The 40,962-nt window shown below is 40.3% G+C and carries 30 protein-coding genes and 1 pseudogene (1 of these 31 cut by a window edge); 6 read left to right on the plus strand and 25 right to left on the minus strand.

From position 1 onward, the window contains the following. Nucleotides 1-924, plus strand: the 3' portion of a protein-coding gene (mnmA, locus tag PHT93_RS02645) for a tRNA 2-thiouridine(34) synthase MnmA (protein ID WP_300239124.1). Its footprint begins 153 nt before the window's first position; 924 of the gene's 1,077 nt are visible here — the last part of the coding sequence; its start codon lies beyond the left edge, outside the window; it ends in the stop codon at nt 922-924. Between the two features lie 65 nt (nt 925-989). Here the strand turns inward: mnmA and PHT93_RS02650 are convergent, their stop codons facing one another. The 12 genes from PHT93_RS02650 to PHT93_RS02705 form a co-directional block, all read right to left on the minus strand. Then, nucleotides 990-1,934, minus strand: a complete 945-nt coding sequence (locus PHT93_RS02650; RefSeq protein WP_300239126.1) for a ribose-phosphate pyrophosphokinase — start codon at nt 1,932-1,934, stop codon at nt 990-992. 105 nt (nt 1,935-2,039) lie between these two features. Then, on the minus strand, nt 2,040-3,722 hold the full coding sequence (locus tag PHT93_RS02655; protein WP_300239128.1) for an alpha-amylase family glycosyl hydrolase: 1,683 nt from the start codon (nt 3,720-3,722) through the stop codon (nt 2,040-2,042). A gap of 39 nt (nt 3,723-3,761) precedes the next feature. After that, a complete protein-coding gene (locus PHT93_RS02660; protein WP_300239130.1) occupies nt 3,762-4,613 on the minus strand; it encodes a patatin-like phospholipase family protein in 852 nt (283 codons plus the stop codon). Nucleotides 4,614-4,722: 109 nt separating this feature from the next. Beyond that, nucleotides 4,723-4,932 (minus strand): heavy metal-associated domain-containing protein, encoded by a 210-nt coding sequence (locus PHT93_RS02665; RefSeq protein WP_300239132.1) that lies wholly within the window; start codon nt 4,930-4,932, stop codon nt 4,723-4,725. Between the two features lie 12 nt (nt 4,933-4,944). Continuing rightward, the gene (gene trpA, locus PHT93_RS02670; RefSeq protein ID WP_300239135.1) at nt 4,945-5,718 is read right to left on the minus strand and encodes a tryptophan synthase subunit alpha; all 774 of its coding nucleotides are present in this window, start codon (nt 5,716-5,718) and stop codon (nt 4,945-4,947) included. 63 nt (nt 5,719-5,781) lie between these two features. After that, nucleotides 5,782-6,432 (minus strand): phosphoribosylanthranilate isomerase, encoded by a 651-nt coding sequence (locus tag PHT93_RS02675; protein ID WP_300239137.1) that lies wholly within the window; start codon nt 6,430-6,432, stop codon nt 5,782-5,784. Then, nucleotides 6,425-7,240, minus strand: coding sequence for an indole-3-glycerol phosphate synthase TrpC (trpC, locus tag PHT93_RS02680; protein ID WP_300239138.1), 816 nt, complete (start codon nt 7,238-7,240; stop codon nt 6,425-6,427). Before trpC ends, PHT93_RS02675 begins: the two co-directional genes overlap by 8 nt. Before the next feature lie 3 nt (nt 7,241-7,243). Then, nucleotides 7,244-8,239: an anthranilate phosphoribosyltransferase gene (gene trpD / locus PHT93_RS02685; protein WP_300239140.1), complete on the minus strand. Its 996-nt coding sequence runs from the start codon at nt 8,237-8,239 to the stop codon at nt 7,244-7,246. A gap of 54 nt (nt 8,240-8,293) precedes the next feature. After that, nucleotides 8,294-8,860: an aminodeoxychorismate/anthranilate synthase component II gene (locus PHT93_RS02690; protein WP_300239143.1), complete on the minus strand. Its 567-nt coding sequence runs from the start codon at nt 8,858-8,860 to the stop codon at nt 8,294-8,296. Between the two features lie 6 nt (nt 8,861-8,866). After that, nucleotides 8,867-10,261 carry a chorismate-binding protein gene (locus PHT93_RS02695; protein WP_300239145.1) on the minus strand — a complete coding sequence of 465 codons (1,395 nt, stop codon included), beginning with the start codon at nt 10,259-10,261 and terminating at the stop codon, nt 8,867-8,869. Further along, nucleotides 10,258-11,451 carry a tryptophan synthase subunit beta gene (gene trpB, locus PHT93_RS02700; RefSeq protein ID WP_300239147.1) on the minus strand — a complete coding sequence of 398 codons (1,194 nt, stop codon included), beginning with the start codon at nt 11,449-11,451 and terminating at the stop codon, nt 10,258-10,260. Before trpB ends, PHT93_RS02695 begins: the two co-directional genes overlap by 4 nt. A gap of 258 nt (nt 11,452-11,709) precedes the next feature. Beyond that, nucleotides 11,710-12,126 (minus strand): DUF5053 domain-containing protein, encoded by a 417-nt coding sequence (locus PHT93_RS02705; RefSeq protein WP_300239149.1) that lies wholly within the window; start codon nt 12,124-12,126, stop codon nt 11,710-11,712. Between the two features lie 379 nt (nt 12,127-12,505). Between PHT93_RS02705 and PHT93_RS02710 the strand changes: the two genes are divergently transcribed. Beyond that, complete coding sequence (locus PHT93_RS02710; protein WP_300239151.1) at nt 12,506-13,966, plus strand: tryptophanase; 1,461 nt, start codon at nt 12,506-12,508, stop codon at nt 13,964-13,966. A 255-nt stretch (nt 13,967-14,221) separates the two neighbouring features. After that, the gene (locus tag PHT93_RS02715) at nt 14,222-15,508 is read left to right on the plus strand and encodes a DUF1080 domain-containing protein (protein ID WP_300239153.1); all 1,287 of its coding nucleotides are present in this window, start codon (nt 14,222-14,224) and stop codon (nt 15,506-15,508) included. A gap of 84 nt (nt 15,509-15,592) precedes the next feature. Here the strand turns inward: PHT93_RS02715 and PHT93_RS02720 are convergent, their stop codons facing one another. The 9 genes and pseudogenes from PHT93_RS02720 to PHT93_RS02760 form a co-directional block, all read right to left on the minus strand. Continuing rightward, a complete protein-coding gene (locus tag PHT93_RS02720) occupies nt 15,593-15,820 on the minus strand; it encodes a hypothetical protein (protein WP_300239154.1) in 228 nt (75 codons plus the stop codon). 91 nt (nt 15,821-15,911) lie between these two features. Then, nucleotides 15,912-17,345 (minus strand): transglutaminase-like domain-containing protein, encoded by a 1,434-nt coding sequence (locus PHT93_RS02725; protein ID WP_300239156.1) that lies wholly within the window; start codon nt 17,343-17,345, stop codon nt 15,912-15,914. A gap of 16 nt (nt 17,346-17,361) precedes the next feature. After that, nucleotides 17,362-18,507 (minus strand): dipeptide epimerase, encoded by a 1,146-nt coding sequence (locus PHT93_RS02730; protein ID WP_300239158.1) that lies wholly within the window; start codon nt 18,505-18,507, stop codon nt 17,362-17,364. Nucleotides 18,508-18,531: 24 nt separating this feature from the next. Further along, nucleotides 18,532-19,734 carry an SH3 domain-containing C40 family peptidase gene (locus PHT93_RS02735; protein ID WP_300239161.1) on the minus strand — a complete coding sequence of 401 codons (1,203 nt, stop codon included), beginning with the start codon at nt 19,732-19,734 and terminating at the stop codon, nt 18,532-18,534. 59 nt (nt 19,735-19,793) lie between these two features. Then, nucleotides 19,794-20,975 (minus strand): annotated as a pseudogene (locus PHT93_RS02740) (serine hydrolase); the annotation flags it as partial. Nucleotides 20,976-21,071: 96 nt separating this feature from the next. Then, on the minus strand, nt 21,072-22,895 hold the full coding sequence (locus PHT93_RS02745; protein ID WP_300239163.1) for a SusD/RagB family nutrient-binding outer membrane lipoprotein: 1,824 nt from the start codon (nt 22,893-22,895) through the stop codon (nt 21,072-21,074). A gap of 43 nt (nt 22,896-22,938) precedes the next feature. Next, entirely contained in the window at nt 22,939-26,139 is a 3,201-nt protein-coding gene (locus tag PHT93_RS02750) for a SusC/RagA family TonB-linked outer membrane protein (RefSeq protein WP_300239166.1), read from the minus strand. Nucleotides 26,140-26,647: 508 nt separating this feature from the next. Then, nucleotides 26,648-27,847, minus strand: a complete 1,200-nt coding sequence (locus PHT93_RS02755) for a glycoside hydrolase family 88 protein (RefSeq protein ID WP_300239168.1) — start codon at nt 27,845-27,847, stop codon at nt 26,648-26,650. Nucleotides 27,848-27,858: 11 nt separating this feature from the next. Then, a complete protein-coding gene (locus tag PHT93_RS02760; protein ID WP_300239170.1) occupies nt 27,859-29,715 on the minus strand; it encodes a heparinase II/III family protein in 1,857 nt (618 codons plus the stop codon). 271 nt (nt 29,716-29,986) lie between these two features. Between PHT93_RS02760 and PHT93_RS02765 the strand changes: the two genes are divergently transcribed. After that, complete coding sequence (locus tag PHT93_RS02765) at nt 29,987-30,145, plus strand: hypothetical protein (RefSeq protein ID WP_300239172.1); 159 nt, start codon at nt 29,987-29,989, stop codon at nt 30,143-30,145. A 786-nt stretch (nt 30,146-30,931) separates the two neighbouring features. On the opposite strand, the gene PHT93_RS02770 is transcribed toward PHT93_RS02765, so the two are convergent. The 4 genes from PHT93_RS02770 to PHT93_RS02785 all read right to left on the minus strand — a co-directional run bounded on the left by PHT93_RS02770 (nt 30,932) and on the right by PHT93_RS02785 (nt 37,655). Continuing rightward, nucleotides 30,932-32,467 (minus strand): RagB/SusD family nutrient uptake outer membrane protein, encoded by a 1,536-nt coding sequence (locus PHT93_RS02770; RefSeq protein ID WP_300239174.1) that lies wholly within the window; start codon nt 32,465-32,467, stop codon nt 30,932-30,934. Nucleotides 32,468-32,491: 24 nt separating this feature from the next. After that, nucleotides 32,492-35,911, minus strand: a complete 3,420-nt coding sequence (locus tag PHT93_RS02775; RefSeq protein WP_300239176.1) for a SusC/RagA family TonB-linked outer membrane protein — start codon at nt 35,909-35,911, stop codon at nt 32,492-32,494. Nucleotides 35,912-35,969: 58 nt separating this feature from the next. Beyond that, nucleotides 35,970-36,965, minus strand: a complete 996-nt coding sequence (locus PHT93_RS02780; protein ID WP_300239178.1) for a FecR family protein — start codon at nt 36,963-36,965, stop codon at nt 35,970-35,972. A 72-nt stretch (nt 36,966-37,037) separates the two neighbouring features. Next, a complete protein-coding gene (locus tag PHT93_RS02785; RefSeq protein ID WP_300239180.1) occupies nt 37,038-37,655 on the minus strand; it encodes an RNA polymerase sigma-70 factor in 618 nt (205 codons plus the stop codon). Nucleotides 37,656-37,867: 212 nt separating this feature from the next. Between PHT93_RS02785 and PHT93_RS02790 the strand changes: the two genes are divergently transcribed. Both PHT93_RS02790 and PHT93_RS02795 read left to right on the plus strand, forming a co-directional pair. Then, nucleotides 37,868-39,922, plus strand: coding sequence for a dihydrofolate reductase (locus PHT93_RS02790; protein WP_300239183.1), 2,055 nt, complete (start codon nt 37,868-37,870; stop codon nt 39,920-39,922). Between the two features lie 6 nt (nt 39,923-39,928). Then, complete coding sequence (locus PHT93_RS02795; RefSeq protein WP_300239186.1) at nt 39,929-40,594, plus strand: DNA alkylation repair protein; 666 nt, start codon at nt 39,929-39,931, stop codon at nt 40,592-40,594. Nucleotides 40,595-40,962 lie beyond the last annotated feature (368 nt).

A 40,962-nucleotide genomic window follows, 5' to 3' on the forward strand; every position in this document is an offset into this window, starting at 1 on the left:
GAAATAACGACTTATATTGCACGGAAATATGGTTGTAAGATGGAGATTGTTTCCCTGCATGAAGAATACTGGGAAAAGGTAGTCAGTTACACCATCGATTCTGTAAAGCGGGGGTTAACACCTAATCCCGATATGATGTGTAATAAGTTTATCAAATTCGGATGCTTTGAAGATAAGTGGGGGAAAGAGTTTGATAAGATAGCTACCGGTCATTATGCTACGACGACTGAAATAGACGGGAAAGTCTGGCTCTCAACCGCCAAAGACAAACATAAGGATCAAACTGATTTCTTAGCTCAAATTACCCGCCTTCAGATACAAAAATTAATGTTCCCTATAGGTGACTTATTGAAAAGTGAAGTCCGCGAGATAGCAGCTGTCGAAAAACTACCCAGTGCCCAACGGAAAGACAGTCAGGGAATCTGTTTTCTTGGAAAGATCAATTATAATGATTTTATAGAGCGCTATCTTGGAAAGCGTACAGGAAAGATCATTGAATTGGAAACCGGCAAGGTGGTAGGGAAACATAATGGATATTGGTTTCATACCATAGGTCAGCGAAAAGGTCTGGGACTGAGTGGTGGTCCTTGGTTTGTTATCAAAAAAGACATCAAACGTAATATTATTTATGTATCCAATGGGTACGATCCCGAAACCCAGTATAATAAGATTGTAAACATGCAAGGTTTCGACTTTATAACGGAAGATCCCTGGGGGGATTTTGAAGGGACTAAAGATATAACCTTCAAAATACGACATACACCGGAGTTTACAACCGGCCGACTTCACAAGATCGGGGATTTATATCGTATAGAATCAGATGAAAAAATACAAGGTGTCGCTCCCGGCCAATATGGTGTAGTCTATGATAAAGACAGCCATCTTTGTCTTGGCAGTGGGATGATTATAAATGAAGACCTCTAAACATAAAAAGAGTGGCTGTTTTAGCAAAACAACCACTCTTCTGGAGTATATAATATACTGATAAATTACTTAATTGCGTACAGGGTGCTTATTGATTCGTCGTTACAAACGCGTCGGATAGCTTCTGCAAACATATCGGCTATAGAAAGTACCTTTACCTTGGCACATTTCTTAGAATAAGGAATAGAGTCTGTGAAGATCATTTCTGTTAAAGCGGATTGGTCAACGCGCGAAGAGGCCGGATCAGACATTACTGCGTGGCTGGCAATTGCACGAACGGATCTTGCTCCATTTTCCATCATCAGATTGGCTGCTTTTGTAATCGTACCTCCGGTGTCCACCATATCGTCCACCAAAAGCACGTCTAAACCTTTTACATCTCCAATAATACGCATTTCTGCAACTTCATTTGCACGTAAACGTGATTTATGACAAATAACCATCGGAAGGCCAAGATATTTAGAATAGCTGCTTGCTCTTTTGGTACCCCCAACATCCGGAGTCGCAATGCATAAATTTTCTACAGGTAAGCAGTTCGTGATATATTCCAGAAATACTGAAGAAGCATACAGGTGGTCAACAGGAACATCGAAAAATCCTTGTATCTGGTCTGCATGTAAATCCATTGTAATTAATCTGTTTATTCCCGCAGTTCCTAACAGGTCAGCAATAAGTTTTGCCCCGATAGATACACGTGGTTGGTCTTTTCTGTCTTGACGAGCCCAACCGAAATAAGGAATGACAGCGATAATGGAATGAGCAGAAGCACGCTTGGCAGCGTCGATCATAAGCAACAACTCCATCAGGTTGTCTGAATTAGGAAACGTAGATTGAACTAAGAAAACATCACGTCCACGAATGGATTCTTCATAAGAAACAGCGAATTCTCCATCAGCGAAGTGCTGGATATTCATCTGTCCTAACGGACAACCAAGACTAAGGCAAATTTTCTCTGCAAGATAACGGGAATTACTCCCCGAAAACACCAAAAAAGGAGTTTGTGTACTCATTATTCCGACGATTTTCTTTAGAATGAATAAAGTTTAATTATGCCGCAAAAGTACAAAACTTATTTGCAATATACCTGTAATACTGTCTTTTTTCCCTTATTTAGATTAGAGATACATAAATTTCAAGACCTTCCCTGAAAACGGTTCCATTTCCAACTGGTAAGGACAAGCGCTTGTTAATGTGCCGATAGTTTCTTTTCCGGTAAACAGATCCTTGACTTTCGCAGGTAAATTATCTCCGATTCCTAATCCGTCAAATGCTTGTTGAGGGATGTTCACGCGTACGGTTTTAGGCGAACGGTCAAAATTAACGACGACTAATAATACCTCGTTTTCAAATTTGCGTAAGAAAGCATACTGATGGTATAAATTAAAGTCCGGATTATTTTCATTCGCATAGACCAGATCGTGAAAATCTCCGGAAAAAACGCTTTTTTCTTCTTTCGCTATATTTAAAAGCTTAGAATAAAAGTCCCTTAATGCTTGCTCTTCTGCCGTAGAAGTATTGTTTAGCCAATTGCGAACGGTTGACATGCTCCAATAGTCAAATATGCTCGTTCTTCCGTCTCTACCGCTAAATCCCTCTTCATCCATGCCGCGTTCCCCTAATTCCTGTCCGTTATAGATCATCACCGGGTTGGTATTCATTAAAGTTGCAACAATCATGGTAGGAATACCCGCGATAGCATTACCCGCAAAGAAATCTGAGGCAATACGTTGTTCGTCATGGTTCTCCATAAAGTTTAGCATGTTCTTCTGGATGCCTTCAACGGATTTCCAGCAATCAGAAATACTACTGGCGGGAGTATGCCCGCAAACAATTCCTCTTAGGGTATCATACAAGCCAACTTTATCATATAAATAATCAAACTTTCCATTGAAGATATAATTGCGATATTCAGCCGGATTATATACTTCCGCAATAAAACATACGTCAGCATGAGCTTTCACCTGAGGAATCGCCCAGTTCCAGAATTCTACCGGAACCATCTCTGCCATATCACAACGGAATCCATCCACGCCTTTATCTGCCCAGTAGAGGAGAATCTCCAGCATCTTTTTCCACGTTGAGGGGATGGGGTCAAATACGCGTTGTCCACCGTTCAGATAATCTATACCGTAGTTCAGTTTCACCGTTTCATACCAATCGTTTTTGCCGGGAGTCGTACTGAAACAATCATTACCTGTTACTTTTGCCGGAAACTCACTGTATTCGAAATCTTCAATTTGCTTTTCTGAATCGTAATGCAATACTAATGTACTTCCGGGAAAGTAATAAAAGTTATTATTACGATCAAATGCTCTGGTGGTGTTGTCATGTTGTCCTAAGTCTTCTATAAAAGGAGGCAGGCAGTCCGAATGATATTGTCGTGATACGTGATTGGGTACAAAATCAATAATTACATTCAATCCGGCATCATGCGTGCGTTCAACCAGATGTTCAAATTCTTTCATTCTCTTTCTTACATTGTCGGCCAGATCCGGATCCACATCGTAATAATCCTTGATTGCATATGGAGAACCCGCTTTACCTTTAACTGTGGCCGAATGATCCGGTCTTATTCCGTATGCCGAATAATCAGTTTCAGTAGCATGTTCTATCACTCCTGTGTACCAAATATGAGTGGTTCCCAGCTCCTTGATCTGTTTTAATATATTTGCCGTGAAGGTTGAAAACTTACCGACACCATTTTCCTGAATGCTACCGTCTTTCTTCAGTGATTCGTTCAGATTTCCGAATAATCTGGGAAATACTTGATAAATAACTATCTTTTCATTCTTTTTCATTTTCTGGTCTCCTTTGTAAGGTTGTTTCTATATTGTCTGCTAAGCCGGTTTCTCCAATGATGTATTCTCCGGCATCCCTTTAGTGATAAACTCTTTTATGGGTTTATTCCCAGCACTATTCATTATATTAGCGAAAACTAATGACGCTCTGTCATAGCCTATCTCCGAAATCTGATTAACGTTTTCAAGGTCGAACGTTTTATATTGACCGAACTCTTCTGCCTCTATCAGTACATCGCAAAGTTCTCTGTCTTCCAGTGTATTCGCCCTGAACATGTAATGGTAAGAACGTTCGGCAATATGGAAAATTGTCTTTTTGTATTTTTGCGGAATAAGCGGACTTACATTTACTCCGATCACAAACTCACATTCATTCCTGATCACGGAAACCGGAAAATTGCGAAACAAACCACCATCCACATAGTGTATTCCATCAATAACAACCGGATTAAAAATAATCGGAATGCTGCATGATGCTGTTACTGCATCTACGATTGATCCGCTTTTGAATAAATGACTTTCACCATTGTCAAGATCCGTTGCAACAACAATAAGCGGAATTTTTAATTCCTCGAATGTGTTTGCCCGTAGATGTCGTTTCAGGAATAAGCGGAATCGCATGCTGTCAAATAATCCGGATTTCGGTAACTGCAATTGTGCAAATTCGGAAAATTCACGCCCTGTAAACAATTCTTTTATTTCCTCCGGTTTATATCCGTCGGCAAATAAAGCCCCCATTAAGGCTCCTGCGCTGGTTCCTGCAATAACATCGGGGATAAGGCCTTCTTCTTCCAGCTTTTTGAATACTCCTAAGTGCGCAAATCCCTTCGCTCCTCCACCGCTAAGAGCTAAACCTAAGGTGTACTTTCTTTGCCTGTTTTCGCTTACCATTTATTGAGCTCTTATTTAACATAACAAATATGCGAATTTTTCGCTATAATAGTATCTTAAATCATATTAAAAGGACGTTACAGAAAACTTTACGGCGCCGTCTGTTTTATTACTCTGTCTTATCTGCCGGATAACCTATACTTTTTAATTTCTCCTCTAATTCTTTTTTCGTAACCTCCTCTGTGTGATCTATGCTGATCAACTTATTCGCGATATCTACATTAATACCGTAAACGCCCGGGATAATGCCAATGTCTTTCCCGATTGCTCTTGCACAACCTGTACATTGAATGTTTCTGACTTTAAGGTCTGTTCTCATAACTCTTTCTTGTTATTTACTTAATTCACGAAGTAATCCTTCTACCGCCTTTTGGGGGGTTGCTTCTGAGGCAAGAAGCTGAACAAACTTGCTGCCAACGATAACGCCCGAGGCATTAGCGGCTGCCGCGTCATATGTTGCCTTATTGCTGATACCAAAACCAACTAAGCGGGGATTCGTTAGGTTCATTCCGTTTATGCGTCGGAAATAAGCCTGCTTTTGCTCGTCAAAGCTGCTTTGCGCGCCTGTTGTAGCTGCGCTTGATACCATATAAATAAAGCCGCTTGTGTTACGATCGATTAAACGGATACGTTCTTCAGATGTTTCGGGTGTAATCAGCATGATCACTTTCACATTATAAGACTCTGCCACCGCCTTGTAGTCGGCTATGTAATCGGCATAAGGCAGGTCGGGAATAATCACGCCGTCAATTCCTCTTTCCCGGCAAGAACGACAGAAATTCTCAAAACCGAATTGCATAATAGGATTCAGATAGCCCATCAGAATAATCGGAATATGTATTTCTTTCCGAACATCTTTTAATTGTTCAAAAAGGAGTTTCAGACTCATCCCGTTGCGTAACGCCTGCGTAGCAGCAGCCTGGATAACTACGCCATCGGCCATGGGGTCAGAGAAAGGAATCCCGACTTCAACCATGTCAATACCTCCCGTCTGCAATTCACGCAGCACAGACAATGTATCTTCTAATGCCGGATAGCCGGCCGTAAAATAAACGGAAAGTATTCCGCTTTTTTTTAGTTCAAATAACTGATCTATTTTATTCATAATTCTATCTATTTCTTTGTTGAGGCGCTTGGAAACGAAAGTTGAGGCGCCTTAAAATTTTATTTACTTCTGATGCAATAAAAAATCTGAAATAAACTTTTTGATTTTCATTGCGTCTTTTTGTGCCGGAGCTGATTCGAATCCGCTATTCAAATCAATGCCGGCAAAACGGGTATGAGAGAAGGTTTGCAGTTCTGTCAAACTATCCGGAGATAGTCCTCCGCTAAGCAGGAAAGGGGTTTCACCTTTGTATGTATTTAATAGCTGCCAGTCGAATTGTTTCCCTGATCCTCCAAGCAGGTTACTGCGCGTATCAAAAAGGAAATAGTCTGCCCGTCCTTCGTAATCGCGGGTAATTTGCAGGTCCTCTTCCGTGGCTACCGGAAAAGCCTTTATCACACTTATTCCCCGCTTTTGAAGCGCATAGCACGTATCCGGCGATTCTTCTCCGTGTAGTTGGAGGTAATCCAAATTGTATTCAACGACTGAACTTAGCATTTCTTCTAAAGAAGCATCCACAAACACACCGACCTTTTTAATATGGCGGTCGCCGTGTTGTATTTTTCCACGAAGGAATTCAGTTCCTTCATCAATGAATCTGGGTGAATGCTCGTAGAATATGAATCCGATCCAATCTGCTCCGGCAGCAATGACGGATTTTATATTCTCCGTATCACGCATACCGCATACTTTTACAATTTTCTTCTTACCCATGATGTATGTCATTTATCAGATTACGCAATATTTCTCCCGGATATTCGTCGCGCATAAACGTTTCACCGATCAGGAACCCCCTGAATCCTGCCTTACGTAACCGAAGTATCGTTTCCACATCCTTAAGACCGCTTTCGGATAGTAATAAAGGATTCAGTCCTTTTGTTTCTCCGACAGTTTTCATTTTTTCTGCTAAACGGAATGAATTTTCCACATCGGTATGAAATGAACCCAGATTACGGTTGTTTACGCCCAGCATATCCACGTGTTCGTTTAAATGCTCTAATTCTTCTTCGGTATGTATTTCTAGTAAAACTTCCAGATCAAGACTATGCGCCAGTTCTGCTAACGCAGCGCATTCTTTCGGACTTAAAACTGCCGCAATCAATAAAACGGCATCTGCGCCCAACACCCTTGCCTGATATAATTGGTAGGCGTCTATTATGAAGTCTTTACGCAGAAGCGGTAATTCAACCAAACCACGGGCAGTCTGCAAGTCACCCAAAGATCCTCCAAAAAAATCTCCGTCTGTCAGCACAGAACAAGCACACGCACCTCCGGCTTCGTAAGCAGGAAGAACATCTTTAACCGCAGCTTTCGGATGCAGCCAACCTTTGGATGGCGATTTTCGTTTAAATTCTGCAATAATCCCCGATTCGGAAGCTTCCAATCGTGCCCGCATGGAAATAGTAGGTCTTTCCAAGCGTTCGTTCCCAAGAGCAAGCAACGTATTTAGGCTGACCGCTTGTTGCTGTCGTTCTAATTCTATACGCTTATTCTCAATAATGTTTTGCAGTATATCTTTCATCTCTTAACTATTAATAGCTATAAATTTACGGAAAGTTTCCAATGCTTTTCCACTTTCTAAGGATTCTCGCGCTTCGACAAGGCAGTCTTCTATTTTCTTTTCCGGACAAATCACCTGAATGGCAAACGCCGCATTTACTATGACGCAGTTTTTCTGTGGTTCGGTAGCCGTATTCCGGAGAACTGCATCGAATATTTTAGCCGCTTCTTCGGGAGTATCTCCTCCAAATAAGTCTGATTCCTTGCATCGTGCAAAACCAAGCAATTCGGGTGAATACACCTTTTCTTTCTCCGGCATAGAGACTTTGAATTCTGAAGTCAGAGAGATTTCATCGTATCCGTCTAAACTATGTACTACCGCAAAGCGTGTTTCGCTTACTTGATACGTATAACTATACAAACGGAGTAAAGGCAGATTGTAAACGCCGAGTAGTTGATAGGTCGGGATTACCGGATTAACCAAAGGGCCAAGCATATTGAAAAAACTGCGGACTCCTAAACTTTTTCTCACGGGAGCAACGGCCTTTAGTGCCGGATTAAATAAAGGAGCATGCAAGTAGGCGATGCCTGCTTTGTCCATCGATTGACGAAGTTTATCCACATCATTTGTGAATCTAACGCCGTGATTTTCCATCACATTACTGGCGCCGCTTACAGACGTAGCTCCATAGTTGCCATGTTTAACGACCTGATAGCCTGCGCCGGCAACCACAAAACACGCAGCCGTACTTACGTTAAACGTATTCTTACCATCGCCTCCCGTGCCCACAATGTCAATCGGCTTATAATCGGACAAATCAACCGGAACACGCATCTCTAATAACGCTTCTCTAAAGCCGGTCAACTCTTCTACAGAAATGCTCCGCATTAAGAATACGGTAATCAAGCTTGCAATCTGGGAATCGTTATACGCCCCATTGGCTATATTCTGTAATATCCGTCGGGCTTCTTCCCGTCCCAGATATTGATGTTCAAATAATTTATATAATATCTCTTTCATCTTTTTTGAATTTAATTTATACCTGCGGACATAAGCAGTATGTCCTACAATTACTTACGATTTCAACCAATTCTGGATAATTAATTTGCCTTGCGGTGTGAGTACGGATTCCGGATGGAACTGGATTCCTTTTACGTCAAAGGTTTTGTGACGGATCGCCATGATCTGTCCTTCTTCGAAATCGTCTGCGATTATTTCTAAGCAATCCGGAAAGTTCTCCTGTGAAATTGCCCAGGAATGATAACGTCCCGCCCGGAATGATGTACCTAATCCTTCGAACAAACGATCTTGTTTCAACACGCGTATATCCGAACAAACCCCATGGTGGACATCTGTAAGATTAATCAATTTTGCGCCGAAAACTTCCCCGATTGCTTGTTCACCAAGACAAACGCCCAAGATGCTTTTTGTCGGTGCATAACGTTGGATAAGTGGTAATAATAGGCCTGCCTCAGAAGGAATACCCGGACCTGGAGAAAGCAATATTTTATCAAAACGTTCTATCTCGTCCAAACTGATTTTATCGTTGCGGTGTACTTCAACATCTGCTCCTGATTCTTTCAGTATATGAAGTAAATTATAGGTGAAAGAGTCGTAATTATCAAATAATATTATTTTCATGTTGTGTTAATTCTTTAATGTTGCAGCCAGATCTATCGCCTTCTTTAATGCTCCCAGCTTATTGTTTACTTCCTGTAATTCTCTTTCGTCATTGCTTTTGGCTACAATGCCTGCGCCTGCCTGATAATAGAGCACATTGCCACGGCTGACAAATGAACGGATTGTGATGGCTTGATTCAAATCACCGTTCAACCCGATAAACCCGATACAACCACCGTAGGCCCCGCGATTATGCTTTTCGATTTCGGTAATCAGTTGCATCGCACGCACCTTCGGAGCGCCACTCAATGTTCCGGCCGGGAAGGTGTCGATATAGGTTTTCACCGAATTACTATCCGGATTTATCTCTCCGCTGACACGGGATACCAAATGGATTACGTGACTGTAATACTGCACTTCCTTGTAAAAGTCCACTTTCACATCGTGCGCATTCCGGCTCAGGTCGTTCCGAGCCAGATCGACTAACATTACATGTTCAGCATTCTCTTTAGGATCGACCAATAAAGCCTCTGTCCGCTCTTTGTCTAAAGCAACATTCCCCGTACGAAAAGCTGTTCCCGCAATTGGATCAATACTGGCATGTCCCCCTGCTACTTTACAATGCGTCTCCGGAGAGGAACCGAAAATACGGAAGCCTCCGAAATCAAAATAAAACAAATAAGGGGAAGGGTTAATACTTCGTAAAGCGCGATAGACTTTAAAATCGTCTCCTTTGAAAGCCTGTTCAAAGCGACGGCTTAACACTATCTGGAAAACGTCTCCACGCATACAATGCCGAATACCCTTACGTACCATCTCTTTGTATTCTTCATCTGTAATAGGAGATGTCTCTTCACCCAGCGGCTGGAAATTATAGGAAGCGTAGTTCCTGTTTTCTATGAGGTTCTCAATCTCCTGAAGACCGCTTTCTTCGCCTTTCTGTACTAATTCTATTAACGTCATTTCATTTCGGAAATGATCAAATACGAGAATGTATTTATATAGGATATATAGCATATCCGGTGCGTCGTTTTCTTCGTGATGAGCTTCTATTACAGGAATATTTTCGAAATAACGAACAGCGTCAAAGGCTGTGTAGCCAAATAATCCGCAAATATCCTTCTCCGCACCTTCTACGGTGAAACGGCTAAGGAACGAGGAAATACATGCATCCACCGGACTGTTCTTAACAACCTCTACGGAAGAGTCGGGGAAAGTCATCGTACACGCATTGTTGTTAACCCCGATGCTGGCTACCGGACGTAAGGCGATGTATGAAAGACTGTTTTCATTCCCATGAAAATCGGAACTCTCCAGCAATGCCGATTCAGGATAAATATCACGTACCCGAAGATAAATACTAACGGGCGTATGTAGATCGCCAAGCAATTTCTTGCTTAAAGTATGATATGTGTAATTCATTTGCTCTTATTATTAAAGTAGTCAATATAGGTTTTAATATCTTTATCACCGCGTCCGGAAACAGTCAGCACCACTAATTCGTCCGGTTGGAATTTAATTTTAGGAAGAGCTCCTAATGCGTGCGCACTTTCAAGTGCCGGAATAATTCCTTCTAAGCGTGTTAGTTCAAAGGCTGCCTCCAATGCTTCGTCATCATCCACCGCTAAAACTGTAGCCCGTTTGGTCACCGCCAGATTGGCATGTACAGGACCGATGCCCGGATAATCTAATCCTGCCGACACAGAATACGGCTCTTCGATCTGTCCGTCCTCACTCTGCATCACCAATGTCCGCGCTCCGTGTATAATCCCTTTACGCCCTAATTGTATGGTCGCCGCCGATTGCCCTGAATCTACTCCTTTGCCTCCTGCTTCCGCTAAGATCAGACGTACACGTTTATCGTCAATATAATGATAAATAGTCCCCGCAGCATTACTTCCTCCACCAACACAAGCAATCAAAGTATCAGGATAATCACGTCCTTCCTTCTCCATCAACTGTTCACGGATCTCCTCGCTGATCACCGATTGCAGACGAGCCACCATATCGGGATACGGATGAGGACCGACCGTAGAACCGATAATATAAAACGTATCGGTAGGATGACAGCACCAATCTCGTATAGCCTCGTTTGTAGCATCCTTCAAGGTCATATTTCCTGAAGTTACCGGAACTACCGTCGCCCCGAGCATTTTCATTTTCTGCACATTGATATGCTGGCGCTCCACATCGGTTTTTCCCATGTAAACAATACATTCCATATTCATCAAAGCGCAGACGGTAGCTGTAGCCACGCCATGCTGTCCGGCTCCTGTTTCCGCGATAATACGTGTCTTACCCATCTTTCGCGCCAGTAATATCTGACCTACGGTGTTGTTAATTTTGTGAGCTCCCGTATGATTCAGATCTTCCCTTTTTAGGTACATTTTACAACCATACTTTTCACTTAATCGTTTAGCGTAATAGAGTGGGGAAGGCCTTCCCACATAATCACGAAGTAATTGATAATATTCTTTCTTAAAACTCTCGCTGTTGAGTACATTGAGGTATGTTTCCTGTAAGACGGTTACACATTGGTGAAGAATCTCAGGCACATAAGCCCCTCCAAACTCACCGTAATACCCATTTTCATCTACCTGATACGTTTTCATTGTCTATATTAATTTGTTTTATTTTAAAAGCTAAAAGTCCTAAAATCAAAAAAGGCCTATCGCAAGTGCGACAGACCTTTTTTGTTTCTTATCTTATGTATATACACGAGGCTGCGTTCCTTACGACTTTCGGAGTAGTAGGAAGCGCCACCAATATGCATTAAAACTATTTCTTATCATCTTTCGTTGTTATTACGGCAGCAAATATATCGATAATCTTACAAAATGCAAATATATAAGGAGTTTTTTTGAAAACACTCAGGCAATTGAATGCGCCGTATCTTTTAGCTTTTGTCCGATTTCGTCCAACGCTTTAGATAAAATTGTAAGTTCCTTATCCGTAAAAGATGCTGGAATTCCATTGACTAAATGATTATTTAACCGTTGCGAAAACCAGGAATGACTCTTCTTAAAATATTTTTCTGCAATATACGACATAGGTAAAATATCTAAAATACTGGCGAGTCTTAGCTTAATATCAACAGCATGATATAGCTTTTCTGCGCTTTCACAGGAGGATATTGCCTCTTTCTCTACCTCTTTGGAAAAAGACAATAACTCTTCATCAGACATTGAGTCGCATTCATCCTGAATTTTTAGTTTTAAATGATTCAGGTCAATTTCTCCATTTTGAAAAGCCTCTTTTAATAAATCTACCTTTTTTATTTGATTCATATTCTTTCGGTTTTATTGTTAATCTCTACTTCCGACTATTTAGTCTTTGAAGCAATTCAATTAATCTATCAAGATGAATATTTATTCTCCTGTCAAGTTCATTTATTGGCAGCCCTCTTTTCTTGAACTCCTCATAATATATAGCATAGACAGTGAGGTTATTCTTCTCTCTTTTTATAAGAGATTTGATCTCTTCTATATTAAGCATTACACTTGGTTTTGGTTTTATTACTTCAAAGGTAATAAAGAATTGTTTATTAAATGCCATTTTCTTATCTTCAAACAGCTTTCTTTAACCTTTTCTTTTCTATATCATCGCCTCACTTATAAATAATTTATTACTTTTGGAGCTTGATTTTGAAATATTCAGTATTAAACAATGGAAAACACTAACAAAACGATTAAATTTCATAGCGGAGAAAATATTCCGCTGGAACTGCATAAAGTTCGTATAGTACAAAAACTACACCTTGTTCCGATTGAGAGAAGATTGGAGGCTTTGAATGAGGCCGGATTCAATACGTTCCGTCTTGATACGAAAGATGTATTCCTGGATATGTTGACCGATAGTGGAACGAATGCGATGAGTGACCATCAATTAGGGGCTATGATGATAGCAGATGATGCGTATGCCGGTTCGCAAAGTTTCGTAAGATATCAGAAAGCCGTAGAAGAAGTTTTAGGTAAAAAATATCTGCTGCCTGTCCACCAGGGACGTGCTGCTGAAAATATTATCAATCATGCTTTTGTCAGAAAAGGACATCTGGTGCCGATGAACTACCATTTTACGACGGCAATGGCACATATTACTCAATATGGCGGAAATATAGAAGAATTGTTATATGATGAAGCCTATGTAATCAGTAGCAAGCATCCGTTTAAGGGGAATATGAATATAGAAAAATTGGAAGCCTGCATCCTGCGACACGGTGCTGAGAATATTCCTTATATTCGTATGGAGGCATCGACCAATCTGATTGGTGGACAGCCGTTCTCTATTGCCAACTTTAGAGATGTCCGGGCTATTGCCGACAAATACAATATCCGTTTGGTTTTAGATGCCAGCTTATTGGGTGAAAATGCCTGGTTGGTTAAACAACGGGAAGAGGAATTCAAGAACAGTTCAATGAAGGAGATTATCCAAACAATGACCGGACTGGCCGACTTGGTTTATTTCTCTGCAAGGAAGTTGAGTTCTGCACGTGGTGGAGGTATCTGTACGGATAACAAAGCTATCTTTAAAGAATTGCAACCGCTTATTCCTTTGTTTGAAGGATTCTTGACTTATGGAGGTATGTCTGTTCGTGAGGTTGAGGCTATTGCAGTCGGACTTTATGAAACGCTGGATGAGTCCATGATCTGTCAGAGTCCTCAGTTTATAGAATACTTAGTAAATGCGCTTGACAGCAAAGGAATACCCGTAGTTACGCCTGCCGGTGTCTTAGGTTGCCATGTAGATGCTATGCGTGTCTGTGCTCATATTCCTCAGACAGAATATCCTGCGGGTGCACTTGCTGCTGCTTTCTTCCTGATTTCCGGTATTCGTGGAATGGAACGTGGTTCGGTTTCCAATCAACGGGATGAAGAAGGCAATGAAACCTATGCAGACATGGAGCTATTGCGTTTGGCGGTTCCACGAAGAGTGTTTACACTGTCTCAGATTAAATATGTAGAAGATCGTATGACCTGGTTATACGAAAACCGTCATCTGATCGGAGGATTAAAGTTCGTTGACGAACCGCCCGTACTCCGTTTCTTCATGGGAGGACTTGCTCCTGTTAATGACTGGCCTGAAAAACTAATGGCTAAGTTCAGAGAAGACTTCGGGGATAGTTTGTAAAAAATAAAGGCCAAAAGCCGTACGATTTCAATTAAAGATATTAAGTCTGTTAATCAAATAGATTAACAGACTTTTTGATGAAATAAAACAAGCTCTTAATAGAGAATACAGTTTTTATTCCGTTAGCAGCTATTGCATTTCTTATGTCGCTGAAATACTTCAAACAGAAAATGGTATAAAACATTCTTTTATCATGTTTTAAGGGGTTTATATTATTATATTTGCGAATAAATCTATCTAAAACATGAATCTAAAATGAAAACAACAACTTTTGCAAAATCGTTGGCGGGTATTCTCGCTTCGTGTGCTGTTCTGTTCGCACTGCCTTCGTGCGATACGACCAAGCATAATGTATTAACGCCGGAAGAAGAAGCTGCGGGATGGAAACTGCTGTTTGATGGCCAGACGCTGAATGGCTGGAAGGATTATAACGGAACTACGCTTACTCAACCTTGGCATGTCGTGGATGGTTGCATTCAGGCTAAAGGCGACGGGAGTGATGCAAGCGGATATATCGTTACCGATAAAGAATACGAAAACTTTGAATTGTCTTGGGACTGGAAACTGTCAAAAGGGGGTAACAGTGGTATGTTGTATCATGTAGTGGAACGTCCGCAGTTTGCCGTGCCTTATGTAACCGGTCCGGAATATCAACTGATCGACGAGCCTAATTTCCCTCAGGAATTGGAAGAATGGCAGAAATTGGGTGTGGACTATGCAATGTATTTGCCGGATAAATCCAAGATGAAAGTTAACCCTTACGGAGAATGGAATAATTCGAAAATTGTGTTTGATAACGGGCATGTGGAACATTGGCTGAACGGACAAAAGATTCTTGAGTTCGAAGCTTGGACGGATGACTGGCATGCACGTAAGAACAGTGGAAAATGGGAGAACGCTCCAGAATACGGTTTGGCAAAGAAAGGTGTACTTTGTTTGCAAGATCACGGGTATCCTGCTTCTTTCCGTGATATTAAAATAAAAGAACTTCCTCGTAAGAATAAAGAAGTAAACCTGTTCAATGGAAAAGATCTTAATGGATGGGAAGCGTATGGAACAGAATTGTGGTATGTGAAGGATGGACTATTGGTTTGTGAAAGTGGTCCGGACAAACAATACGGTTATTTAGCGACACGTGATTATTACGATGATTTCGATCTGACGGTTGAATTCAAACAGGAAGCAGACGGTAACTCAGGTATATTTATCCGTTCATTTATTGAAGAGGGTGTGAAAGTTAACGGCTGGCAGGTAGAAGTTGCGCCTAAAGGAAACGATACCGGTGGCATTTATGAATCCTACGGACGCGGCTGGTTGGAACAGATTCCGGATGAAAAAGAGAATATCCTGAAAGTAAAAGATTGGAATACCATGCGTATTAAAGTGCAGGGAGACAACGTAACGACCTGGCTGAATGGCGAAGAAATGGTTAACCTGACCGATGCTAAAATCGGAGCGGGTAAAGGACGTATAGCCCTTCAGATCCATGACGGAGGAGGAATCAAAGTCCTTTGGCGTAATCTGAAACTGAAGACTTTGTAAAACGTAACGAAATAAAAAATGAGGGTGTGTAAAAAGTCTGAACGCACCCTCGTAAAAAACAGAGTAAAGTGTTATATTTTTTCATCAAATAGTATGCTTTTTTGAGATAACCACTACATCCTGAAAATCCAAAGCCATTTCTCCTCCCGACCAACTTCCTTGATGTATGGAGTCTGCCTGTAAATTGTTTTTATCGTTGGCTATCCCTTCTTTCACTTTCGGTGTTAAAAGGAAGAATGTAGCCATATATTTCCCGCTTTCTTTTAATACGTTTGCTATTTGCCCTAAATGTTTATCTACGTCTTTGGGCATTATGTGCATGAATACGGAAGTGTTATTTGTTTATCTTTGATAATTATCGCTATTTCAGGTTTGGGGGAGAGTTCTGACTGAACGGTTGATTTTAATCGTAGGAGACATTAAAGTCCCAGTTCCATTTGTCGAAATAAATATTTCCTCCTCTCCATTCCAGTTCTCCTCTTTGAAAATCCACGGTTTCACTACGAGGATATATTTTTTCAGGGAATAAAGGCCGGGAGTAATCATTGTTTACAATCCATCTGTATGCGTCCATTCCGTTAGAATAAAAATTAAAAACGCGATCATCGTCCGAAAAACGACTGAGTCCGAAGGATTGGTCAATCGGAATCCATCCGATTCCTTCTATATAATATTCACCCCAGTCGTGAAGGTTCAACTCACCGGGATGCATCATAAAGCCGCTTTGCCAGCGTGCCGGAATACCATTATAGCGTGCAAGAGTGATGAACAAAAGCGTAACCTGTCCGCAGTCTCCATGCTTTGAGTCAAGAACATAAGCCGGTATATTAGGAATAGTTGAGTATTCTCTTGCCCCTGCCCAAGGAAATGTTTCATCCACCCACTTGAATATTTTTTTTACTTTCTGATAGGGATCTTTCTCATTACCCACAATCCGTTCTGAAATTGCTTTGATAGAATCCGTGAATGCGATGTGCGGTAATCGTTCGGCTGTGTATTTCTTGTAACTATCGCTGTTTGTGTCATACTCCCTGATCTCTTTATTGTCGAGGTCAAACCATTCAGCAGCCGATTCATACGAAAATGTAATGGCAAATTTCAACGCTTCATCCTTTTTTGCCGTTTTTTGCATGTATAGCGTTCTGTGCGCGTATTGTTCAGGAGAAATGATGTAGTTTTCATCATTTGCCGAGATTAATTTCACGTTTGTTTGCCGCCGCTCATCTTCCCTCGGGTAGGGGAGCCAGCAACGAACAATCTCTCCGTCGAGAACTACATTCGGTTGGAGTGTGATCTCATATTGCACCGTCATACCGACAGGGGAAACCTGTGTCTGTGCTGTTCCCGCCAATGTGTTTACAATATTCGGCAGATGCGTATTTAACACATTCTCCTTTTGGTTGGCCGAAAGAGTATCTACTTCTTTCTTGCGGACAATCGCATCCTTATCTAAACGAAACAAATTGGAAGCGGCTCTGCTGAAATACTTTTTCTCACCATCAATAACTAAAGATTCCAAGGCCTTTTCTGTTTCCCAGCGAGCTAACATCTCATTGTTGACATCCGGATAATATTTACTGATGTATTTGATAACCGACTCCTTGTCTTTATTGAAGTCTAAAGCAATACGATTCATTCTGTCCTTTCGCCAGTTCAGATCGTAAATCTCCGTTTCGGACAGGTTGTTATCCGCCATATATAAATCAATAAGATGCTTTGCATCTGTGAAATTGCCCGCCTCTTCTTCTGTGTTTATCCGTTCAATGGTTACAACTTGTTTTTCTGTACATGAGGTTACGATGAACAGAATGCATATGATTGTTGCCAGATGCTTCATTCTCAATTGCTTTTAGTTATAATTTGCGAATTCCGATTCCCGGTAGATCGCTTAATGTAAGTTTACCGTCAACTACCGTAGTCCCTTTATAAATATCATTGCTGATTAGTAAGTTGCCATCCAGATCCGCCCAATCTACCGCAGGAGAGAGTTGTGCCGCTGCCGATATGGCACAAGATGTTTCCGTCATGCAGCCGACCATCACCTGCATATTCGCAGCACGTGCTACGGTCAGTATCTTCCATGCCTCACGCATACCCGTACATTTCATCAATTTAATATTCACTCCTGTAAATGCTCCTTTCAGCCGCATCACATCAGTAAGACGTTGAAAAGACTCATCAGCAAAAACAGGGAGTGGGCTTTGTTCCGTTACCCAGACAATATCATCCAATTTATACTTAGACATGGGTTGCTCTATCATGACAATTCCTTTCTCCTTTAGCCAATAAATCATGTCGAGCGCATGATGCTTGTCTTTCCATCCCTGATTCGCATCAATAGCAATAGGCTTATCCGTCACAGTACGGATAGCTTCGATCATTTCTTTGTCATTATCCCGTCCCAGTTTTACTTTCAATATATTGTATAAGGGAGCCGCCTCCAAAGTCTTCTGTTTTACTACTTCTGCCGTATCTATTCCGATTGTGAATGTCGTGGATGGAGTCTTCGATTGATCTAATCCCCATATCTTATACCAGGGCTGCCCCATTATTTTACCCACCAGATCATGTAAGGCAATATCAACAGATGCTTTTGCCGCTGTATTATTCTCCGCGATTTTGTCAACATAAGTAAGTATATCTTCCAATTCGAAAGGCCCGGAGAATTGAGATAAATTCACTTTCTTCAGAAATTCGATTACAGAAGCCTGTGTTTCTCCGAGATAGGGCGGGAGAGAAGCCTCTCCGTAACCGATCATTCCGTCATATTCTATTTCGGTAAGGACAACCGGAGTCGTAGTTCTTGAAGAATTAGCAATGGTAAATACATGCCTTAACTGCAAGTCGAAAGGCTTGAATGTAAGCTTCATTTTTCCTTTTCCTCCCGAAGATTTTACTTTATTTTTCTGGGCAAACAGCGTTAAGGGAGTTGTGCTTAATCCTGCTCCGATAGTTGCCAATGATGTTGCTTTCAGAAATCCACGTCTTGTCTGAGTCATCTGTCTAACTGATTTATTCTTAATTTATTTTTGTTCTCCATACAAGGGCATCTTGTTGATTTTCCATATCCCTTTTGTTCCTACTGCACCGATTATTCGTGAAGCACGGATGAATTCGCGCGTGTTACCCTCATCATAATTACCCTTTGTCGGATCAAGACTATTTATTTTCACATACCCTGAAGCATGTATAAACTCGTTGTCCCCAATGTAGAAACCAACATGCCGTATTCTGTCTTTCTTACCATCCTGCCCCTTTTTCCCGAAAAACATCAGGTCGCCCGGACGTAAGTTTTCATATCCCGTACTAATATCGACCGGAATACCGGTTTGTACTTGTTGAGAGGCATCCCTACGTAATACAACACCATTCATTAACATCACCGTTTTGGTAAAACCGCTGCAATCCACCGCTTTCACTGAAGTACCTCCCCAAGTGTAAGGGATTCCTTTCAAAGAAAAGGCTTTCTGAAGAATATTTTCTTCCGTTAATTGACGCGAAGCCAGCCATTCGTTATATGGTTTGCTGCTGTCTTTCTGTACATAACCAACACGTCCGTCCGGATAGGAAACCTTATAAAAACGTCCTTGCTCTCCTTCTTTTTTGAGGAGACAACCAAAAACAAGATCGGACACCCGTTGATCATTTGTTGCCGAATTCTCATAACAAAACCCGTAATCATCAATAAAGATGATCTTGTCGGCCAACGTCCATGAATTAAACTCTTCTTTATCCATGCGGACAAAAGAACTTGCCGTAGTCCACGCCACATACCCTTCTGCGCTTTTTATTCTCCACCAGTAACTTTGCGGCTGTAACACCTCCACCGGAGCGCCAAGTAGCAGTTGCGTACCCATTTCCGAAGAATAGCTTGCATTCATTCTGACATCGGCAACCGATACGTTGATTACACCGAAAATCTTGTCGCCTGTCTCATAAGGCAATACAATTATACTGTCTATTACAGACGCATTTTGAGTAAAAGCCTGCTGAACTAAGTCCGTCTTTGCCTTTTTTACAGAAGTAAACCCCTTGAGGACAGGTTTGCCGTCTATGTTTTCTACACGTATTTCATAAACGTTATCACGTCTGTCCGGAACATACGTGTCCTTCACATTATCGATCAAAGCACTTAGCTCAGGAAAAGAGGGAGTGTCTTTTTTATTTTCACAAGACACTAAAAAAAAGAAACTGATTACGAATAATCCTTGTATTAAATTTCTCATAGCGTTATTTCTTCAGATATAATCATTCAGGCGTTTTCTACTTATTTGTTTAAATCAACAATTGATGCTGCTACAATATTGGCAACCACTTCACGCAAGCGGGATACAGCTCCTGCATCATCCGGATGTACCCGGTTAGTGAGCAAAATCACCGCCGTGTCTGTTTCCGGATCAATCGTCAATGAAGTGCCCGTATATCCTGTATGTCCAAAGGCTGATGTGTTAAATAAATCCCCGTCACTGGCATAAGGAGAATAGACATCCCAACCAAGAGCACGTCCGAATTCTTCAAAACCAAACGGAACCGTACGCATTGCCTTTACGGTTAACGGACTAAGGATACGAATACCGTTTATTTCGCCTCCATTCAATAGCATGGCTGTAAGAATAGCCAAATCTTCGGCGTTTGAGAACACACCTGCATTGCCCGAGATACCTAAGTTTGCAAGTCTTGCTAAAGGATCGTGTACCTTGCCTTTCAGAACAGAACCGTCCGCTTGCCTTTCGGTAGGAGCAGTCCATTCTAAGGTCTCCCCCGTCGGATTATAATCCGTATGTTTCATACCCAAAGGCCCAAATATGTTTTGTTGGGCAAACTGTTGCAGAGTCATCCCCGATACTTTTTCAATAATCTGTTGCAAAGTGATAAAATTGAGGCAGCTATAATCAAATACGGTTGACGGCTCGTTGTTGCGTTCTACGTTGGCTATGTGTTTTATCAAACCTTCCGGAGACAGTTCATTGTTCTTTCTTAATTCATCCACAGAAGCATACGGAGGTAACCCAGAGGTGTGCGTAAGTAAATCCACGATTCGTATATTACGTGTGCGACCTGTAACCGAATCCTTCCAAGGTTTAAAGTCGGGGATATAAAGAGATACTCTGTCACGACCCCTGATCTGACCACGTTCAATCAATAACATAGTGGAAATGGCAATAGATACACTTTTACTAACAGATGCAAGATCGAAGACAGTATTGGTCGTCATTGCAATCGTGTCGGGATATACTTGTTTGTTTCCATACGCTTTCAGGTAAACAAGTTTATTATGCCTTACCACAGCCAATACGGCTCCGGGTATTTCATTGTCGGTAACCGATTGATTAATGGCATTGTCAGCATACGCTAATCTGGAAGAGGCAATGCCGACTTTTTCTGGCTTTACCGATTTTAACTTCTGCGCAGCAACTGTTCCGCTTATCGATATTAATAGTAAAAATAAACTAAACCTGTGTATCATAACTTCATTTTTGACGTTTTGCAGGGACAAGAAATAAATTCTTTTTTACTCCTCGTTCCTGCAAAACAGTTATACTAATAAAAATACATGTACGCTTTAGTCAGCTGTATCCCACCATACCGGCAATGAATTTATAGTAAGACTGAGGGCTTCGGGATTAGATTCCTCTAAGTTCTTAATATTATAGTTTTTTTCCAAATCGCATTGCTGGAATCTACGAATCCAATATCGTTCATTATTTGGATCAGTACTTGTATAATGATTGTTACTGCTGCTGTTAAACTCATACGGACGGGCAAAGTCAATATATACAACCCCGAAACCTCCGATATTTCCTGCGCTGTAATTAAATCGGCGCATATCATTCCAGTTCTGTATAGAATACGAGCAAGCTATAAACTTCTGTTGCATAATCTTAGCCATCGTCAGATCCGTGGCGGATTGTGCAACGGCAGTACTGTTTAAAAATGCGTCAATCTTATCCGCAGGAATAACCTGTTTCCCGAATACCGTTTGAGGATAAGTCTGAAGTTTCTCATTCATCAGTTCCATATGCGCACGTATTCCATTCTTGTATGCCGTTAAAGCACCAGCTTTATCACCTTTCCGGAATAGAACCTCCGCTTTGATAAAACACAATTCAGGATAGCACATGAGATGTCCTGGACCATCCGCTCTTGTATAGAACGTCCCTGTTGAGATGATCTGTGCCGTTTCCCCATTGTAACGGTTTGCTATATAACGATCGTCATTTACATCCCCTTCCGCATCTTTTACCCAAGATAATGATTCTGAATAGACCGGAGTATATATTGAATCTCCCTTTCTTGCTTCTATCGTTGTAGAGCGATACCAGATATCTAATGGCTCATCAAACTTATTACCTGACATATCTTCTGAACGGGAATAAATATCAAAGGTAAGTGGCCCTGCCTGTGTGCGAATGTCACTATTGATCATATCTACACCTTTGGTTCTGACGTATTTTATCTCACCATTTATTCTATACTGTCCACTTGGAACTAATAAATCCGTACGTGGATCTTCAACGCCACTACCTCCCGTAAACGTATTAGTAAGCAAATCAAGATACCATTTTGTGATACGTGTAGTCGTACCTCCTAAATTCTGATGTTGCAATGATCTGATTCCTGTTTCGTTTTCACTCGCCGAATTGACATAGTTCATAACCGTATTATCAACATTCGATTGAGCTGCTTTCTCTAAAGCTGCCAATACAGCATCCGGATCATACGCTTTCTTTTTTGAAAGATTATTTAGCCAACGAGCCTTGAGCCCATAAGCTAATTTGATCCACTTTTGAGGGTCTCCGCCATTCCAAATATCACCACTGGCAAATGAAGTTGCCGTTGTCGGTGGTGTTTTCTGAAACTCGGCAATCGCTTCGTCAAGCATGGCCATACAACCATTGAATATCGTTTCGCCATCGTCATATTTAGGAGTGATCGTATTTGTCAGCGCCTCTGTATAGGGCATCTCACCATACACATCGACCATCGTCATAAATCCCCATGCGTGAATTAGTTTTGCCGCACCTACATAATACCAGGCCTCTTCTGCTGTCGCTTTTTCAATCAACGGATTGATATTAGCCGCTGTATAAATAAACCAGGACTGATAAGGCCATGTTGTCGTTGCTGAAACCGGATCCCATCTCAGGTTATAGTCATTGGACGTGGTTCCGTAAGTCTTTGTTATATTTCCTGTAAACCAACATCCACGTGTTCCGGAAGATTCATACGAATCTACAAAATTAGTCAACAAACCTCTTAACCGGAGATCAGGTGCGGGAACGGTGTTGTTGGGGCTGTCGGGATTGTCATTAATATCCAGATAATCGTTACAAGCACTGAAGCTTATCAGCAATAACCCAAAACAGATATATATTATTTTTTTCATCGCTTTTAAATTTAAATCGTTTATAAAGATTTTCAAGATATGATTAGAATGTTACATTAAGACCAAAAGACATTCCGGCGGTTGCCGGTACTCCATTATAATCTATACCTGTAGAACCGGAACCTATAGCTCCTCCTGCTGCACTTGTCTCAGGATCCATCCCCTTGTAGTTCGTGAATAATAACAAGTTGGTTCCCGTAACATTTACCGACATGGCCTTGACGAACTTTAATTTATTAATAAGCTTGCTTGGCATATAATAAGCCAAAGAGATTGAACGCAGACGTAACCAGTTCGTATCTGTCATATAATTAGCAGATTCTCTGTTATAGTAGTCGCTATAATAATTCTGAATTATATAATTTCCACTCTCTGCCTTTGCCGTACCTGAAGGAACTTCTACCCCTTTCAGATAAAACTTATTTGCTTCGAAAGTATATGTCTTTGATTCTAAATCTCCCGTCGTTGGGTTCTTGGCAGCCCCTGAGAGTGTTATAGACTCACGATCTATTGATCTGAGACTTCTGCCAATGCTCGTCATATAATAATCTGTTCCGTTATAAATATCACCTCCGAGACGGAAATCCAATAAGAACGAAAATTCAAAATCTCTATACCTGAGTGTGTTTGTTAATCCACCGGTCAACTTAGGTTCGCGATTACCTATTTCGTAAGTAGCCTTGCCATCGTAGGTCGGCATACCCGTATCCCAGTCTAATATCACATTTCCATTATCATCTCGGCTGTACTTAGAGCCTGCAATAGCCATGAAGTTTCCGCCATTGAAGGAAGCAGCCTTTGCATTTCCTACCTGTACATCTGTTACATACAACACTTCCAAACCTTGTAATAAGTTGTTGACCTTGCCTTTGTTTTTTCCTAAATTAAGCATTGTGTTCCAACTGAAATTCTTTGTTTTTACCGGCTCTGCTTTGATAGACAGTTCAATCCCTTTATTCGTAATATCCCCGGCATTAGTCATCATGAATATATAACCGGTAGCCTGTGACGTTCGCGGGCTGACAAGTTGATTAATACTTTTGTTGTTGTAATAAGCAAGATCAAAACCAAGACGTCCGTCAAGAAAGCTCATCTCAAGACCTATTTCAGTAGATTTGGTTTTTTCGGGTATTAAAATATTATTTCCGTGAGACCAGGAATCCTGAATACCATTCCCTCCGATTGTAGGATAAGGAGGATCCACATAGGTGTTTGTTACATAAGGACTGGCATCTTTACCAACTTCAGCCCAGGATGCACGAAGTTTTCCGAAATAAATAATGTCATTTTTAGGTAAGAGTTCGGAAAACAAAATACTACCGCTTACAGACGGATAAAAATAAGATCTGTTGTCCACCGGCAAAGTAGAAGTCCAGTCATTTCTTCCAGTAACGGTTGCGTATGCCCAGTTTTTATAACCGACTCTGAACTCTCCATAAACACCAACAAGCCTGTTCCGGCTATTGGATTGCGCTATACGTCTGTCATCATTTGAAGTATTGTTAAGATTGTAAAACTCGTCAATAACAAAGTTCCAGGCTAAGCGACGATTAACTACTGATTTAGTATCTTCTACCGAGTGTCCCACTAAAAGGTTAAAGTCGAAGTCCGTTATTTTCTTCGAAAAATTCATCATAAAGTTTGAAGACAAATATTCGTAGGTATAATCATTTTCAGACAACATGCCTCGCTGATAAGAAAGTTGCACGCCACCACCAGCTCCGATAAGCCTTCTTGTATTGGTTGTATATCTGTCCGTTCCTAAGGTATAGGCTACGTTAAACCAATCGGTTACATCATATTTAGCATTAATTGTACCCGTAAAACGTGTTGTCTTGTCCGTAATAGGATTCCGGTCAATTATCCAATAGGGGTTGTCCACATCGTCGGCCAATTGTTGCTTCCCTTCGAACATACGGTATTTACTGCCATCTTCATTCAACCAATGCTTCATGTCGTCATCAATAGCCCAACGGTTTACGGATAACATGGCTCCGGTTCCACCTGAACCTGTTAATCCAGCACTTGTTATCGCCTTATCTGTATTAGCAACAGAATACGCTGTCTTTGCACCTACAGTCAGTTTGTTAAATTTATGTTCCCCATTGAAACGAAAAGTAGTTTTATCGTAGCCCGTTCCCGGAATAATACCCGTCTGATCATAGCGAGAAGTAGATAAAAAGAAGCTGCTGTTTTTAGAACCTCCAGAAACGCTAACGTTGTTATCCCAGGTACTGCCATTATCGTAGAAATCCTCAATGTTGTTATATACCTGATCTCCGGATTCAATTGCCTTACCCCAAGACTGCGTTGTATAATCATCAAAAGTACCCGCCTGACTGTAAAAACCTCTTTTATACTTCATCTGTTGTTCCGGGTAGCTGTTTACCCACGAAGTGCTTAACTTGCTGCTGATGTTTACTTTGGTAACCCCCTCTTCTCCTTTCTTTGTTGTGATAACTATAACTCCGGCTGCTGCGCGAGAACCGTACAATGCAGAAGCTGCAGGCCCTTTCAATACAGAAACATTGGCAATATCTTCCGGGTTAATATCCATAACACGGTTGCTGTTTGTCGAATTGACACGGTTGGCCCCATCAAAACCGCTGTTTCCTCCGACATCAGTACCGTTGTCGTAAATCATTCCATCCACAACAAAAAGAGGTTGATTGTCTCTTTCCAAAGAGGTACCTCCACGTATAATAATACTTGCACCAGCTCCGGCAGCACCACTGGACTGTGTAACATTAAGGCCAGCTATCTTCCCGTTTAACGAGTTCAGCAGGTTTGAATTTTTATTTTTCATCAGTTCATCAGCATTGATATCCTGCACTGAATAACCCAATGCTTTTCGTTCTTTTTTTATACCCATAGCTGTTACTACCACCTCGTCTATTAATTCTGAGGTCTCTTCCATTTTGACATCAAGAGTGGTTCCCGCAGGAGTTAAAGTTACCGTTTTATAACCGATATAGGTAAAGCTCAATTTTGGATTTCCCTTTAAGGTTATGCTGTATTTTCCCTCCCCGTCAGTAATCGTACCTGTTATCGCGCCGTTGATTGTGGCGCTAACACTAACGCCAATTAATGGTTCGCCCTTTGGATCAGTAACCCTTCCAGTTACAGTTTTGGAAGATTGCTGTTGTTCGTACATTCGGTCTGAATGTTCAGGACTCGCTGATGCATCCATGCTCCCTGCAGAAGATATTATCATCACAGCAAAGAGGACGCATGTCGTCTTCATGAAGATACTTTTTTTTGTTTGATTCAATGCAGCCATAGTAACATTGGTTTAATTATTATTTAATTATTTAAAGCAGCACCCCTAAAAAGACAAATTGATGTAAATACAGAGTTTTGTATGTCTTTATGGTTGTTAATAGTTTTAATTTGTTACAAATGTAACTTAAATTAGTTTTAAATAAAGCAAAAAACAATATTTAACCTTTAACTATTTTGTTTTGATTATTTTAACCTGAATGGCTGTTTTTATCATTTGTTCATTGTTCAATTACCAGAGAAAAGAACTTTTAATAGTATTAAATTAAGTATTGTTATATCGGCCTCCCAGAACAAAAATAAAAGATTCTTAATAATAAAAAAATAACATAGAGTATTTTATATATAAAAAACGTATTATTTAATGTTCGGATATTTATTTTAACTATAATTAATAATATCGTTCCCGATATTTATTATATGCTCAATAAATATCGGGAACGATAACTGATTGTGAAAATTTATGTATAGAATTATTTTTTGTCTATTTTGTTTTTACGCATTAATGCTTCAATATAATAATAGTCTGCATAAACAATAGGTACGTTGATTTCAGAACCGTGCGGTTTGTGCCCCGTGCTCGAATTTAATAAAAAACCATGTTGCCCATGAAGAGGAACACGATATGATTTAGTCAGGTTCTTCAGAATGATGTCGGCTTTTTCTTTATATTCTTGACCGTTATTTACGTAACCGGATAATTCATATAAAGCGGATGCCGTAATGGTTGATGCCGAAACATCACGCGGTTCGTTCGGTATTTCCGGCGCATTGAAATCCCAATAAGGAATCAGATCTTCGGGAAGATTCGGATGATTAAATATAAATGCAGCAATCTTTTCCGCCTGATCAAGATACCGTTTATCTTTTGTTTCACGGTAACACATGACGTATCCGTAAAGCCCCCAGGCTTGTCCTCTCGCCCAAGCACTCTCATGTGCGTATCCCTGATGCGTATGTTTATTGCGTACATCGCCCGTGATTGTATCGTAATCGATCACATGATACGAGCTATTATCGTTCCTGAAATGATTCTTCAAAGTGGTATCTGCATGCTTTATAGCAATATTGCGGTAAACAGGATCTCCTGAAATTTTTGACGCCCAGAACAGAAATTCCAGATTCATCATATTATCGATAATAACCGGGAATTGCCATTTGTCTCCGTTATGATCCCACGAACGAATACATCCTACTGTCGGGTTAAACCGAGAAATTAATGAATTAGCACCTTCGATCAATACCTCTCTATAATGCTCAGTAGGATTCAGACGGTATCCATTTCCAAAACTACAATACATCATAAAACCAAGATCGTGTGTTCCTTTATACGATTTAAGCGGTTCCAGTAAGTTGGTATATTCGATTGCTTTTTCTTTCCAATAGTCATCTTTGGTGTATTCATACATATACCAAAGTTCGCCGGGAAAGAACCCGCTGCACCAATCTTTGGCACGAACAAGACGCAAGGAATCGTCTGCCTGAATATTGCGGGGAGAAGGTAGTTCTTCCGGCGTTTTGCCAAGTTCTGCTCTCACTCGTTCAACTTCCGTGAAAGCAAATTTCAATTGTTTCCCGGCAAAATCAAAGTTTTCTTTTACAATATCTCCCGATTTATTCCCGGCACAAGAACCGAATAGAAATAAAGGAAGCAGTAACCATACTTTTTTCATGTCTTATCGTATTAAAATTTAGATTTATAGGATATGTTTTTATTCTCGCCCGGTAGTAAATAAACCGTGATTTTTCGTTCTTCCGAAGGCTTTAAGTCTGAATTCAACGTAATAATCGATATCCCCTGATTTTCAGAATCATAACTATATGTTGATTTAGCCGGTTTAATATCCCATACGGGACTATTTACGCCTTCCACCTTCAGATAGAGTGTCTTTCCATCTTTATTTAATTCTACCACCTGATTTGAAATCACTTTAGCAGTTGCTGGAGTGACCAGCCTCCAGGATAGTTTAGTAAATCGTTTGCGGTTGACAATATTGTCTTCAATAACGGCATATTTTTTATCAATTAAAGAAACAGCACGAACAATCTTTTGTACCTCATTTGCATATACAGGCGTAAGATCGGAAATAACATACATGTTATTCTCCTCTTTTCCGTGCTTATCAATGATTGCATTACCCTTAACCAGCTGGTATTTGTCATTAAAGGCGAGCGTACTATGCGCCAGATTATTGTATCTGAACACATCCCATCGTTGCGCATCCTGCTCTCGTCCCCAAAGTTCCACACCACGCGTTTCCAGACGATTATACTCTTCACCTCCCATATCGATAGCCCAGTTCACACCATCTGCTTCAAAGATGAAACTACCAATATCCATATGACCGTGATTAATGCTGGGAGAGCCTAACTTTACGCCAAGAAAAGTAGCATCCTCTTTATCCCAATCTGAGCGCATAACCCCTACAGGGCTATCTCCTTGTCCCATCCAGAATAATTCAGTCGGTTTGACCGGATTATCTAAAGAAGCCGAAGCTCCCCAAAGTAACATTGCCGGCGCAAGGCGCGTTCCTTTGACAGACGATACCCCGGATTGTTTAATTAACCGCGATTGATTATAAATGATAGACGGATTTTTTGTTTTGTTATAAAACCAGAAAATAGTGGGCGTAAAGAACGCTTTTGATCCATTATCCGAATAACAGAAGTTTTTTAATCCCGGAGTTACCATATGCAACAAATAATCGCCCGTTTCAAGAAAACCGGGTATTTCAGATAATCCAAAATCAGACTTAAACACCCCTTCAATGGCACTTAAAAACATGACATTAAAGGATGTTCCATACTCCCAATACCCCATACCTTCAGGATAAACTCCGTCGGGTCCGTAATGTTTCATAGGAATGGTAATCTTCTCAATAGCTCTGTTGACCACTTTTGCTGCTAAGGACGGATTCTTTTCCCATACAGCAATTGCACCATAAGTCATCCCCCCGTGACAAACCTGATTCCAGTTATGATTCGCATCGACAAACCAGTTATACCGTTTGTCAAAAGACGGATTTAAACCTTTCTCTATAATAGCTGTTTCAATAATCTGTTTGGATTGCGGCGACAATTGACCGTACAGCCAATCATAACCAATCGCCAAAGCCATCGTCATTTCACCCACATCCAAGAAATGAGAAGGATTCCAATCACTAAAGTTGGCTGCTTTCAGCATTTCTTCCTCAGCCCGTTTGACATATTTCTTATCGCCGCTCATCCGATACGCGTAACTCAGAAAAAAGATTCGTCTCAGATTTTCACGGGAAACACCAAGCAAGCGACGTCCGATCTGTTTGCGTTCATTTGGCGGTGTGGTTAAGATTGTATTCGATTCGTCCATAATAGCCGCATGAACATCTTTCCATACCACATCTTTTTGTATTTGTTTTTTCAGTGCTTTCTCTCCACCTTTCGGCAAAAGGAGTCGCGGATGGGAAGAAAGTTTTGCTTCTTCCGTAACAAACACTTCCTGAGCAAACAGACTTTGACAGGAAATAAATAATAGTAAGAATAAAGTAATACGTGTTTTCATGATTTAAAGGTATTAATCTGTTTTAGTTGAATTTTATGGTGGATTCTTTTTATATCATCTGTCTCATGATTGCTTTATCTCGTAAATATAAACCGTTTTGATTAATAATAGTTGAGTCCACTGTGAAAAGTCGGGAATACACCTTTCCAAAAAAAATTAAAGGCGTTTAGAAACGAAAGTTGAAGAGCTTCAAAATTTTCAGAAGTACTATTTTTAAAAAAAAGGATACGCAAATGTGACTTTTGGGGATCAGGCAAAATATCCGGTTGTTATGGTAATCATCCATCGTGATACGTCTATACTGCAAACTGGCATTTTAGAGACCAATGTCATCAACTCAAACTTCTTACTCCACTTTAGTCTTACTATTCATCGAATAATTCCGGCTGAAAGCCGAGTATATATCAGCCCAACACAACGTGTTGGGTAATAGGACACCCTTCCTTTGCGGCCTGAAAGGACAGTATAAACCTACCCTAACAGTTGGACTATAATATAACAGGCTTTCAGCCTTAAAACCAAACTGCATAGCTTGAGTTGATGACGTTGGTTTAGAGACTACGCTGAGCAGAGGCTTCCAACAAAATCAACCCCGTTCATGTTGTTGATTTACAATACATTAAAACCAATCGAATAGTTTTGATTTTTTGTGTTTTATTTTGACAAATAGATACTTTTTTCATCCTTTTACTTACGCATAAAAAAATGCCCATCCTTGTTTTTTGATTTATAGTATTGTTTTAGACCAATAAATATTGTATTTAGACTAAAATAGCCCGTTTTTTACCGAAAACATAAAGGTTATTTTCTGAAAAATATCCTTTATATTCAAAAAAAGAATAGAATCTTTTTCCAAAAAGAATAGGGAGATTTTATTCATTGCCTTTTTTTGTTCAATTTTGATAATTCAAAAAAACGGGCATGCCGTATCGCGCGTTTTAAGTGCGGTTTTTCGGTGTTTGTTTTTCGGGGACATATATTGTCATTTTATTTAATAAAGCGCGTTAAAACAACGCTGTTGAAGCCGACGGCAATTTGTCTGAAAATGACAAATTTTGCTATTATTTTGTTCTTTTTATTTCACTTTTTTAAAAGAGCATAGGGACTTAGGAAAAAGACTCTACTCTTTTTTCAAAGCCCTATGCTCTTTTAGAAAATCTCTTTTGTCCATGTAAATAAGCTACATGGGCAAAGCTCTTTTTATTTAATACAGCTTTTAATAACCTGTGTTTTGATCCATATTGGGGTTTTCAACAACTTCATCCGAAGGTAGAGGGAAGTTGACGTTATAGTCCGAAAACTTGCAGTCAATCAGTAAAGAACTGAAATCTAATTTCTTTAAATCAATTTCTCCTGCGATATGTCTTCTTCTTAAATCCCACCAGCGATGGCCTTCTTCAAAGGCTAACTCAAGGCGTCTTTCCTGAAATATCCATTCCAGAACAGTCTGTGCATTTGATTCGGACGTGTTACGATCAACCGGAATTGCAGAGGGTGCGCCTTCTACGGAATTGCGCGCTCTTTCTCTTATTTGATTAACTAAGCCGATAGCTTCACTTAAGCTTCCGTTACTTCTGACAATAGCCTCTGCTTTCAGGAGTAATACATCAGCATATCTTAATATACGAGGATTATTTACAGAAACACCATTAGATGATCCTCCATTTGCATAACGATTGTTCCTAAGATATTTCATGACATTGATCAGGTTTGTCGCGTCCGGATTAATATTGTAATCTTTTCTCGGGTCGCCTTCGTCATACGCTTTTTGAATTGACTCTGTCGCGGAAAAGTAAGAATTACCGATCCAGGTAGGTAATTGACTGAACATACCCAGATAATGTCCGATTTCTCCGATAACGGCGAAGGCATCGTTTCCTCCTGCACCACCCACAAATGGATTTACGTTAGCTGGTGAGTCATTTGCCTGATATTCAAAAAGTGATTCTTCATTATTCTCATGTTCGATAGAAAAGTTTTCTCCATACACTGAAGTCAGACTAACCCCTTTTATTGAATTAAAATCAGCAATTGCTTCTGTGAAATCTGTCGTAGTTTTGTTTACTGTTCCCCTGAAGACAAGACATTTTCCTCTAAGTCCGAATGCCGAATTTTTAACAAGCCGGCCTTTGTATTCTGCGCTCCAGCTTTCCGGAAGCAGTTCGGACGCCAATTTTAAGTCGATAATGGCCTGATCGAGAAGCTGTGTTCCGGTGGTGTTCGGTGGATAAGCATCATTAATGTCTGTAATTCTTTCCGTAATTAACGGTGCCGTTCCAAACACGTTCCAGAGATTAAAATAAGCCAATGAACGAAGAAACAAAGCTTCTCCTTTGTTGTAGTTTAATAACTCCGGTTTCGATTGGTAGATTTTCTCTCCGTTTTCTTCTATTTTTTCAAGCACAGTATTTGCCCTTGCGATCAACTGATATGCAAATTGATAATACAAGGTAAGCTGACTTGATGATCCGCTTAGACCTGTGAAATTTTCGAATGCGTAAGCGGCCGGACTGGTCAGGTCATCTGACGGTAATAGCGTAATTGGTAACAAATGGTTGTTTTGTCCACCTCGGAAACCATAGAAAAAAGAGACTTTCTGATAGACACCGAATATAGCTTGTTGCATCTGATCTTCATTCTGGAAAAAACTGGCCTCCGTATCTCCGATTGGATCCAGATTTATCGTATCGGTATCACAGGCACTTATTACTAAAAAAAGTGCCATTAAAACGGATATTACTATTTTATTCATAATACTTCAATTTATAGGTTATAATCAAAAACTAAGATTAGCACCGAATGTAAAGGTGGTTGGTGTTGTTATATTTTCCGGATCCAGATCGTTGTATGATGATATAACGAACAGATTTGTTCCGGAGAAATAACAACGTAATTTCCGTATTCCGAGATTGGATAAAACAGAGGATTTGAAATTATATCCGATCTGGAAGTTCTGAAAACGGAAGAAACTGGCATCTTGTACGAAACGATCTGAGACGCGATTGTTTCCCGATGGATCACTTTGTATAGCACGCGGAATCTTGTTGGAATGATTTTCGGTTGTCCAACGGTCGCGATAGTCGGTCAGGAAGTTCTGTCCACCGCCAGCAATACTAAGAAGTCCTAAAGAATTAACCTTCTGAACATCGCCCACGCCCCGGAAACCAAGTGTAATATCCCAATTTTTATAATCAGCACCTAAGTTAATACCATAGTAATATCCTGGTATTGTTTTTCCCAAATAAGTCTTATCATAATCATCGATCTTTCCGTCTGGGGAATAGTTTTTCAATGCGCCATCCGGATTACTATCTGTTGGAGCGCCATATAAGTCAACGTAACGTACATCGCCCGGAGCTTTCTGTGAGCTATACCCTATATCATTGTTTTTTGCGACCCAATCAGCGACTTCTTGTTCTGTCTGGAAGATCCCATCTGTCTTTAATCCATAGATATAATTCATAGAATAGCCATCTTCAATTCTCAAATTTCCTGTTGTCGAGGGATTACCTCGGTAAAGGTTACTTACACGGTTTTTCACTGTTGTCAGGTTGGCAGATACATTAAAACCTATGTCCCCAATCTTATCATTGAACGATGTTTGCAATTCAATACCCTTGTTCGAAACCTCCGCAAGATTAATCACCGGCTTACTTAAAGCTCCGACTACCAATGGAAGACTGATTTGTTGTAAGATCCCATCGGTTTTACGATTATAATATTCTCCGGTGAAACTGAATCTATTGTTTAATGCTGTCAGGTCAAACCCCAAAGATAAAGTCGTAACAGTCTCCCAACTCATATCCTTAATAGGGAAGTCTCCTAATGCTGCCGCTTGATATATTGTTCCGCTACCATCTCCATTGTCTCCAAAAGCCGCTTTCGGGTTAACGTTCAGCAACGAAAGATAAGCATAATCACGGGTCTCCTGATTTCCTGACTTACCCCAGCCTCCACGAAGTTTTAAATCGTCAAGCCAGTTAATCTCTTCCATGAATTTTTCCGAAGAAATACGCCATGCTCCGGCAAAAGCAGGAAATGTACCCCATTTATAACCGGGACCGAATTTGGATGTACCATCTCTTCTGACTGTCACATCAAAATAATATTTACTGGCAAAATTGTAGCTTAAACGTCCCATATAACCAATCAAACCGGAATAGTACCTTTCATAGAATGCATTTTTATTTGCTGCATCCCACCCTTCATTTATATAATGCTGTTCCCAATTAGGTATAGGAGAATTCTTTTCCACTGAAATACTTTTTACACGCCATTTAATATCCTGATCCATAGCGTTAAGAACAAGGTCAACGGTATGTTCCCCAAATGTATTATTGTAACCTATCAAAAGTTCCTTTACAAAGTTTACGTTCTCGGTTTCTCTTAAATTGTATCTGTTCCCTTCTCCTGTATATAAAACCCCTTTTCCAATTTCATACAAACCTCTTTCTGGTTCGACGTATCCATCGGCTTTCTGCGTATAATAGTCAAAGCTGAAAGTCCCCTTAACACGGAAGCCTTTGAACGGAGTTAATTCCGCATAAAAAGTACCGATATTACGTAGCAGATCCGTTTTTGCTACCTGATGTTCTGCCTGTCCTAAAAAGTTATTGATCGTTGCCTGACCATAACCATAAGGGAGTAATTTCCCATCAACAGTACGAGCTGTACTTGCCAGTCCATTGGTTTGGTTCGAATCATATAATGGTTGCCATGGCATCATAAACGAAACACCTGTAAACGAAGGTTGCGTTTCTGAATCTGTGCGGGAATAAGCGAAACGGAATGATTCTCCCAGTTTTAACCAGTTTCCTAATTTATGATCAGAATTCAGGAAGAATGAAAAACGGTCGAAAGAACTTTTATAGATGGCCTCATCTTGTTTAGCATATCCGGCGCCTAAAGCATAATTTGTTGCCCTATTTCCTCCGGATACACTGATGTTATAATCCTGTATGGCTGCGTTTTCCTGTAGCATGGCATCCATCCAGTCATCCCTATAATCCGGACTATTACCTAAATACTGAGAAGAATTCTTATCGAAGAACGGATAATACTGGTCTTTTACATAGGCCGGATTTGCATCGATCGCTTCCAAGCTCATATTAATATATTCCTGCATGGAAACCGTATCGTATCTTTTGAATATATTCTGTATCCCATAACTCATGGAGAAATCAACATTAGTACGTCCTTCAGACCCTCTTTTCGTTGTGATAAGAATAACACCATTCGAAGCCCTTACCCCATAAATAGCTGTTGCCGAAGCATCTTTTAAGACTGAGATAGATTCGATATCATTCGGATTGATCAGGTTGAAAATATTAATACCTCCGCGTAATGTTTGTAAACGAGCATCGCTTGAACTTGCCCCTCCTTCGGTCAAAGGAATTCCATCAATTACGTACAGCGGATCATTGTATCCTAAGGTACTTACCCCACGGATACGGATTTCAGGTCTGGCTGTCGGGCTACTTCCCGGATTGCTTACAAATACACCTGCCATTTTTCCCTGCATAGCAAATTCAGGAGACATGGTCTTGTTATTTGATATTTCGTCCGAACTTATTTGTGCAACAGCTCCTGTCAGGTCTTTTTTCGTACGAGAACCATAACCTATGACAACAACTTCATCCAGGTTTTTGGAGGATTCTGTCAATGTTATGTTGAAACTTGTTTTTCCTTTTACCGGAATTTCTTGTGATTCATAACCTATATATGAAATCTGTATAATACCATTTTCGGGAACATCCAACATGAAATTTCCATTTATATCCGTAATTGTTCCATGATTAGTTCCCTTAATCATAATACTTGCGCCAATTACAGATTCATTTTGTGGATCAAGTACCACCCCGCTAATGCGTTTTGTCTGTTGGTTTACTTCATTTAATCTTTGCGAGATTACAATCATTTTACCCTCTATTGAATAGCTTAAATCGCTATCCAGAATACTTGATAAGACTTCGTCAATGCTTGAGTCTTTAAATTCATGAGTGATTTTCTTATTCTCATTCACTTCATTCTTTTTGTAAATTATGGAATATTGGAGTTGACGCTCAACTTCTTCCAATACCTCTTTTAAAGAAGCTTGTCTGAATTGGTGGGTTATTTTCTGAGCATTAATAACAAATGACCCGGAAAACAGAATGGTCAGTATCAATGCTCTACCCATGATTTTTTTATACATCATAAGAATAATGATTAATAAATTAGTAATAGATCGAAAGAAATATAGTTAACAAAAAGCGCTATTGTTTCATTATATATATGTCCCGGTCGTTTCTTTCAAACCGGATTTCTATGACTTGAGAAAGAGCTTGCAAAAACTGTCCAATGGTTTCTTCGTTTCGAAGGGAGACTTTGAATTTTTCGTCTTTCTCAAGTGCTTCATCTAAATAAATATTTACATCGTATTTTCGTGATAGCCTTATAGCAAGTTCACTTAATGTGATTTCATCATACTCGATCCGTCCGTCTATCCAGGATTTATATTGATATGCCTGAACTGCATGACGTAAAAACTGTCCGCTTGCTTTATTCAAACTCAATAATTCTCCAGGTCTAAGATTGACGGTTTTATTTTGAGCGATAACATCAATACTTCCCTCAATAAGAGTTACAGATGATGTTGGGTCTTCTTCGTAGGAATTGATATTGAATTTAGTTCCTTTGACTAATACATCATAATGAGATGTTTTGACAAGAAACGGACTCTGATCTTGTAATTTGTTGACTTCAAAATAGGCCTCACCTTCCAACTCTACCTCCCGGTTGTTATTCCCGAATCCGGCAGAATAGCGCAATGTGGATCCCGCATTCAACCAAACTGTACTGCCGTCGGTCAATACTATCCGGCTTTTCTCTCCTGGAGCAGTCATCAACGTATAATAGGGTTGCTTCTGATTGGATTGATACAACAGGAATGAACCGATTGAACTGACAGCGATAAGTAAAACTGCCGCTACCGCTGCAATTATTTTTCGGAGTGTAAATACGGATTTCTTTTTATCAGCTAAGAACGAATCCCGGATTACCATCCGTTGCTGAAGCTGTTTCCAGTCTTTTTGAACGGACAGATTTTTATCCGAAGAAGCTATCCATTCCTTTTCCCATTGACGGAACAGCGTTAAATGGGCATCATCTGATGAAATAAAATCGAATAGCATTCCCTCTTCTTGCAAAGAGATCGTACCGTTAAAATAGGCTAACGCTAACTGGTGATATTTTTCATTCAGCTTTTCCATGTTCTTGCTTTCTAAATGATATAACAACTGAGTTCTCTTTTACCCAACCCTTAGTTCCTGTTTTTTTTAGAATTATTTATCGTTCAGCAGCCAGGCAAGGATAATGATGTAAATATCAAGAGGATATTTATCTTTAAAGTGTTTTGAAAAATAAGACAAGGCCCGGGTTATATGTTTTTCCACAGCAGTTGTAGAAATATTAAGCTTTTCTGCGATTTCTCTGTTCTTTAGGTTTTTGAAACGGCTCAACAGGAAAACTTCTTTGCAGGTGGAAGGAAGACGATCTATCACCTGCTTGATCTGATCTTGCAATTCATGATATAAAATGGCCTGTTCGGGATTCAGGCTGAGGTCGGTATGGTAAAGCTCTTCTTTTCCTTCTATTGATGCGAGGTATTCGATATTGTATTGATCAACAATATGAAGATGTTTTAAATAATTCAGGCAGGCATTTCTCACCATAGCAAAAAGCAAAGACGAAAGAGAAGCATCATGCAACAAGCTTCTTTTCTCCCAAAAACGAAGGAAGCTCTCCTGCACAATATCGTTGACTGCTTCTTCCTCATAGACAAAGCGTGAAGCATATCCTTTCAAGCGCGGATAATAAGACTCAAATAAGAATTTGAAAGCGTCTTGATTTCCGTTTTTTATTTCTTTGAACAAAAAGGTCTCGTCCGAGAAATTTGTCATACGATATTAATATTGTGTCATTACAAACATAATAAAAAGAATTAAAAGCAAAATACATGATCCGCGTATTATTATAAAGGAACATCAATACAACCTAAACATATTTCTGACAATACAGCTCTTTAGTTTTTACTTTTGAGGCAAGTTCTTTACAAGGGATTTCTGAATTCGTTACCTTTGCGTGTATCCTTTATATTAAGTTGTCAGAGAAAATGAAAAAAACAATGGTATTTATGTTAGGAGTAGGTATGGCTTTTTCTTCCTGTTCGGAAGGGAATAAGAAGGCGGAAACAAAGGAGAATGAGTTTAGTTATACAGTTGATCGGTTTGCCGATTTGGAAATATTGCGCTATCAGGTGCCGGGCTTTGAGGCGCTGTCTTTAAATCAAAAACAATTGCTATATCATCTGTCGGAAGCGGCTTTGATGGGGCGTGATATTTTGTTTGATCAGAATTGCCGGTACAATCTGGCTGTACGCCGTACGCTGGAAGCGATTTATGCGAATTTTAATGGCGATCGTAAGTCGGCCGATTTTAAAGCGCTGGAAGTCTATCTGAAACGGGTTTGGTTTTCGAATGGTATCCATCATCATTATGCGGAGGATAAATTCTTTCCTGAATTTTCGCGGGCTTTCTTTGCCGACTGTGTGACGCAATTACCGGAAGATTTAGTTCCGCTTCGTACCAGGCAAACCACCGAACAGTTTATTTCGGAACTGACTGATGTGATTTTTTCTACTGAAATACTTACGAAACGAACTGTACAGAGTGGCGACGAGGATATCATCAAAGCATCTGCCAATAATTATTATGCGGGTGACCTGACGCAAAAGGAGGTCGAGGATTTCTATGATGCGATGAAAGATCCAAATGATAGCACGCCTATCTCTTATGGTCTGAATAGTCGTTTGGTGAAGGAAAACGGAATCATCCAAGAGAAAGTCTGGAAAGTAGGAGGACTTTATACGCAGGCGATAGAACAGATTGTTGCCGAACTTCAGAAGGCGGTTCCTTTCGCTGAAAACGAAAAACAAAAAGCTGTAATCGAAACTCTTATTGATTACTATAAAACCGGAGATCTGAAGACATTCGATGCTTATGCTGTATTGTGGGTAAAGGATACCGACTCGGAAGTGGACTTTGTTAATGGTTTTACGGAAACGTATGGAGATCCGTTAGGCATGAAAGCCAGTTGGGAATCAACGGTCAACTTTATTAATAGGGAAGCCACCAAGCGTACAAAACTAATCAGCGATAATGCGCAATGGTTTGAAGATCATTCTCCGATTGACGATCGGTTCCGTAAAAAGGAAGTAAAGGGAGTGACCGCCAAAGTGATTACGGTTTCCATGTTGGGTGGCGATTGTTATCCCGCCACTCCGATCGGAATAAACCTTCCTAATGCGGACTGGATCAGAAGGGATCACGGATCAAAATCGGTGACGATTGAGAATATTACTGAAGCTTATGATAAAGCATCGCAAGGAAATGGCTTCAGTGAAGAATTTGTCTGGAGTGATACCGAACGCGGGTTATTGAAGAAATACGGATTTATGACGGACAATCTGCACACGGATTTGCACGAATGTCTCGGACATGGATCAGGAATTACATTGTCGGGTGTGGCTGCCGATGCTCTGAAAGCTTATTCTTCCACATTGGAAGAAGCCAGAGCCGATTTGTTCGGACTCTATTATATTGCCGATGCCAAAATCGTAGAACTCGGTCTTCTTCCTGATGCCGAAGCCTATAAGGCAGAATATTATAAATTCATGATGAATGGTTTGATGACGCAGCTTGTCCGTATCGAGTTAGGTAAAAATATCGAAGAGGCACATATGCGTAACCGTCAGTTGATCGCCCGGTGGGTGTACGAAAAGGGGCAGGCGGAGAATGTAGTGGAATTGAAACAGCGTGATGGAGAAACCTATGTAGTTATCAATGATTATCAGAAACTGCGCAGCCTGTTCGGACAATTGCTTGGTGAGGTGCAACGTTTGAAAAGCGAAGGCGACTTTGCTGCGGGCAAGAAATTAGTTGAGGACTATGCCGTACAAGTTGATCCGAAATTGCATGCCGAAATATTAGAACGCTATGCCAAACTCAACTTAGCTCCCTACAAAGGATTTGTTAATCCAGTCATGAAAGAAGTGAAAAACAAGCAAGGAGAAGTGATTGATATCGCGCTTGATTATTCAGAAGGCTATACAGAACAAATGCTTCGTTATAGTCGGGATTACTCCTTCCTTCCAACCTATAATGAGTAAATAAAAATGGAAGAAATAATCAAAGATATCCGGCTCCGGCTCCGCAAAGCAATGAATGGCGTAGTCTCTGCTAGTATGCGACAGAAAGGAATCGAATATAAACTTAATTTCGGAGTAGCCATACCGGAAATAAAAACGATAGCCGCCGATTATACTCCCGATGCTGAGTTGGCTAAATGGCTTTGGGCGCAGGATGTGAGGGAACATAAGATCCTGGCCACATTATTATATCCGCATGAGGCATTTACCGAAGAAGAGGCAGAACGTTGGGTTGAAGAAATACGCTATCAGGAAATCGCCGAACAGTTTTGTGCTAATTTAGTTCAGTTTCTCTCTTTTGCGCTTTCATTAGCAGAACGTTGGATTGAAGATGAACGGGAGAATACACAAGTCTCCGGTTTTCTTCTATACGCCCGTTTATACACGCAGGGAAATACGTCGCTTTCCTCTGAAAAACTTTTGACAGAAGCTAAACGAGTTATGGATAAGGGAATATCCCGCCCTCAACGTGCCGCCTTGTTAGCCTTGAAACGCTATGGTCGTCTCGGAACAACTGAAGCAAAACAGGCTTTAGACAGTATAAAAGATTACCAAAATGCCGAGTCAAAAGAAAAACAAGAATTTTACAACGATCTGAAATTTGAATTTGAGTATATTAATAATAATGTATAAAAGCCCTGGTGTTGGAAATTACCAGCATTAACGGGGTGTGTAATTTGCATTTTAACACGATGAAATTCCAAAATAACCTTTATATTTTTTTCGGATCAGTCCGAAACCCCGGTTGTTATTACACTTGGATTATGTCGTTTTTAATGGGATTACCTCGAGAGGTTAAAACAAATCGTGGACAGCAAATATAAAAAAACGAAATAAAAAACAAAATAACAGCAAAATTTGTCATTTTCAGACAAATTGTCGTCGGCTTCAACAGCGTTGTTTTAACGCGCTTTATTAAATAAAATGATAATATATGTACCCGAAAAACAAACACCGAAAAACCACACTTAAAACGCACGATACGGCATGCCCGTTTTTTT

Origin of the sequence: Massilibacteroides sp. (assembly GCF_028705895.1) — a bacterium.
Taxonomy (GTDB): Bacteria; Bacteroidota; Bacteroidia; order Bacteroidales; family Tannerellaceae; genus Massilibacteroides.

Bases quoted from the DNA above. Each gene is read 5' to 3' on its own strand.
- PHT93_RS02650 (WP_300239126.1), bottom strand. From the start codon at position 1,934: ATGAGTACACAAACTCCTTTTTTGGTGTTTTCGGGGAGTAATTCCCGT.
- PHT93_RS02655 (WP_300239128.1), bottom strand. From the start codon at position 3,722: ATGAAAAAGAATGAAAAGATAGTTATTTATCAAGTATTTCCCAGATTA.
- PHT93_RS02660 (WP_300239130.1), bottom strand. From the start codon at position 4,613: ATGGTAAGCGAAAACAGGCAAAGAAAGTACACCTTAGGTTTAGCTCTT.
- PHT93_RS02665 (WP_300239132.1), bottom strand. From the start codon at position 4,932: ATGAGAACAGACCTTAAAGTCAGAAACATTCAATGTACAGGTTGTGCA.
- trpA (WP_300239135.1), bottom strand. From the start codon at position 5,718: ATGAATAAAATAGATCAGTTATTTGAACTAAAAAAAAGCGGAATACTT.
- PHT93_RS02675 (WP_300239137.1), bottom strand. From the start codon at position 6,432: ATGGGTAAGAAGAAAATTGTAAAAGTATGCGGTATGCGTGATACGGAG.
- trpC (WP_300239138.1), bottom strand. From the start codon at position 7,240: ATGAAAGATATACTGCAAAACATTATTGAGAATAAGCGTATAGAATTA.
- trpD (WP_300239140.1), bottom strand. From the start codon at position 8,239: ATGAAAGAGATATTATATAAATTATTTGAACATCAATATCTGGGACGG.
- PHT93_RS02690 (WP_300239143.1), bottom strand. From the start codon at position 8,860: ATGAAAATAATATTATTTGATAATTACGACTCTTTCACCTATAATTTA.
- PHT93_RS02695 (WP_300239145.1), bottom strand. From the start codon at position 10,261: ATGAATTACACATATCATACTTTAAGCAAGAAATTGCTTGGCGATCTA.
- trpB (WP_300239147.1), bottom strand. From the start codon at position 11,451: ATGAAAACGTATCAGGTAGATGAAAATGGGTATTACGGTGAGTTTGGA.
- PHT93_RS02705 (WP_300239149.1), bottom strand. From the start codon at position 12,126: ATGAATCAAATAAAAAAGGTAGATTTATTAAAAGAGGCTTTTCAAAAT.
- PHT93_RS02710 (WP_300239151.1), top strand. From the start codon at position 12,506: ATGGAAAACACTAACAAAACGATTAAATTTCATAGCGGAGAAAATATT.
- PHT93_RS02715 (WP_300239153.1), top strand. From the start codon at position 14,222: ATGAAAACAACAACTTTTGCAAAATCGTTGGCGGGTATTCTCGCTTCG.
- PHT93_RS02720 (WP_300239154.1), bottom strand. From the start codon at position 15,820: ATGCCCAAAGACGTAGATAAACATTTAGGGCAAATAGCAAACGTATTA.
- PHT93_RS02725 (WP_300239156.1), bottom strand. From the start codon at position 17,345: ATGAAGCATCTGGCAACAATCATATGCATTCTGTTCATCGTAACCTCA.
- PHT93_RS02730 (WP_300239158.1), bottom strand. From the start codon at position 18,507: ATGACTCAGACAAGACGTGGATTTCTGAAAGCAACATCATTGGCAACT.
- PHT93_RS02735 (WP_300239161.1), bottom strand. From the start codon at position 19,734: ATGAGAAATTTAATACAAGGATTATTCGTAATCAGTTTCTTTTTTTTA.
- PHT93_RS02745 (WP_300239163.1), bottom strand. From the start codon at position 22,895: ATGAAAAAAATAATATATATCTGTTTTGGGTTATTGCTGATAAGCTTC.
- PHT93_RS02750 (WP_300239166.1), bottom strand. From the start codon at position 26,139: ATGAAGACGACATGCGTCCTCTTTGCTGTGATGATAATATCTTCTGCA.
- PHT93_RS02755 (WP_300239168.1), bottom strand. From the start codon at position 27,847: ATGAAAAAAGTATGGTTACTGCTTCCTTTATTTCTATTCGGTTCTTGT.
- PHT93_RS02760 (WP_300239170.1), bottom strand. From the start codon at position 29,715: ATGAAAACACGTATTACTTTATTCTTACTATTATTTATTTCCTGTCAA.
- PHT93_RS02765 (WP_300239172.1), top strand. From the start codon at position 29,987: ATGGTAATCATCCATCGTGATACGTCTATACTGCAAACTGGCATTTTA.
- PHT93_RS02770 (WP_300239174.1), bottom strand. From the start codon at position 32,467: ATGAATAAAATAGTAATATCCGTTTTAATGGCACTTTTTTTAGTAATA.
- PHT93_RS02775 (WP_300239176.1), bottom strand. From the start codon at position 35,911: ATGATGTATAAAAAAATCATGGGTAGAGCATTGATACTGACCATTCTG.
- PHT93_RS02780 (WP_300239178.1), bottom strand. From the start codon at position 36,965: ATGGAAAAGCTGAATGAAAAATATCACCAGTTAGCGTTAGCCTATTTT.
- PHT93_RS02785 (WP_300239180.1), bottom strand. From the start codon at position 37,655: ATGACAAATTTCTCGGACGAGACCTTTTTGTTCAAAGAAATAAAAAAC.
- PHT93_RS02790 (WP_300239183.1), top strand. From the start codon at position 37,868: ATGAAAAAAACAATGGTATTTATGTTAGGAGTAGGTATGGCTTTTTCT.
- PHT93_RS02795 (WP_300239186.1), top strand. From the start codon at position 39,929: ATGGAAGAAATAATCAAAGATATCCGGCTCCGGCTCCGCAAAGCAATG.